Source organism: Rahnella sp. BIGb0603, from assembly GCF_024808755.1.
Classification (GTDB): Bacteria; Pseudomonadota; Gammaproteobacteria; order Enterobacterales; family Enterobacteriaceae; genus Rahnella; species Rahnella contaminans.
This window is the reverse complement of sequence record NZ_JANUEX010000011.1, coordinates 110,762-168,432: the sequence shown is the minus strand read 5'-3', so window position 1 is coordinate 168,432 and position 57,671 is coordinate 110,762. Positions and strand designations below refer to the sequence as shown.

The 57,671-nt window shown below is 53.1% G+C and carries 51 protein-coding genes, 1 tRNA gene and 1 riboswitch (2 of these 53 running past the window's edge); of the genes, 29 read left to right on the top strand and 23 right to left on the bottom strand.

The features are described 5' to 3' along the window. The 4 genes from M2403_RS23145 to M2403_RS23130 all read left to right on the top strand — a co-directional run. Positions 1–357, top strand: the 3' portion of a protein-coding gene (locus M2403_RS23145; protein ID WP_218522399.1) for a hypothetical protein. Its footprint begins 183 nt before the window's first position; only the last 357 of its 540 coding nucleotides appear in the window; its start codon lies off the left edge, out of view; its stop codon occupies positions 355–357. A gap of 4 nt (positions 358–361) precedes the next feature. After that, the gene (locus tag M2403_RS23140) at positions 362–2,017 is read left to right on the top strand and encodes a hypothetical protein (RefSeq protein ID WP_259231087.1); all 1,656 of its coding nucleotides are present in this window, start codon (positions 362–364) and stop codon (positions 2,015–2,017) included. A gap of 101 nt (positions 2,018–2,118) precedes the next feature. Further along, on the top strand, positions 2,119–2,367 hold the full coding sequence (locus tag M2403_RS23135; protein WP_259231086.1) for a hypothetical protein: 249 nt from the start codon (positions 2,119–2,121) through the stop codon (positions 2,365–2,367). Between the two features lie 568 nt (positions 2,368–2,935). Then, positions 2,936–3,910 (top strand): DUF4238 domain-containing protein, encoded by a 975-nt coding sequence (locus tag M2403_RS23130; protein WP_259231085.1) that lies wholly within the window; start codon positions 2,936–2,938, stop codon positions 3,908–3,910. Between the two features lie 282 nt (positions 3,911–4,192). On the opposite strand, the gene M2403_RS23125 is transcribed toward M2403_RS23130, so the two are convergent. Next, entirely contained in the window at positions 4,193–4,390 is a 198-nt protein-coding gene (locus M2403_RS23125; RefSeq protein WP_259231084.1) for a hypothetical protein, read from the bottom strand. A gap of 133 nt (positions 4,391–4,523) precedes the next feature. Then, positions 4,524–4,600 (bottom strand) — tRNA-Ile (locus M2403_RS23120). A gap of 142 nt (positions 4,601–4,742) precedes the next feature. On the opposite strand from M2403_RS23120, the gene mug reads away from it, so the two are divergent. Next, positions 4,743–5,240: a G/U mismatch-specific DNA glycosylase gene (gene mug, locus M2403_RS23115; protein ID WP_259231083.1), complete on the top strand. Its 498-nt coding sequence runs from the start codon at positions 4,743–4,745 to the stop codon at positions 5,238–5,240. A gap of 82 nt (positions 5,241–5,322) precedes the next feature. Here the strand turns inward: mug and rpoD are convergent, their stop codons facing one another. The 3 genes from rpoD to rpsU all read right to left on the bottom strand — a co-directional run bounded on the left by rpoD (position 5,323) and on the right by rpsU (position 9,453). Further along, positions 5,323–7,161 (bottom strand): RNA polymerase sigma factor RpoD, encoded by a 1,839-nt coding sequence (gene rpoD / locus M2403_RS23110; RefSeq protein ID WP_095923569.1) that lies wholly within the window; start codon positions 7,159–7,161, stop codon positions 5,323–5,325. Positions 7,162–7,353: 192 nt separating this feature from the next. Next, entirely contained in the window at positions 7,354–9,102 is a 1,749-nt protein-coding gene (gene dnaG / locus M2403_RS23105) for a DNA primase (protein WP_152324066.1), read from the bottom strand. A 135-nt stretch (positions 9,103–9,237) separates the two neighbouring features. Further along, positions 9,238–9,453, bottom strand: coding sequence for a 30S ribosomal protein S21 (gene rpsU / locus M2403_RS23100; protein WP_001144069.1), 216 nt, complete (start codon positions 9,451–9,453; stop codon positions 9,238–9,240). A 315-nt stretch (positions 9,454–9,768) separates the two neighbouring features. On the opposite strand from rpsU, the gene tsaD reads away from it, so the two are divergent. Continuing rightward, positions 9,769–10,782, top strand: a complete 1,014-nt coding sequence (gene tsaD / locus M2403_RS23095; RefSeq protein ID WP_259231081.1) for a tRNA (adenosine(37)-N6)-threonylcarbamoyltransferase complex transferase subunit TsaD — start codon at positions 9,769–9,771, stop codon at positions 10,780–10,782. 175 nt (positions 10,783–10,957) lie between these two features. Here the strand turns inward: tsaD and plsY are convergent, their stop codons facing one another. After that, a complete protein-coding gene (gene plsY / locus M2403_RS23090) occupies positions 10,958–11,587 on the bottom strand; it encodes a glycerol-3-phosphate 1-O-acyltransferase PlsY (protein ID WP_152324064.1) in 630 nt (209 codons plus the stop codon). A gap of 107 nt (positions 11,588–11,694) precedes the next feature. Between plsY and folB the strand changes: the two genes are divergently transcribed. Continuing rightward, on the top strand, positions 11,695–12,051 hold the full coding sequence (gene folB / locus M2403_RS23085) for a bifunctional dihydroneopterin aldolase/7,8-dihydroneopterin epimerase (RefSeq protein ID WP_152324063.1): 357 nt from the start codon (positions 11,695–11,697) through the stop codon (positions 12,049–12,051). 185 nt (positions 12,052–12,236) lie between these two features. Beyond that, positions 12,237–13,061, top strand: a complete 825-nt coding sequence (gene bacA / locus M2403_RS23080) for an undecaprenyl-diphosphate phosphatase (RefSeq protein WP_152324077.1) — start codon at positions 12,237–12,239, stop codon at positions 13,059–13,061. A 75-nt stretch (positions 13,062–13,136) separates the two neighbouring features. Here bacA and M2403_RS23075 read toward each other — a convergent pair whose 3' ends face one another. Then, positions 13,137–14,372 carry a multifunctional CCA addition/repair protein gene (locus tag M2403_RS23075; RefSeq protein WP_259231076.1) on the bottom strand — a complete coding sequence of 412 codons (1,236 nt, stop codon included), beginning with the start codon at positions 14,370–14,372 and terminating at the stop codon, positions 13,137–13,139. Positions 14,373–14,542: 170 nt separating this feature from the next. Next, complete coding sequence (locus M2403_RS23070; RefSeq protein ID WP_152324061.1) at positions 14,543–15,163, bottom strand: TIGR04211 family SH3 domain-containing protein; 621 nt, start codon at positions 15,161–15,163, stop codon at positions 14,543–14,545. A gap of 307 nt (positions 15,164–15,470) precedes the next feature. Here M2403_RS23070 and M2403_RS23065 point away from each other — a divergent pair, with 307 nt between their 5' ends. The 4 genes from M2403_RS23065 (at position 15,471) to yjeH (ending at position 22,540) form a co-directional block, all read left to right on the top strand. Continuing rightward, on the top strand, positions 15,471–16,778 hold the full coding sequence (locus M2403_RS23065) for an inorganic triphosphatase (protein WP_259231075.1): 1,308 nt from the start codon (positions 15,471–15,473) through the stop codon (positions 16,776–16,778). Between the two features lie 57 nt (positions 16,779–16,835). Further along, entirely contained in the window at positions 16,836–19,673 is a 2,838-nt protein-coding gene (glnE, locus tag M2403_RS23060) for a bifunctional [glutamate--ammonia ligase]-adenylyl-L-tyrosine phosphorylase/[glutamate--ammonia-ligase] adenylyltransferase (RefSeq protein ID WP_259231074.1), read from the top strand. A gap of 85 nt (positions 19,674–19,758) precedes the next feature. Then, the gene (hldE, locus tag M2403_RS23055; RefSeq protein WP_152324058.1) at positions 19,759–21,186 is read left to right on the top strand and encodes a bifunctional D-glycero-beta-D-manno-heptose-7-phosphate kinase/D-glycero-beta-D-manno-heptose 1-phosphate adenylyltransferase HldE; all 1,428 of its coding nucleotides are present in this window, start codon (positions 19,759–19,761) and stop codon (positions 21,184–21,186) included. A 103-nt stretch (positions 21,187–21,289) separates the two neighbouring features. Next, positions 21,290–22,540, top strand: a complete 1,251-nt coding sequence (yjeH, locus tag M2403_RS23050; RefSeq protein ID WP_152324057.1) for an L-methionine/branched-chain amino acid transporter — start codon at positions 21,290–21,292, stop codon at positions 22,538–22,540. Positions 22,541–22,616: 76 nt separating this feature from the next. Here the strand turns inward: yjeH and M2403_RS23045 are convergent, their stop codons facing one another. After that, entirely contained in the window at positions 22,617–22,889 is a 273-nt protein-coding gene (locus tag M2403_RS23045; RefSeq protein WP_152324056.1) for a ubiquinone biosynthesis accessory factor UbiK, read from the bottom strand. A 132-nt stretch (positions 22,890–23,021) separates the two neighbouring features. Further along, positions 23,022–23,199: riboswitch (FMN riboswitch) on the top strand. 134 nt (positions 23,200–23,333) lie between these two features. Here M2403_RS23045 and ribB point away from each other — a divergent pair. Both ribB and ygiD read left to right on the top strand, forming a co-directional pair. Then, entirely contained in the window at positions 23,334–23,987 is a 654-nt protein-coding gene (ribB, locus tag M2403_RS23040; RefSeq protein WP_152324055.1) for a 3,4-dihydroxy-2-butanone-4-phosphate synthase, read from the top strand. Positions 23,988–24,226: 239 nt separating this feature from the next. Continuing rightward, positions 24,227–25,015: a 4,5-DOPA dioxygenase extradiol gene (gene ygiD / locus M2403_RS23035; RefSeq protein WP_259231073.1), complete on the top strand. Its 789-nt coding sequence runs from the start codon at positions 24,227–24,229 to the stop codon at positions 25,013–25,015. Between the two features lie 53 nt (positions 25,016–25,068). On the opposite strand, the gene M2403_RS23030 is transcribed toward ygiD, so the two are convergent. The 3 genes from M2403_RS23030 to tolC all read right to left on the bottom strand — a co-directional run bounded on the left by M2403_RS23030 (position 25,069) and on the right by tolC (position 28,584). Beyond that, on the bottom strand, positions 25,069–26,229 hold the full coding sequence (locus M2403_RS23030) for a glutathionylspermidine synthase family protein (RefSeq protein WP_165061486.1): 1,161 nt from the start codon (positions 26,227–26,229) through the stop codon (positions 25,069–25,071). A gap of 8 nt (positions 26,230–26,237) precedes the next feature. After that, entirely contained in the window at positions 26,238–26,906 is a 669-nt protein-coding gene (locus tag M2403_RS23025; protein ID WP_152324053.1) for a DUF1190 family protein, read from the bottom strand. A gap of 190 nt (positions 26,907–27,096) precedes the next feature. Continuing rightward, on the bottom strand, positions 27,097–28,584 hold the full coding sequence (tolC, locus tag M2403_RS23020) for an outer membrane channel protein TolC (RefSeq protein WP_259231072.1): 1,488 nt from the start codon (positions 28,582–28,584) through the stop codon (positions 27,097–27,099). A 231-nt stretch (positions 28,585–28,815) separates the two neighbouring features. On the opposite strand from tolC, the gene nudF reads away from it, so the two are divergent. The 5 genes from nudF (at position 28,816) to parE (ending at position 33,320) form a co-directional block, all read left to right on the top strand. After that, complete coding sequence (gene nudF / locus M2403_RS23015) at positions 28,816–29,451, top strand: ADP-ribose diphosphatase (protein ID WP_152324051.1); 636 nt, start codon at positions 28,816–28,818, stop codon at positions 29,449–29,451. Next, entirely contained in the window at positions 29,448–29,873 is a 426-nt protein-coding gene (locus M2403_RS23010; protein WP_095923552.1) for a DUF1249 family protein, read from the top strand. The genes nudF and M2403_RS23010 overlap by 4 nt, the downstream gene beginning before the upstream one ends. Before the next feature lie 27 nt (positions 29,874–29,900). Further along, a complete protein-coding gene (cpdA, locus tag M2403_RS23005) occupies positions 29,901–30,731 on the top strand; it encodes a 3',5'-cyclic-AMP phosphodiesterase (RefSeq protein WP_152324050.1) in 831 nt (276 codons plus the stop codon). Further along, entirely contained in the window at positions 30,728–31,309 is a 582-nt protein-coding gene (gene yqiA / locus M2403_RS23000) for an esterase YqiA (RefSeq protein WP_152324049.1), read from the top strand. Before cpdA ends, yqiA begins: the two co-directional genes overlap by 4 nt. Positions 31,310–31,424: 115 nt before the next feature. After that, positions 31,425–33,320, top strand: a complete 1,896-nt coding sequence (parE, locus tag M2403_RS22995) for a DNA topoisomerase IV subunit B (RefSeq protein WP_152324048.1) — start codon at positions 31,425–31,427, stop codon at positions 33,318–33,320. Between the two features lie 76 nt (positions 33,321–33,396). On the opposite strand, the gene M2403_RS22990 is transcribed toward parE, so the two are convergent. Continuing rightward, entirely contained in the window at positions 33,397–33,702 is a 306-nt protein-coding gene (locus M2403_RS22990) for a putative quinol monooxygenase (protein WP_217173544.1), read from the bottom strand. A 30-nt stretch (positions 33,703–33,732) separates the two neighbouring features. Continuing rightward, positions 33,733–34,320, bottom strand: a complete 588-nt coding sequence (locus M2403_RS22985) for an NAD(P)H-dependent oxidoreductase (protein ID WP_259231071.1) — start codon at positions 34,318–34,320, stop codon at positions 33,733–33,735. A 324-nt stretch (positions 34,321–34,644) separates the two neighbouring features. Here M2403_RS22985 and parC point away from each other — a divergent pair, with 324 nt between their 5' ends. The 3 genes from parC to ftsP all read left to right on the top strand — a co-directional run bounded on the left by parC (position 34,645) and on the right by ftsP (position 39,435). Then, complete coding sequence (gene parC, locus M2403_RS22980) at positions 34,645–36,918, top strand: DNA topoisomerase IV subunit A (protein WP_152324045.1); 2,274 nt, start codon at positions 34,645–34,647, stop codon at positions 36,916–36,918. A gap of 218 nt (positions 36,919–37,136) precedes the next feature. Next, a complete protein-coding gene (locus tag M2403_RS22975; protein WP_165061495.1) occupies positions 37,137–37,874 on the top strand; it encodes a 1-acylglycerol-3-phosphate O-acyltransferase in 738 nt (245 codons plus the stop codon). A gap of 145 nt (positions 37,875–38,019) precedes the next feature. Next, positions 38,020–39,435, top strand: coding sequence for a cell division protein FtsP (ftsP, locus tag M2403_RS22970; protein WP_152324043.1), 1,416 nt, complete (start codon positions 38,020–38,022; stop codon positions 39,433–39,435). Positions 39,436–39,504: 69 nt separating this feature from the next. Here the strand turns inward: ftsP and dkgA are convergent, their stop codons facing one another. Both dkgA and M2403_RS22960 read right to left on the bottom strand, forming a co-directional pair. After that, positions 39,505–40,329: a 2,5-didehydrogluconate reductase DkgA gene (dkgA, locus tag M2403_RS22965; RefSeq protein ID WP_152324042.1), complete on the bottom strand. Its 825-nt coding sequence runs from the start codon at positions 40,327–40,329 to the stop codon at positions 39,505–39,507. Between the two features lie 135 nt (positions 40,330–40,464). Next, positions 40,465–41,505 carry an NAD(P)-dependent alcohol dehydrogenase gene (locus M2403_RS22960; RefSeq protein ID WP_152324041.1) on the bottom strand — a complete coding sequence of 347 codons (1,041 nt, stop codon included), beginning with the start codon at positions 41,503–41,505 and terminating at the stop codon, positions 40,465–40,467. Between the two features lie 294 nt (positions 41,506–41,799). On the opposite strand from M2403_RS22960, the gene M2403_RS22955 reads away from it, so the two are divergent. Next, the gene (locus M2403_RS22955) at positions 41,800–42,735 is read left to right on the top strand and encodes an AraC family transcriptional regulator (protein ID WP_152324040.1); all 936 of its coding nucleotides are present in this window, start codon (positions 41,800–41,802) and stop codon (positions 42,733–42,735) included. 9 nt (positions 42,736–42,744) lie between these two features. Here the strand turns inward: M2403_RS22955 and M2403_RS22950 are convergent, their stop codons facing one another. The 5 genes from M2403_RS22950 to M2403_RS22930 all read right to left on the bottom strand — a co-directional run bounded on the left by M2403_RS22950 (position 42,745) and on the right by M2403_RS22930 (position 47,842). Continuing rightward, positions 42,745–43,404, bottom strand: a complete 660-nt coding sequence (locus M2403_RS22950) for a DedA family protein (RefSeq protein ID WP_101078434.1) — start codon at positions 43,402–43,404, stop codon at positions 42,745–42,747. A gap of 215 nt (positions 43,405–43,619) precedes the next feature. Next, positions 43,620–44,813 (bottom strand): cystathionine beta-lyase, encoded by a 1,194-nt coding sequence (metC, locus tag M2403_RS22945; protein ID WP_165061497.1) that lies wholly within the window; start codon positions 44,811–44,813, stop codon positions 43,620–43,622. A 176-nt stretch (positions 44,814–44,989) separates the two neighbouring features. Further along, positions 44,990–46,282, bottom strand: coding sequence for a TRAP transporter large permease (locus M2403_RS22940; RefSeq protein WP_165061499.1), 1,293 nt, complete (start codon positions 46,280–46,282; stop codon positions 44,990–44,992). A 12-nt stretch (positions 46,283–46,294) separates the two neighbouring features. Beyond that, positions 46,295–46,807 (bottom strand): TRAP transporter small permease, encoded by a 513-nt coding sequence (locus tag M2403_RS22935; RefSeq protein ID WP_152324037.1) that lies wholly within the window; start codon positions 46,805–46,807, stop codon positions 46,295–46,297. Between the two features lie 57 nt (positions 46,808–46,864). Beyond that, positions 46,865–47,842 (bottom strand): TRAP transporter substrate-binding protein, encoded by a 978-nt coding sequence (locus M2403_RS22930; RefSeq protein WP_165061501.1) that lies wholly within the window; start codon positions 47,840–47,842, stop codon positions 46,865–46,867. A 520-nt stretch (positions 47,843–48,362) separates the two neighbouring features. Here M2403_RS22930 and exbB point away from each other — a divergent pair. Both exbB and exbD read left to right on the top strand, forming a co-directional pair. Beyond that, positions 48,363–49,289 carry a tol-pal system-associated acyl-CoA thioesterase gene (exbB, locus tag M2403_RS22925; RefSeq protein WP_206739003.1) on the top strand — a complete coding sequence of 309 codons (927 nt, stop codon included), beginning with the start codon at positions 48,363–48,365 and terminating at the stop codon, positions 49,287–49,289. A 9-nt stretch (positions 49,290–49,298) separates the two neighbouring features. Further along, positions 49,299–49,730 (top strand): TonB system transport protein ExbD, encoded by a 432-nt coding sequence (gene exbD, locus M2403_RS22920; protein WP_152324034.1) that lies wholly within the window; start codon positions 49,299–49,301, stop codon positions 49,728–49,730. Positions 49,731–49,806: 76 nt separating this feature from the next. On the opposite strand, the gene garD is transcribed toward exbD, so the two are convergent. Further along, complete coding sequence (gene garD, locus M2403_RS22915) at positions 49,807–51,378, bottom strand: galactarate dehydratase (protein WP_152324033.1); 1,572 nt, start codon at positions 51,376–51,378, stop codon at positions 49,807–49,809. Between the two features lie 652 nt (positions 51,379–52,030). On the opposite strand from garD, the gene garL reads away from it, so the two are divergent. The 4 genes from garL (at position 52,031) to M2403_RS22895 (ending at position 56,408) form a co-directional block, all read left to right on the top strand. Next, the gene (garL, locus tag M2403_RS22910) at positions 52,031–52,801 is read left to right on the top strand and encodes a 2-dehydro-3-deoxyglucarate aldolase (RefSeq protein ID WP_259231069.1); all 771 of its coding nucleotides are present in this window, start codon (positions 52,031–52,033) and stop codon (positions 52,799–52,801) included. After that, positions 52,785–53,723: a 2-hydroxy-3-oxopropionate reductase gene (gene garR, locus M2403_RS22905; RefSeq protein ID WP_259231107.1), complete on the top strand. Its 939-nt coding sequence runs from the start codon at positions 52,785–52,787 to the stop codon at positions 53,721–53,723. Before garL ends, garR begins: the two co-directional genes overlap by 17 nt. 120 nt (positions 53,724–53,843) lie before the next feature. Further along, on the top strand, positions 53,844–54,983 hold the full coding sequence (locus tag M2403_RS22900) for a glycerate kinase (protein ID WP_259231068.1): 1,140 nt from the start codon (positions 53,844–53,846) through the stop codon (positions 54,981–54,983). Positions 54,984–55,100: 117 nt separating this feature from the next. Then, complete coding sequence (locus tag M2403_RS22895; protein ID WP_259231066.1) at positions 55,101–56,408, top strand: amino acid deaminase; 1,308 nt, start codon at positions 55,101–55,103, stop codon at positions 56,406–56,408. 58 nt (positions 56,409–56,466) lie between these two features. Here the strand turns inward: M2403_RS22895 and barA are convergent, their stop codons facing one another. Then, positions 56,467–57,671 carry the 3' end of a two-component sensor histidine kinase BarA gene (barA, locus tag M2403_RS22890; RefSeq protein ID WP_152324028.1) on the bottom strand. The gene runs 1,546 nt beyond the window's last position, so 1,205 of the gene's 2,751 nt are visible here — the last part of the coding sequence; the start codon falls outside the window, past its right edge — the gene reads right to left on this strand; the stop codon is at positions 56,467–56,469.

The following is a 57,671-nucleotide window of genomic DNA, read 5'->3' as shown; positions in this document are numbered from 1 at the left end:
GCCACGTTGAAGCGGTTGTTTGAGCTGGCAGAAGCAAAATCTGCCAGCGGTTCATTGCAGGTTTACCGCGTGGCCAACCTGATCGCCCAGACGATTAATTTTCGTGAAGGGACGTTCACCGGCGCGATTGATGCGCCGCAGCAGGATAATAAAATGGCCTGGCTGGTCACGTTCACCCTGCGCGAAAAAATCAGCGTAGCCGAGAAGAAAGAAGCCCGCGCAGGCAGTAAAACGGCGGCAACAAAACAGGGGGCAGGCGGTGCCAATGGAAGTGGCAACGCGGCGGCCGAGAGTGACGAAAAACTGACGTGGTTTGAGCGCAAAGTGCTGAAACCGGTCAATGAAGCATTGGGGTAAAGGGATGAAACCCATTAAGCGGTTGTATTTGTCGAGCGCGGCCACGCACCTGGTGGACGCAAACCTGGCGTTAGAATTAAACGCCTGCGGTCGGGGATTTATCACCGCGCAGACGGATGAAGATTACACCGGCAAACTTGTGCGCCTGGACGTGGGCTATCACGATCTGGTGTTGCGATGGTTTACCGGTTTTGTGGAGCGTTCGCAGCCTGCGGAAAATGGCTATCAGCGGCTTTTTGTCCGGGAGCTGGTCGGCATATTTGAGCGCCTTTGGCCGTGCTCTTTTCAGCATCCCACGCTGCGACAAATCACCGGCTGGCTGACCGAGGAAAGCGGGCTGGAATTCACGCTGGCCAGCGGTGCGTCCTACGCCGATACGCCGATCCCACATTTCACCCATTCCGGCACCGGCTATCAGCTGTTAGCCAACCTGGGCAAAGCATTCAGTATTACCGATTACGTGTGGTATCAGCTGCCCGATGGTGGCGTTTTTGTCGGTGCAGCTGCTGATGCACTGTTTGCCGGTAAGCCGGTAGAAATCCCCGCCGAATTTAACCAAAGCGTAGCCGGTGGCAATGCCATGACCGTGCCGCTGATCCAGTCTTTACGTCCAGGCGTAGAGGTGAACGGTCAGCGATTGACGAAGGTCAGATTGCATAATGATGATATGGAAATCACCTGGACGCCGCGCAATAAAGCCACCGGCCAGGCATTGCAGAAAACCCCGCTTCAACGCCAGGTTGAAAGCAGTTATCCAGAGCTGGCCAGCGGCTTGCACCTGCCGCAGTTCGCCAGGGTGGAAGCGCCCAGCGAAGACGTGAGCAATGGGAACATTGCCGATCCGTTTAGGCCGCGTTATGCCGTGGACTTGCAGCTGTTAGACGCAGACGGCAATCCGGCAAAAGATACGCCGCTTTATCCGGCCGTGCCGTTGCCGCTGCCAATGGCGGGCGGGGAATCCGGGATGTTCCAATTCCCACCGCCAGGCACGTTGGTAGAAGTCGGATTTAACGGCGGCCGCGCCGATAAGCCGTTTGTCCGTCAAACCCTTGCCCAGGGCAACAGCCTGCCCGCCGTTACGCCCGGCGAACAGCTGCAACAGCAGCGTGATGGCGTATCACAGCGGGTGACGGTGGCGGGCGATTGGGAACGCCAGACGGATCAGGTTATCCGTGAAACGTCCATGAGCCGGGTTGTCACGGCCGATGATGAAACCCGCACGCTGGTGGCCAGAGAAACAACCGTGCAGGCCACGGACAAAACCACGGTGTTGGGCAAGGCCACGTTGTTGGCCGGTGCAATTCAACAGATTGCCCAGGGAGATTACAGCCTGGCCACGCAGGCCAATTATGTGGCCAGTGTCCAGGGCAATGCGGAAACCAACGTGATTGGCCAGCTGATTGAGAAGGTCGGTATGTTACGCAGCAGCGTGGCGGGTGTGCGTCAGGAAGTAATTGCGCCAGTGGTGTGGATTGGTAGCCAGTCGGTCAATGTGTGCCAACTGATGCTTGATACCCTGGACGTGGTGAAACAGCTGGCACAGCTGACAGCCGCGCACACTCACAACAATACCGGCACGCCGCTTAATGCTCTGGCGATTACCGACACCGGCACCAAGGCCATCACGCTAAAAGAGAAATACGATCCGGTTATTGGTTAATTATATTAGTACTTATTATTCAATGGCCTGCGTTCCAACGGGCAAATTCTAGGCATGATATAATGGAACCTCAACAATCCCTTCGCTATTGAGGTTTCAAAATGATTGAGCATCTTAAAGAAGTGCTACTTGGGAAAGAACCTAATCCAGAAGAACTCAATGCATTAATTGAGTGTCTCAATAGGAATGGTGCTGCCTACAATCTCCCCCCGATTAAATTATCAGTCAATGGAATGTTATTACGTAGGCGAAAATTGACGCCTCCAAATGATTGGGATCTTGTAAAGGAGCAACTTTCCGAATGGATAAAGCAACTTGAGCTAGACGATAAATATTTCAATCGTAGATAGACGTTTGATAAAGCCCGCCGCGTGCGGGTTTTTTATTGCCTGTAGATAACCCCCCTCAATCGCACACAATGCCGTGCAGCATTGGATTCAACCCCCAGAACCCTTTCAAACGATCAAACCGCCTGAGTGAGACAGCGCGGCCGTGCGTCCACGAAACAAAGCAAGACCAGACGGAAATTGCACTACACCGCACCCGCCTGCGCTTTTTGCGTTGGTAATTTTTTTCAGTTTTAAAATTCTACAAACCAGCCCGCCAGGACGCGCCGCGCCTGGGCTTTTCCCGTCATTCCCAAACTGAAAAGATTGAAAAGAATTTCAGTAAATTTCAGTTTTCTGGATCTGTAAAGAATCGAAGTGAAAACGCATCCAGATGAAAACAAAGGGAATTATATCATTTTTGTCTGTGTATTTGATCGTTAGGGAGATCAAACTGGCTTGTTAGAAAAATGAGCTTAAGCCAGGCGTGGAGAGGGCTACGGGTGATTTCAAGCCATTTTGTAAAGATGAAATTTGTGTAATATTCTATTTGTAAATTAATGAATTATTTCTTATTAGCTAGCGTGAAGGGATGATGATGAACAACAGGCAGAAAAAAAGAAATCAACACTATGTTCCGCAGTCCTATTTGCGTCGTTTTACGATAAAAGGGGAACAGTCACTGCTTTGGAGTTTTGATAAAGAAAGTAAAAAATATTTAAGACATCCTTCATCAGTCAAAAAAGTTTGTTGCGAGGATTACTATTATTACCAATTGGATGATGCTGGGGAAGTTAACCATATCGATCTTGAAGATTCTATTTCAGAGGTTGAAAAAATTGGGAATGATATAATTAATAAAATCCTCAATATGAGGGCGATGCCATATGTATATCTTTCTATAGAGGATAAATCATATCTAGCATATTACATAGCATTTATGCAAACTCGAGGACCTGCATTTAGAAACATAGTAAATGATGTATGGGGTGATATTGCAGTAAGAACATTAAAATCTAGTTTTGATGCTAAAATATTTCCTGAACCTCCGGAAGTATTACAAAGGATGATTGATGAAAAGGGACTCCTTGAAGCGGTCAGGCTTTCTATTCATTCTTCAGTAAGTTTGGAGTACATGATTGAGTTTGCACGTCAACTTGCTCAGGTGTTCTTAAATAAACAATGGACTCTCCATATTTCTAGTAATGATTTTGAGTTTGTAAGTTCGGACAATCCAGTATCATTTTTTTCTAAGAGTAATGCATCAGGTATTGGCCCTGGACACCCTAGCGCAATTACAATTTTTCCAATTTCTCCTCGCGTATGTCTTTCTATTGAGCCTGCGCAACGACCTGACTTAGAAATAAATATTGAAAGGTGTGAGGCTTTTGTTCAGCTTAAAATAAATCAATTGATTTTTGATGGAGCGAATGAGTTAATTTTCTCATCTTCCAAACAAGATTGGGTAGAATCATATTGCAAAGAAAATCAAGGTTCAAAAGCTTTGTCTATCAATAGTGGTTTAAAAAAAGAATTCGAAATAATAAAAAACCCATTTAAAAAATGAGATAGATAAAGGTGGTGATGTAATATTGCTTATATTTAATTTAATGGCTAAAGGATAAATTAACCAAGGAACAGGGTTTGGGTATCAGGGTAATCCTGTGTCTACGATCTGGCCGTTCGGTAGGGCGTGGTGTGTTGCTTATCAAAATGGAAAATGGTAAGTCCCTCTTGCGTTCAATCCTCCGTGTTCTGAGGGTACTGCTTGCAGCTGCGCGGTTTGCCATTACTATAAAATTTTTGAAGGGCAGCACTTAATCGCCGCCCCTGAAGTATCGAATGAAAGTTAACTTAGCTGTATTAACTTACCCATTACCCATTCATGAATAGGGTAGCCGTCTCTATCTACGCCGCTAGAAGTGCTAATCATCACCCATTCACCAGACTTCAATAGTTCATTCACCCTCTTTTCGCCTTGGCGGTCTGCCCATACCGAGGAAATTACTTCAATTTCTGTTACTGCAGGGAGTGTATTTCGTTCCATAGTTTGCACCTTTCTAAACGGAAATTGAGGAAGGACTGAAACTTAGCGCGACACTTTTGCGACAAAGAACTTTATATACAAAAAAGCCACCATGCAAATGGTGGCTTAATCATATGATTTTAAAGCTAAAATTTGGTGGCCCTTGCTGGACTTGAACCAGCGACCAAGCGATTATGAGTCGCGTGCTCTAACCAACTGAGCTAAAGGGCCGAGGTGCGGGATTATACGGTAAACCTTGCTAACAGGTCTATATGTGTTCGGTTTGTATGCGCGTTTTGTGCACAGTTCTAGTATGTTGTGTTCGCAGACTTTTTTACCCATAACTCGAGCAAATACGTCTCAGGAAAACAATATGCTTACAGATATCCTCGTGGAGGATCTTCAGGTTGTGTTCTGCGGCATTAATCCCGGTCTTTCGTCCGCCCACAAGGGTTATCCTTTTGCGAATGGCAGTAACCGTTTCTGGAAAGTCATTCATCAGGCGGGATTTACCGGGCGTCAGTTAGCGCCTGAAGAGTGGCAGCAGTTGCAGAATTTCGGTTGTGGTATCACGGCGCTTGTAGGCCGGCCGACGGTTGAAGCCAGCGAGCTAAACCGTGATGAATTGCGTGATGGCGGTGAGATGCTAAAAGAGAAAATCTTGCGCTATCAGCCGCGTGCATTAGCCATTCTGGGTAAGCAGGCCTTCAGCAAGGCGTTTGGCATCAGCAAAGTGAACTGGGGGCATCAGGCGCTGAAAATTGGCCGGACAGAGGTCTGGGTTTTGCCAAATCCCAGCGGGCTGAACCGTGCGACGCTCGATGAGCTGGTCGCTTCATATCGTGAGCTGTATACGTCGCTGAATCCCTGAATTTCTGGTGAATCCGGATAAAAAAAGCCCCGCCATTTCCAGAGAAAGGCGGGGCTTTTAATGGCTGACAGCCTGAGGACGATTAATCGTCCAGGAAGCTGCGCAGCACTTCGGAGCGGCTTGGGTGGCGCAGTTTACGCAACGCTTTCGCTTCGATCTGACGGATACGTTCACGGGTAACGTCGAACTGTTTGCCCACTTCTTCCAGAGTGTGGTCAGTGTTCATGTCGATACCGAAACGCATACGCAGAACTTTCGCTTCACGTGCGGTCAGGCCAGCCAGAACGTCATGCGTCGCAGAACGCAGGCTTTCAGACGTTGCAGAATCCAGTGGCAGCTCGAGGGTAGTGTCCTCAATGAAATCACCCAGATGCGAATCTTCATCGTCGCCGATTGGCGTTTCCATGGAGATTGGCTCTTTCGCGATTTTCAGCACTTTACGGATTTTGTCTTCCGGCATCAGCATACGCTCAGCCAGCTCTTCCGGCGTAGGTTCGCGGCCCATCTCTTGCAGCATCTGACGGGAAATACGGTTGAGTTTGTTAATCGTCTCAATCATATGTACCGGGATACGGATGGTACGCGCCTGGTCGGCGATGGAGCGGGTGATAGCCTGACGGATCCACCAGGTCGCATAAGTTGAGAACTTATAACCACGGCGATATTCAAACTTATCAACGGCTTTCATCAGGCCGATGTTACCTTCCTGGATCAGGTCGAGGAACTGCAGACCACGGTTGGTGTATTTCTTGGCGATAGAAATAACCAGACGTAAGTTTGCTTCAACCATCTCTTTCTTCGCGCGACGGGCTTTCGCTTCGCCGATCGACATGCGACGGTTGATATCTTTAACCTGCTCGATAGTCAGGCCAGTTTCTTCTTCGATCTGACGCAGTTTCATCAGGCCGCGCTGTACGTCTTCGGTGACTTCTTTCAGCTTCTCAGACCACGGTTTACCCATCGCCAGAGCTGCATCGAACCAGGTATCGCTGGTTTCGTTACCGGCGAACAGATTGACGAAGTTTTTCTTCGGCATTTTGCACTGTTCAACGCACACTTTCATGATCAGACGTTCCTGAGCACGAACGCGATCCATCATGGAACGCATGCTGTTGACCAGGAAATCGAACTGTTTTGGCACCAGACGGAACTGCTTGAACACATCAGAAAGTTTCAGGATTTCTTCTGCTGCGCTCTTGTGACTACGGCCATTTTTCTTGATGACCAGACGCGTCGCTTCATGCTGTTCACGCAGTTCGGTGAACTTCTGGCGAGCCAGTTCCGGATCGATGCTGTTGTCGTCTTCAGCATCGTCGTCTTCATCTTCGTCTTCGTCGTCATCATTCTGCTCTTCTGTGGTCAGTTCAGAACCCACGTGAGTTGCAGTTGGCGCGATTTCTTCTTCGGCGTTAGGATCAACAAAACCCGTGATCAGGTCAGACAGACGAACTTCACCTGCTTCGACACGGTCATATTGCTCTAACAAATAAGTGATAGCTTCAGGATATTCAGCAACGGAGCACTGGACCTGATTGATACCGTCTTCGATACGTTTGGCGATGTCGATTTCGCCTTCACGGGTCAGAAGTTCAACGGTACCCATCTCGCGCATATACATACGCACAGGGTCGGTGGTACGGCCAATTTCAGATTCAACGCTGGAAAGTACCTGCGCCGCCGCTTCTGCAGCGTCTTCGTCGGTATCAGGGCGGTTTTCGGCCAGCATCAAATCATCGGCGTCCGGTGCTTCTTCAAGTACCTGGATGCCCATGTCGTTAATCATCTGGATGATGTCTTCGATCTGGTCGGAATCGACGATATCTTCCGGCAGATGGTCATTGACCTCAGCATAGGTCAGATAGCCTTGCTCCTTACCACGGGTGACAAGTAGCTTAAGCTGTGACTGCGGGTTTTGCTCCATAAGACGGTATCCACACTTCAGAGTATTTGGGTTGGTGTCGGTCGGGTAACATCGCCAACAATAACGTTAGGGGCGTTTATTGTGCCGCGGCCCACCAGGGCGGCTCTGCGCAGGGCCATGCCCCGCTATATATCGGCACTTAAGCCGTGTTTTCTGTGGTAACGCCTGAAGCCTTACCTTTATATGTTTTTGTTAACTCTTTCTCGCTAACACCTGATTCAGGGAACTGACTTCTGTACGTTCCTCTGGACTCAGGCCATGCGTCCTGGCTTTTGCTATCAGGGTTTCAAGCCGCTGCTCTAAAATAGAGTCATACAGGCTGGCCAGCGTGGCACGAAATTCCTCTTCGACCATCTCCTCTACGATCATGTGGTTCCATGTCGCCAGAGTTTCAAGTTGCTGGTAGAACTTATTGTCACGATACAGTTCCAGTAATTGGCCTGTTGTGAGCCCTGGCTGGGCTAAGCAAGTAGTCACTAACTCGCTGAACAGATCTAATCCTGGTTGCTTCGCTTGCTCCAAACCTTGCAGCGAGGGTATAAGTGTAGCCAGTTGTGGGTTTTGTACCAGTAACCCTATAAGTATACGCATGGTTGTGCGTTTTAGCTGGGGCGCCTGGTAGACATTGCTCCCTTCTGCCTGTTTAGGCATCAGCTTTTCTAACTGGCTGTCATCTAAAATGCCGAGCTTATTCCCTAACTGCTGACGCAAATACATCCGTAACGTTTCACCGGGAACCTGGCGGATCAGCGGCAATGCCAGCATGCTCAATTTGGTCCGCCCGTCAGGGCTGCTCAAATCAACCTGCGGCATCAGCGAATCAAACAGGAAAGTGGAAAGCGGCATTGCCTGTTCCATCCTTTGTTCAAACGCATCTTTGCCTTCTTTACGCACCAGCGTGTCCGGATCTTCGCCGTCGGGTAAAAACATAAAACGCAGCTGACGGCCATCGTTGAGATACGGCAATGCCGTTTCCAGTGCGCGCCACGCGGCTTCACGCCCCGCGCGGTCACCGTCATAACAACAAACGATGTTATCCGTGCTGCGGAACATCAGCTGAATGTGGTCCGCCGTCGTGGAGGTTCCCAGAGACGCAACGGCATAATCGATGCCGAACTGCGCCAGTGCGACGACGTCCATATACCCTTCAACGACGAGCAAACGTGCCGGAGAAGGGGCTTTCAGCTGTGCTTCATACAGGCCGTACAACTGGCGGCCTTTATGGAAAATCTCGGTTTCCGGTGAGTTCAGGTATTTCGGCGTATCGTTGCCCAAAACCCTGCCACCAAATGCAATCACACGGCCACGTTTGTCGCGTATCGGGAACATCACCCGTTCACGAAAACGATCATAGCTGCGTCCGTTGTCATTGGTGACCAACATACCGGCGTCGATCAGAGACGCTTTATCATCGGCATTCTTACCGAAACGCTTTAACACGTTGTCCCAGCCCGGTGGGGCGAAACCGATGGCAAAATGATTGATGACGTCTTCACTTAAACCGCGCCGGGCAAGATAGTCTCTGGCCGGTGCACCCGCCGGTTGTTTAAGTGATTGCTGATAGAACTCGCTAAGCGGTGCCATCAGCTGGTAGAGGCTTTGACGCTGATGACGCTCCATCTGAGTCGGGCCAGTGCCTGCTTCATACGGCACTTCCAAACCTTGCATTGTCGCCAGTTCCTCAATGCTTTCGACAAACTCAAGTCTGTCATAGTTCATCAGGAAATCGACGGCATTGCCGTGGGCACCACAGCCGAAACAGTGATAAAACTGCTTATCGCCATTTACGGTAAATGAGGGTGTTTTCTCATGGTGGAAAGGGCAGCACGCGTGATAATTTTTACCCTGTTTCTTGAGCTTTACACGAGCGTCGATCAAATCGACGATATCGATACGAGCCAGCAAGTCATTGATAAATACGCGCGGAATTCTCCCAGCCATAAGCCCCTTACTCACTAGCCTATAAACGAGAACAAGCCGCGCATTCCTTTCGGAAAGCACGGCCTTCGTATGCTACTACGCAGTCTGCGCGTTCTTAATATTGCAAATCACGCGATTTGGGGTTGCCCCCGAAGATTAATACAGACGAGTGCGGCGTGCGTTTTCGCGAGCCAGTTTCTTGGCGTGGCGTTTTACTGCAGATGCTTTAGCGCGTTTACGTTCGGTAGTCGGTTTTTCATAGAATTCACGACGACGAACTTCTGCCAGAACACCTGCTTTTTCGCAGGAACGCTTGAAGCGACGCAGAGCTACGTCGAACGGCTCGTTTTCACGTACTTTAATTACAGGCATGTGCCTCTCACCTCGATAAAATCGGTTTGTTTGCTGATGTTGTACCAGCACATTTCAAAATGGTGCGGAATTTTACTCCAATTCGCGTCGTCTTGTAAAGCACAACGGCAAATTGAAGCGGGCGCCTTTTGCAACCCTTCTGCAACATAGTGCGCTCGCTTTTGCGTCGGGCGGCGATTATATACCAATCAATCCAAATTGCTCGACATTAATTGCCGGCCGCGTGAGGAATTCCTACACCAGTGCAGCACTGGTCGGGGCTTGTGTGCTAAACTGCGCGCCGCGAGTTAGCGCGAAACTATGACGGAAAGAGTGATGCGAGTACTGGGTATAGAAACGTCCTGCGATGAAACCGGAATTGCAGTTTATGACAGCGAAGCCGGTCTGTTAGCCAACCAACTGTATAGTCAGGTAAAACTGCATGCAGATTACGGCGGTGTTGTGCCTGAACTGGCCTCGCGTGACCATGTACGTAAAACAGTACCGCTTATTCAGGCTGCGCTGAAAGAGGCCGGGCTGACCGCTCAGGATATCAATGGCGTGGCGTATACCGCCGGTCCGGGGCTTGTCGGTGCGTTGCTGGTCGGCGCAACCATCGGGCGTTCTCTGGCGTTTGCCTGGAATGTGCCGGCGGTGCCTGTTCATCATATGGAAGGCCATTTGCTGGCCCCAATGCTGGAAGATAATCCGCCTGATTTTCCGTTTGTCGCCTTGCTGGTTTCTGGTGGCCACACGCAGTTAATCAGCGTGACAGGCATCGGTGAATATACCCTGCTGGGTGAGTCCATCGACGACGCCGCAGGCGAAGCATTTGATAAAACAGCCAAATTATTAGGGCTGGATTATCCTGGCGGCCCGTTGCTGTCGAAAATGGCGGCGCAAGGTGTTGCCGGGCGATTTACGTTCCCGCGTCCGATGACCGACCGTCCGGGGCTGGATTTCAGTTTTTCCGGCCTGAAAACATTTGCCGCCAATACGATCCGCGGTAATGACGGCGATGCCCAAACCCATGCCGATATTGCCCGCGCATTTGAAGATGCCGTGGTGGATACGCTGGCCATTAAGTGCAAACGCGCACTGGATCAGACCGGTTTTAAACGCCTGGTCATGGCCGGTGGTGTCAGCGCAAACCGTACGTTGCGCGCGAAATTAGCCGAAATGATGTCTAAGCGTGGAGGCGAAGTATTCTATGCTCGCCCTGAATTTTGTACCGATAACGGTGCGATGATCGCTTATGCGGGTATGGTGCGCCTGAAAACGGGTGCAACGCCGGACTTAGGGGTGACCGTACGCCCGCGCTGGCCGCTGGCTGAGTTGCCGCCAGTCTGAGCGGGGCTGCGACTGCGTTGCTGCGTCGACCCGAAATGCTCACATACTTGAGTATGTTGCGCTTTCAGGTCTCCTGACGCCTTGTCTCGCTCCCGCTCTGTCAGGCTGGATGAGCTAAAAAAATAATAAAAAAACGACCCTCATGAGGTCGTTTTTTATGTCTGGAATGTAGCGGTTATTCGGACTTATCTTCTTTCGCGGCTTTACGCTTTTTCTTCAGCTTATCCCAGATTTTCCCTTCCTGACCGCGCCACAAACGCTGAATATTGTCGTGATGACGCAATAAAATCAGGCAGGAAAGCATGGCGACCGGGAATGTGAATTCAGGTTTAAACCACCAGACGTAGAAAGGTGCGATGAGCGCACTGACAATCGCACCCAGCGAAGAGTATCCGCTGAGCAGTACGGTCAGAAGCCATGTGCCGGTCATCAGGCCGGTTAAGTCCCAGCCGATAGGTGCAATGGCACCGAAAGCGGTGGCCACGCCTTTGCCGCCTTTAAAACGGAAGAATACCGGGTAGATATGGCCGACGCACGCCGCAATGGCGGTCAGACCGAGATACATCGGAGGAATGTTCAGACGGTACGCCAGCCAGACGGGCAGCATGCCTTTGAGGACATCGAAAATCAGAACGGCCGCTGCGGCCACACGTCCACCCAGGCGCAAAACGTTCGTAGCACCGGGATTGCCAGAACCTGCCGTGCGCGGATCCGGTAAGCGGGCGACCCGGCAGACCAGAATCGCACTCGAAATTGAGCCGCAAAGGTAGGCGAAAATAATCATTCCAAGCGCGGTAGCACTCATAAAGCCGTTCCGTCTAATAAGGGTCGTTTTAATCGCAACATCCATGGATAATACGCATTTTCTGCTGGAAGTGGTATCCGGCTGGGCCAAAAACAGAGAATCGCGTGATGGATATCGTATTTATTGAGCAACTAAATGTAATCACCACTATTGGCGCTTACGACTGGGAACAGACCATTAAACAGAAACTGGTGTTCGATATCGAAATGGCGTGGGACAACCGAAAATCCGCCGTCAGTGACGATGTTAATGACTGTTTAAGCTACGCCGATGTCAGTGACGCCGTCATAGAACATGTCTCCTCACAGAATTTTGCCCTGGTTGAACGTGTTGCCGAAGAAGTGGCGGCGCTGCTGCTGGCGCGTTTTAACTCGCCGTGGGTACGCATTAAGCTCAGCAAACCCGGCGCGGTCGCGCAGGCGGCGAACGTTGGCGTGGTGATTGAGCGCGGAAAACGCAGTTAAATCCTGCCCTGAATAAAATTCAGAATCCGGTCGTATTTTAATTGTCATAAAAAAGCGTTAAAAGAGCACTCGGGGCTACGGGGCACCCTTTGCAGAAGCGGCGCAGATGAGCCGCTTTTTTATTGTTTGTTGTTTTAGCTGTTTTTTCCGATTAGCGGATACTTAATAGGGTTGGGTCGATAATGATTGCTGAAAGTCATTCATTGCTTGTAGCGGCTATTTTGGGTGTTGTTGAAGGGCTGACGGAGTTCCTGCCTGTCTCCTCGACTGGTCACCTGATTATTGTGGGTAATCTCCTGGGCTTTACGGGAGATACGTCGAAGTCCTTTGAGGTGGTTATTCAGCTGGGATCGATTCTGGCTGTGGTTGTGATGTTCTGGCGTCGATTGTTTGGCATGATTGGCCTGCATTTTGGCAAGCCACCAGCTCATGAAGGCACGGGGACGCGCCGTCTGAATCTCGGGCATATTATTTTGGGGATGATCCCGGCGACCGTACTAGGTTTGCTTTTGCATTCACAAATTAAATCTCTTTTCGAGCCTAAATACGTCATGTACTCGCTGGTTGTCGGCGGTGTTTTACTGATTGCCGCTGAATTGCTAAAACCCAAAAAACCGCGCGCGGAAGGGCTCGATGACATTACCTACGTGCAGGCGTTTATGATTGGCGTTTTCCAGTGTCTGGCGCTCTGGCCGGGATTTTCCCGTTCGGGTGCAACCATCAGCGGCGGGATGTTAATGGGCATCAGTCGTTTTGCCGCGTCTGAGTTCTCCTTCCTGCTGGCGGTGCCAATGATGATGGGCGCGACGGCGCTGGATTTGTATAAGAGCTACAGCTTCCTGACCATGGCCGATTTGCCGATGTTCGCGACCGGTTTTATCAGCGCATTTATCATCGCGCTGATTGCCATTAAAACCTTCCTGGCGGTGATTAAGCGTATTTCGTTTATCCCGTTTGCTATCTATCGCTTCTTTGTTGCGATCGCCGTGTACTATGTCTTTATCGCCTGATAATTGCTTAGCGCAACAATAAAAAAGCCCCGCAGGATATTCACCCTGCGGGGCTTTTTTGACAGATGATACGGGTTAACTCGCCACTTCCTGCTTTTGTTTCCAGTCTGCCAGTGCTTGTGTCCGGCGCTTTTTAAGCTCATCGCGGATTTCTATTCCCTGAAAACCGGCATCCAGCACCTCTTTATTGCTAATGCTGCTCGCCACTTTGAAGGCTTCGCGCAGGTAATCACCCTGCGGATAAGGGTTATTTTCGAACGTTGTACGCCCCCGTGCGTCAGCTTCGCTGGTCATGATCATCTGTTCCAGACGCTGCGGTTTACGCCAAACGTCGATGGTATCGAACAGTTTCAGCAAGGTTTCCGGGCGCAGCTTATTCACGGTGTGGATGAGGTCATGGAACTCGGCCACCAGTTTTGCCAGATCGCGGATATGTGTCGGCACTTTCAGGCGCTGACAGATATTCTCCACCAGTTTCACACCCGCCGGACCGTGGCCGTGATGAGCCGGCCAGAATTGCGGCGGGGTCAGCGCTTTACCCACATCATGGCAAAGTGCTGAAAACCGCACATCCACTTCCGGCGTCAGTGTGCTGGCGATTTTCAGTGTCATCAGCGTATGAATGCCGGTATCAATTTCCGGATGCCATTTCTCCGGCGCGGGCACGCCAAACAACGCATCGATTTCAGGGAATAACACTTTCAGCGCACCGCAATCCCGAAGCACCTGGAAATACACCTGCGGATCCTGCGTTTGCAGCGCCTTTTCGGTTTCTTTCCAAACGCGTTCTGCCGTCAGGGCTTCCAGCTCACCGCTTTCGGCCATCTGCTGCATCAGCGTCTGCGTTTCAGGGGCAACGGTAAAACCTAAATGAGCAAATCGCGCCGCGAAACGGGCTAGGCGCAGAACGCGTAACGGATCTTCTCCAAACGCATCTGAAACGTGGCGCAGCAGGCGCAATTCGATATCACGCTGGCCGTGATAAGGGTCGAAAAGTTCACCGCTGTCACTTTTGGCGATAGCGTTAATAGTCAGGTCACGCCGCATCAGATCCTGCTCGAGCGTGACATCCGGCGCGGCATAACAGGTAAAGCCGTTGTAGCCTGAACCCGATTTTCTTTCCGTCCGCGCCAGCGCGTATTCATCATGAGTTTTGGGATGCAGGAACACCGGGAAGTCTTTGCCGACCTGCTGGTAGCCATTTTCCAGCATGTATTCAGGCGTTGCGCCGACCACCACCCAATCGTGTTCAGACACAGGCAGGTTTAATAAACTGTCTCGGACTGCGCCGCCGACCAGGTAAATCTCCACGCAATAACTCCTGAAATAAGTCAATTTCAACGCATTATGCTGCTGAAAGCCGAGCAGGGCGCTCTGCCTTTATCATAGCAAAGTTGTGTGGTTGATTTGCAGATTGATGCAAACACGAAAAGGCACCGGAGTGCCTTCACGTTGAACGAAAGTTGGAGCGGGTTAAGCGATCAGCTCATCCAGCGATCTTTTTTCCTGCGACGTGGAACCAGGTGCGGCAATACCAGACCCAGCACCAGACCGACACCGGCAACACCACCGCCGTACATAAACCATTGTAAAATAATGGTACGTTGCTTGTCGTCTAGCTGAACATTCACCGCGTCTACTTTCTTCTGCGCAACGATCAGCTGATTTTTCAGATCCTGATTTTCTTTCTTCAGGTTGTTGATGATGCTGTCGCTGGAGCCGACTTTCGTCTGCATTTCCGCGGTACGCTGGTTCCAGCTGGAATCAATATTCGTCAGCTTATCGGTTAGCGTTTTAACCTGTTGTTCCAGATCCGGAACGCGGGTTCGCAGGCTTGGGACATTACTTAACTGGTCGAGAGGGATCCACGCGGTTTTCCCTTTCGAGTCAACGATTTCGCCATATTTAGTGCTGTCGTTGACGCTGCGCAGGGTGACTTCATCACCGGCATTCAGCGTGCCAACAATGCGATACTGATTACCCGGACCGCTGTGGATATAGGTGATCAAATCGTCGGAGATATAGCGCTTCTCGTCGGCGTGGGCAGTCCATGTGATGCTTAAACCAAGCAAAGCGAAACCAATTAGGCGTAATTTCTGCATTATTTCATCGTTTCTTTGTGAATTTAGGGAACGTGAAGTGCGGATCCGTTTTATCGGGATACGTCTTCTGGCAACCGCCATTTTCAGGCCATTGCGGCAAATTATCCGGTCAGTGCAATAAAAGTTTGGTTATTGCGAAACTTTGGAAACCGATATTAAGGGCAACAGTGTGACGACGCAATGTATAAACCGGAATGAGAACTATCTTACAATCCCGCAACATGCGGCTTGCGCGCTGTGCTTATGGTAGAATTGGAGCGACGCGTTATTCCCTTATTGGCAGCAAAGAATCGGTGTGAAGACTCCTATGACCGTAGAAATAGAATTAAAATTTATCGCCACCCCGGCCGCAATCGCCGAACTTCCTTCGCAGCTCGCGGTTTTCAACGCTGAGCACACCGCGCCATCGAAACTGACCAACATCTATTTTGAGACCGCGGATAACTATTTACGTTCGCATGATATTGGTCTGCGTATCCGTGGCTTTGACGATCAGTATGAAATGACCATCAAAACCGGCGGAAAAGTGGTGGGCGGCCTGCATCAGCGCCCGGAATATAATGTTGAGCTTAAAAAGCCGGTGCTGAAACTCAGCGCGTTTCCGAAAGATATCTGGCCGGAAGGGTGTAAGCCTGCTGCGCTGCAAAAAGCACTGACACCGCTGTTCCGCACCGATTTCACCCGCGAGAAGTGGGTGATCACTTACGGCGAAAGTGAGATTGAGCTGGGCCTGGATCAGGGTGTAGTGATCGCCGGTGAGTTGTCTGAGGCGCTGGCCGAAATTGAGCTTGAGCTGAAAAAAGGGAATACCGGGGATTTACTGAAACTGGCGGCAGAAATAGGGGCGCACGGCGGTTTACGTCAGGGCGGTTTCAGCAAAGCGGCTCGCGGTTATCATCTGGCGAAGGGCAATCCTGCGCGTGAGATCAAACCGTTGCCGGTGTTTAAAGCTCAGCCGAAAGCGACGGTGGAACAGGCAATGTCCGCCATGTTCGAACTGGCGCTGGATCACTGGCAATATCATGAAGAATTGTGGGTTCGTGGCGACAAAACCGCGCGTCTGACCGTTCTGCAGGCCGTCGAAACCGTGCGTCAGATTCTGGTGCTGTTTGGCGGACTGGTGCCGCGTAAAGCGTCATCGGAATTGCGTACGTTGCTGACCGATCTGGTGCCTGTTCTGGAACAGAAATCTGCTGATGCGCAGGAAATTTGCTACAGCGCCAGCTACCTGAAATGCAAGTTAGTGCTCACTTCCTGGCTGGCCACTTCAGGCTGGACACCATTCATCGATGATAAATCAGCGAAAAAACTGGAAGGCTCCTTCAAGCGTTTCGCAGATATTATGCTGGGCCGTACCGCCGCAGATCTGAAAGAGGCGTTCGCGCAGCCGCTGACCGAAGAAGGGTATCGCGATCAGCTGGCGCGTCTGAAACGTCAGATTATTACCTTCCATTTGCTGGGCGGGGCTTATCCTGAAAAAGATGTCGCTGCCTACATTGCCGGCTGGGCGGACCTGCAGCAGGCCATCGTTCAGCAGCAGCATGCCTGGGAAGATTCAGCCCGTTCTCATGCAGTGATGATGGATGCGTTCTGGTTAAACGGACAACCTCGTTAATTGACTGATAAGCCTGGGCTAATTGCCCGGGCTTTTTTTTGCAAGGAATCTGACTTCATGTTGCCACTTTCATCTGTTTTGCAAAGCCATGCGCAGAGTCTGCTAGAGCGCTGGCGTGAACATCCTGAACACCTCCCGCTCCCCGATGATCAACAGCTGGCCGTGTTAACCAGCAGTGAATTCGTCACGGACAGTTTGCTGGCGTTTCCACAGTGGTGGCATGAAATTGAGCAAAACCCGCCTCAGGCGCAGGAGTGGCAGTTTTACCGGCAGTGGCTCGGCGAATCGCTGGCGCAAGTGACGGACGAAAACGGGTTAATGAAAGCGCTGCGTCTGTTCCGCCGCCGTATTCTGACCCGCATCGCCTGGTCGCAAGCGGCACAAACAAGCGAAGCAAAAGATACGCTGCATCAGCTGAGTGAACTGGCGGAATTGCTGATCGTCAGCGCCCGCGACTGGCTGTACGACGCCTGCTGTCGTGAGTTTGGTACGCCGGTCAACGCGGCGGGCGAAACGCAAAGAATGCTGATCCTGGGTATGGGGAAACTCGGCGGCGGCGAACTGAATTTTTCATCCGATATCGACCTGATTTTTGCCTATCCGGAAAACGGTCAGACCCGGGGCGGACGCCGCGAACTGGATAATGCCCAGTTCTTCACCCGCCTGGGACAGAGGCTGATCAAAGCGCTGGATCAGCCGACCATCGACGGTTTTGTTTACCGTGTCGATATGCGTCTGCGTCCGTTTGGCGACAGCGGGCCGCTGGTGATGAGCTTCCCGGCGCTCGAAGATTATTATCAGGAGCAGGGGCGTGACTGGGAACGCTACGCGATGGTGAAAGCGCGCCTGATGGGCGGTGCGGATGACGCCAGCAGTCAGGAACTGCGCAAAATGCTGATGCCATTTGTGTTCCGCCGTTACATCGATTTCAGCGTGATCCAGTCATTACGTAATATGAAAGGAATGATCGCCCGCGAAGTCCGCCGCCGGGGTCTGAAAGACAACATCAAACTTGGCGCAGGCGGTATCCGCGAAATTGAATTTATCGTGCAGGTCTTCCAGCTGATCCGCGGTGGCCGTGAACCGGCATTGCAGCAACGGGCACTTTTACCGACGTTGCAGGCGCTGGAAAATCTGGGCTTATTGCCGGTTGAACAGGTTTTGCAACTGCGCACCAGTTATCTGTTCCTGCGTCGTCTGGAAAATCTCTTGCAGGCGATAGCCGATGAACAAACACAGACCTTACCTTCCGATGAACTCAATCAGGCGCGTCTGGCGTGGGGCATGGATTACGCCGACTGGCCGCAGCTTCTGGATGCAGTAAATGCTCACATGCAGGCCGTGCGTGTGGTGTTTAACGATCTGATTGGTGATGACACGCCGGACGCGGAAGATGACCAGCAGCAGGCGCAGTTCAGCAGTTTATGGATTGATGCGCTTGAGCCTTCCGAACTTGCGCCGCTGGTGCCTCAGCTTGAGGAAAACGCCCTGCGCCATATTCTGCAACAGATTGCGGAATTCCGCCGTGATGTGGATAAACGCACCATTGGGCCGCGTGGTCGCGATCAGCTGGATTTGCTGATGCCGCGTTTGCTTGCGCAGGTTTGCACCTATAAAAATGCGGACGTCACGTTGCAACGCCTGATGCAGTTGCTGCTCAACATCGTCACCCGCACGACCTACATTGAGCTGCTGGTCGAATATCCCGGCGCGCTCAAGCAACTGATTCGCCTGTGCGCGGCCTCGCCGATGGTCGCGAATCAGTTGGCACGTCATCCTTTGTTGCTCGACGAACTGCTCGACCCGCGCACCCTTTATCAGCCGATTGAGCTGGGCGCTTACCGTGATGAACTGCGCCAGTATCTGATGCGCGTGCCGACGGAAGATGAAGAGCAGCAGCTGGAAGCCGTGCGCCAGTTCAAGCAGGCGCAGCATCTGCGCATTGCCGCCGGAGATATTTCCGGTGCGCTGCCGGTCATGAAAGTCAGCGACCATTTAACCTATCTGGCCGAAGCGATTCTTGAAGTCGTTGTGCAGCAGGCGTGGGATCAGATGGTCGTAAAATACGGTCAGCCAGCGCACCTTCAGCACCGTGAAGGGCGGGGTTTTGCAGTTATCGGTTATGGGAAATTAGGCGGGTGGGAACTGGGTTACAGTTCAGATCTGGATCTGGTTTTCCTGCTTGATTGCGCGCCGGAGGTGATGACTGACGGCGAACGCGTGATCGACGGGCGTCAGTTCTATCTGCGTCTGGCACAGCGAATTATGCACCTCTTCAGCACGCGGACGTCGTCGGGCATTTTGTATGAAGTGGATCCGCGTCTGCGGCCTTCCGGCGCTTCCGGCATGCTGGTCAGCACCATCGAAGCGTTTGCCGATTATCAGGCCAACGAAGCCTGGACGTGGGAACATCAGGCGCTGGTGCGCGCGCGCGTCGTTTACGGCGACCCGATTCTCACGCAGCAGTTTGATGCCACACGGCGTGGAATACTCTGCCGTCAGCGCGACGATGCGGAGTTGCGCAAAGAAGTCCGCGAAATGCGTGAGAAAATGTACCAGCATCTCGGCAGTAAAAAAGCCGGTGAGTTTGATCTGAAAGCCGATCCCGGCGGCATCACGGATATTGAATTCATTGCACAATATCTGGTCTTACGTTTCGCCCACGATCAGCCAAAGCTGACGCGCTGGTCTGATAACGTCAGGATTTTTGAGCTGATGGCGCAATACGACATCATGCCGGAAGAAGAGGCCCGTAATCTGACCCATGCTTACGTGACGCTGCGCGATGAAATTCATCATCTGGCGTTACAGGAGCACAGCGGAAAAGTTGCCGCTGACAGTTTTGCCGGTGAACGTGCGCAAATCCGCATCAGCTGGGAAAAATGGCTGGGCTGAGGGTTTTTATTCGAGGGACAGGCGCTTGTGATATTATCCGGCGCACTATTTCTATGTTGAGTTTTGCCTGTTTTGGAGTCTTGGGATGAAAGTGACTTTGCCTGATTTTCACCGCGCGGGTGTGCTGGTGGTCGGTGACGTAATGTTAGACCGCTACTGGTATGGCCCGACCAACCGTATTTCACCGGAAGCTCCGGTACCGGTCGTGAAGGTGAATACCATCGAAGAACGCCCTGGCGGCGCGGCTAACGTGGCGATGAACATTTCGTCCCTCGGTGCCTCTTCCCGTCTGATCGGCCTGACCGGTGTGGACGATGCGGCGCGCGCGCTGAGCGAGCGTCTGGCGGAAGTGAAGGTAAACTGCGATTTCGTGGCGCTGCCTTCTCACCCGACCATCACCAAACTGCGTATTCTTTCCCGAAACCAGCAGCTGATTCGACTCGACTTTGAAGAGGGTTTTGAAGGCGTTGATCTGCAACCGATGCTGACCAAAATTGAACAGGCGTTGCCGCAAAGCGGTGCGCTGGTGCTGTCGGATTACGCTAAAGGTGCGCTGACCGAAGTGCAGAAGATGATACAGCTGGCGAGAAAAGCCGGTGTGCCGGTGCTGGTGGATCCTAAAGGTTCTGACTTTGAACGCTACCGTGGCGCGACGTTGCTGACACCGAATCTTTCCGAGTTTGAAGCGGTGGTGGGCTGTTGTAAAAACGAAGACGAAATCGTGGTTCGTGGCATGCAGCTGATTGAAAACTTCGAGCTTTCTGCGCTGCTGGTGACCCGTTCAGAAAACGGTATGACCTTGTTGCAGCCGGGCAAAGCCCCTTTCCATATGCCAACGCAGGCTCAGGAAGTGTATGACGTGACCGGTGCCGGTGACACGGTGATCGGTACGCTGGCTGCGGCGCTGGCGGCCGGGAATACGCTGGAAGAATCGTGCTTCCTGGCAAACGCTGCGGCGGGTGTTGTGGTCGGGAAACTCGGGACATCGACCGTTTCGCCGGTTGAGCTGGAAAATGCCATCGGCGGTCGTTCAGACGTGGGCTTCGGCGTGATGACTGAAGAACAGCTGAAAGCCGCGGTCGCAATGGCGCGTCAGCGTGGCGAGAAAGTCGTCATGACCAACGGCATTTTTGACATCCTGCATGCAGGCCATGTGTCTTATCTGGCGAATGCCCGTAAGCTCGGCGATCGTCTGATTGTCGCGGTGAACAGCGATGCTTCTACAAAACGTTTGAAAGGCGAAACCCGTCCGGTGAATACGTTGCAAAATCGTATGATCGTGCTGGGTGCGCTCGGCGCGGTTGACTGGGTTGTGTCGTTTGAAGAAGATACGCCACAGCGTCTGATTGCCGGGATCTTACCGGATCTGCTGGTGAAAGGCGGCGACTACAAACCGGAGCAAATTGCCGGTAGTGTAGAAGTCTGGGCGAACGGCGGCGAAGTGCGCGTGCTGAATTTTGAAGATGGTTTATCTACCACCAAAATCATCAATCAGATCAAAGCGCAGGACTGATTTTCTGCGGTTGAATTTCTGATGTTCGCACCGAAGGGCTTATCTGATAAGCCCTTTTCTTTTTGATTTTTCACTCAAAAAAACAAACGGAAGTGACTCTGTTGTGAGCGGATTAAAACAGGAATTAAGTCTGGCGCAGGGCGTCGGACTGCTCTCCACTTCATTATTGGGAACCGGCGTTTTCGCGGTGCCTGCGCTTGCCGCACAGCTGGCGCAAAACGACAGTCTGTGGGCATGGCCGGTGCTGATCCTGCTGGTGTTCCCGATTGCGATTGGCTTTGCCGCACTGGGCCGGCATTTCCCGAGTGCAGGCGGTGCCGCGCATTTCGTGGGAAAAGCGTTCGGGCCCCACATGGCGCGCGTGACCGGCTGGCTGTTTTTGTCCGTTATTCCGGTCGGATTGCCCGCCGCGCTGCATATTGCTGCCGGTTTCTGGCAGGCGGCTTTTGGCTGGAGCAGCGAAAATCTGCTGCTGGTTCAGCTGGGAACGCTGCTCGTTATCTGGTTTTTGGGCACACGCAGCGCAGGATCCAGTGCGAATATCCAGACGCTGATCGCGCTTTTGGTCGTCGCCCTGGTCGTGGCAATCTGGTGGAAAGGAGATATCACGTTGCCGGAAATCCCGCTGCCTGCGGTACGTGATGTTTCGCCCTCCAGTCTTTTTGATGCGCTGGCCGTGATGTTCTGGTGCTTTGTCGGGCTGGAGGCGTTTGCGCATCTGGCGACAGAATTTCGTCATCCGGAACGTGATTTTCCGCGCGCGCTGCTGATCGGCATGCTGGTAGCTGGCGCCGTGTACTGGGGCTGTACGGTCGCGGTATTGAAATTCCATGCGTGGGGCGAAGGGCGGGAAGCGGGCGCGTCATTACCGGGGATTGTGGTACAGCTTTTCGGGCAAAAAGCGCTTTGGGTGGCCTGCATTATTGGTTATCTGGCCTGCTTTGCCAGCGTGAATATTTACACGCAAAGCTTCGCCCGGCTGGTGTGGTCGCAGGCTCAGCTGAAACCTGAAAGCAAACTGGCACAACTTTCTGCCCAGCAGGTGCCGGTAGCGGCGCTTAATCTGGTGGTGGGCTGCTGTATGTTGTTCACGTTACTGATTTACTGGCTGCATTTGCCGCTCGGGGCGCTGATTACCTACGCCAACGGGATTTTCATTCTGATCTATCTGTTGTGCATGATTTCCGGAGCAAAAATCCTGACGGGCCGGTCAAAATGGATGGCAACGCTCGGGGCGATTTTGTGCTGCGGGCTGCTGGCGATGGTTGGCTGGAAATCGCTGTATGCGCTGGTGGTGTTCGCGGCGCTATGGGGATTGCTGCCACGGGTAAAAACGGTGCTTCGTCCGCAATAAAGCCTGAGCAAAATAGATGAAAAAGGCCTGCGCAGCAGGCCTTTTCTGTTTCCGGCGGACTTATGGTTGCGGAAATTCAGGCAGGATTTTGCGGTTTTTCCGCTTCGTTCAGTTTGCCTTCCAGCGCGGCCAGACGTTGTTCCAGCACGGCCAGTTTTTCGCGGGTACGCAGCAAAACCTGGGTCTGCACGTCAAACTCTTCGCGATTGACTAAATCCATACGGCTGAACTGCGCCTGCAATACCTGACGGATTTTCTTCTCGGCATCTTCACCAAACTCACGGATCCCTTTCGGCATCGATTCGTGAACCTGGCGGGCAATTTGTTCAATTTTTTTCGGGTCAATCATGTTATTTCCTTTTCTCGAAGGCGGTGCTTTTCTTTAGTGTAATCGCTGAAGCTGTTTCTATAAACCTTCAGAGGCACTAAATGGCCAAACCACAGGATTGCTCTGCTCATTTATTGGCGTTATAGTTGCCTTGCTTATTCTCAGGGCGGGGTGAAAGTCCCCACCGGCGGTAAACCACAGAATACCGGAAGGTGATCATAATCCCTTCCACGTGGAAGCCCGCGAGCGCTCAATCCTTCGGGGTTAGAGGTCAGCAGATCCGGTGTAATTCCGGGGCCGACGGTTAAAGTCCGGATGGGAGAGAGTAACGATTCAAGCCGGGCAAATTTTTGCCCGCTGCGTTATTTTTTATAACTGTAGCACGCCTTCTGGCTGCTTCAGCTAGCCTCCTCAAGACGCCCTGATTCTGGTAATCCACATACAGAACATGAGGTTATTTTTACCATGAATCAGACCCTACTTTCCGAATTCGGTACATCCACTGAACGTGTTGAACGTGCTCTCGACGCGATGCGTAATGGCGTGGGTGTGTTGGTACTGGATGACGAAGATCGTGAAAACGAAGGCGATTTAATCTTTGCCGCCGAAAACATGACCGTTGAACAAATGGCGCTGACTATTCGCCACGGCAGCGGCATCGTTTGCCTGACCATGAACGAAGACAGCCGTAAAAAGCTCGATTTGCCGATGATGGTTGAGAACAACTCCAGCCCGTTCCAGACACCTTTCACCGTGACAATTGAAGCGGTTGAAGGCGTGACGACCGGTGTTTCAGCGGCTGACCGTATTACTACCATTCGTGCGGCCATCAAAGACGGAGCGAAACCTTCTGACCTGAACCGCCCGGGGCATATCTTCCCGCTGCGCGCACAGGCAGGCGGCGTGCTGACCCGCGGTGGTCACACCGAAGCGTCAGTGGATCTGGCCACACTTGCCGGGCTTAAGCCGTTCGGCGTGCTGTGTGAACTGACCAACGATGACGGCAGCATGGCACATGCGCCGGAAGTCATCGTCTTTGCCCGCGCGCACAATATGCCCGTGGTGACGATTGCCGATCTGGTGGCTTACCGCCAGGCGCAAACCCGTCAGGCAAGCTGACTAACCGGTTGTGCGCATTAAGAAAGGCCGCTTATGCGGCCTTTTTGCTATGTATTCCTGCATTTTGTCTGAACCGAAAATTCCCGCCCATTGCCTTTGATTTGCCTCTTCAAATTTATTGAACATCTCCTTCATGGTTATCCGGCTGTAACCGCCACTGAAAAAGAGTACCGTATTTTCATCACGCGGAAGGCGCTCCGCCGCTCCGCTCTTTTTCAGTCTGCGGTAAGGAATTAATGATGACGACTCAACGTATGCCCGCACTCTTCTTAGGCCACGGCAGCCCGATGAATGTGCTGGAAGATAACGTTTATACCCGTGCCTGGCATGCGCTGGGCGAATCTTTGCCACGTCCAAAAGCGATCCTGGCCGTATCTGCCCACTGGTTTACCCGCGGCACGGCGGTGACGGCGATGGAAAACCCGCGCACCATCCATGATTTTGGTGGTTTCCCGCAGGCGCTGTTTGATAAACGTTATCCTGCACCGGGTTCACCGGCGCTGGCGAAACGGGTTCAGCAATTGCTCAGCCCGGTAAATGTGATGGCCGATACCAGCGAGTGGGGGTTTGACCACGGCACCTGGGGCGTATTGATCAAGATGTATCCGGACGCCGATATTCCGGTGATCCAGCTGAGCATCGATGGTACGCAGCCGCCGGAATATCACTATGAACTGGGCAAAAAGCTGGCCGCGCTGCGTGACGAAGGCGTGATGATTGTCGCCAGCGGTAACGTGGTACATAACCTGCGCATGGTGAAATGGGACGGCAACGGCGAGCCGTATCCGTGGGCGATTGCGTTCGAAAAGTATGTGAAAGATAACCTGAGCTGGAAGGGCGAGGCGAAAGATCATCCTCTGGTGAAGTTTATGGAACATGAAGGCGGCGCGTTATCGAATCCGTCTCCGGATCACTATCTGCCATTGCTGTATGTTTTAGGTACGTGGGAGGGTTCGGAGCCGATCACACTGCCAACGGACGGGATCGTGATGGGAACGCTTTCCATGCTTTCTGTTCAGGTGGGATAACGCTCAAAAACAAAAAGGATAATGAATTCCTTCATTATCCTTTTTTACGCGTTTTATCCGACAATGGTATGTGGATAGAAACGTGACAGATCCTGCGTGATCAGCGCTTTATCTTCGCGGATGCCAATCCCGCAAGGCTGATCGTTGACCAGCCAGCTGCCGATCAGCGTGTAACTGCCTTCGAATACCGGCAACGGATGGAACTGTTGCACGATCATGCCTTCTGCACCATACGGGCCGTCAACACTGGCCACTTCATGGCCTTTCTCTATGACTTTGATGTTAGCGCCTTCGCGTGAAAACAGTGGCTTCACGACGTAGTGATCCAGTTCCGGGTGAGCATCTTCAGCAAAATACGCCGGTAACAGATTCGGGTGATCCGGGAACATTTCCCACAGCAACGGCAGCAGGGCTTTGTTCGACAAAATGGCCTTCCAGGCAGGTTCAAGCCAGCGAACACCGGCGTCTTCCAGCTTGGTGGCGAACACTTCGCGGAACATAAATTCCCACGGATACAGCTTGAACAGGTTGGAAATCACCTGATCCTGCGTATCGGTAAACTGCCCGCGCTCGCCCAGACCGATTTCTTCGATAAACAGGAATTCACTGGCCAGTTCAGCCTCCAGCGCGCAGTCCTGTAAATACTGAACGGTGCCGCGATCTTCTTCTGTGTCCTGACAACAGGCGATGTGCAGCAACGAAAAACCGTGCTCGTTCTTCAGTTCGCTGAAACGCTCGATCAGCTTTTCCTGCAAACTGTTGTACTGATCGGCATCCGGCGGCAAGTTACCCGCAGCGATTTGATCTTCGAGCCACAGCCACTGGAAGAAAGCCGCTTCATAGAGAGAGGTCGGTGTATCGGCGTTATTTTCCAGCAGCTTGGGTGGATTCACACCGTCATAGGCCAGATCCAGGCGCGAATACAGCGAAGGTTGTTGCGTGCGCCATGAACTGCGGACAAATTCCCAGACGTGTTTTGGGATCTGGAATTTCGCCATCAGTTTGTCGTCATTCACCACACGCTCAACTACTTTAAGGCACATCTGATGGATGTCGGCAGTGGCGTCTTCAATCTCTTCAATCTGCGCCAGCGTGAACTGATAATAAGCATCTTCACACCAGTAGGGTTCGCCATACATGGTGTGAAAATTGAAGCCAAACTCCGTGGCTTTTTCGCGCCAGTCCGGGCGCTCATTAATCGCTAAACGTTTCATTTTATCTCTTAGCCACCCATGCTGCGGCCAGGGCTGCGAGGTGCCGCAGAGGTGCTGCGTTGCATTGAGGTTTGTTTGGCTACGCTGTCGCCGAAGCCACCGCGTGTAATGGTGTTTGTGACTGCCGGTTTCGGTGCCATGGCGGTTTTCGGCACGTTCATGGTGCGGCCACCTGCGGTTGCCGGGCCATAGTTTTTGCCGGTGGCATCGACGAATTTGCCGTTTGCCGGGCTGGCCGGGTTTTTAGAGCTGAAAAGAGGCTGCTGCGCGTAAGCGCCGCCGCTCATCATCCGGCCCATCATGTAACCTGCCATCAAAGGCATCCACATGCTGCCACTGCTCTGGCCTTCGGCTGAAGCGACACCAGCCTGCGCGGGAGCCTGAGTACACTGGCCTTCGCCGAACTCAGCAATACAGTCTTCACGGCTGGCGTATTTAGGTGCCGTTTTTGCCGCTTCTGTTTTGGCTGCGTTGTAGGCATCGACGCACTGCGTGCTGCCGGACGGATTGGCTTTCGTACAGTCGTCAGCATTCTGATACAAGGAAACCGTTTCGTCGGTTTTCTCACAGGCAGACAACATAAAGACGGCGCTTACCGCCAGTGCGACAGGTGTGATCCGAGAGCTACGCCATGATTTACGGAAGGTAGCCAGGTTAACGTGTTGTGTCCGTTTCATCGTTCTTATCCCATGTGTAGGGCTTTTTTGCCCTTTCCCAGTAGGGCCTAAGAATAGGGGAAAGTGGGTGATTGTTAAAGCAGCGAAGGCAATTGTTACGAGACTTTACAGAGGGGCGTGACGGAGGCAAAAAAAAGCAGCCTTTTAAGGCTGCCCTGGTCTTTACGATGAAAAAAGAAACCTGCCAGATTTAGTTCTGGAAAGGGTTGCCGCTTTTCTTCGTCGTACGCGTTTGGGTGGTTGCGCTGGCTTTTTCAGTACGCGGCGCAGCCGCCGTGCTGTTGCCATAACCGTCCGCCGTGGCGTCCTGCTGCGGGGTTTCAGGTGCAACCTGATCCGGTGCCGTTGGCACAGGTTTACCCAGAGCACCGTTCAGTGCCATCAGATCGCTTTCGTTCAGCGTACCCAGTGCTGACTTGATGTTCAGCTGGTTGATCAGATACGTGTAACGGGCGCTGGAAAGCTGTTGTTTGGCGTTATACAGCGTGGTGGTCGCATCCAGCACATCAACGATAGTACGTGTACCCACCTGATAGCCGGCTTCCATCGCATCTAAAGAACTCTGAGCAGAAACAACGGCTTGTTTATAGGCGTTGATGCTGCTGATAGAGGCAGAGATGTTGTTGAAGGAAGAACGTACGGTCTGAACAACGCTGCGGTGCGCGCTTTCCAGTTGTTCGCTGGCGCCAACAAAATTGTACTGAGCTTGTTTGACCTGAGAGGTTACAGAACCGCCGCTGTACAGTGGCAGAGAGAAGCTCAGACCAATTTTGTTCTGGCCTGCATCGGCATCCTGGTAGCTGGAAGAACCGCCAGTTTTGTCGCCGTGGTATTTGGTATTGCTGATACCGGTAGACGCGGTCAGATCAACCGTAGGCATGTGGCCGGTTTCCGCATAACGGATTTGCTCACGAGCCAGATCCTGTGACAGACGTGCAGACAGCAAGCTCAGGTTGCGGCTTTCTGCTTCTTTCAACAGGGTGGCTACCGGCTGCGGACGCGTGGTGTTGAAGTTATCCACGTTCAGGGAAGAGAGTTGCGGATAGTACATGCCGGTCACCTGACGCAGAGATTCCAGTGCGTTATCCAGGTTATTGCGGGCAGTCACTTCATTAGCCAATACGGTGTCGTATTGTGAACGGGCGTTTTGCACGTCAGTGATAGCCACCAGGCCAACATTAAAACGCTGCGTGGTTTGATCCAGCTGACGATAAATAGCCTGTTTCTGCGCTTCGGTATAAGAGAGTGAATCGATCGCACTCAAAACGTTGAAATAAGCCGTAGCAGAATTGAGGATCAAGGATTGTTGATCAGTCTGATATGACACATCCTGAATACCGGCAGTTTTTTCCTGCAAGGTCAGTGCGCGCCATTTTGACATATCAAAAAGGGTCTGCGTTAATTGCAGGCTGGCGCTGCCAACATCACTATTAACGCCATTCGCATCGCGGTAGCCATTGGTATAACCATAATCCGCACCCAAACCGAGTTGCGGTAATAAAGGACTGCGGCTTTCGTTGATTTTTTCGAATGCAGCATCCCTGTCAGCAGCGGATTTGCGCAGGTCCGGGTTACTCGTCCTGGCTTGCTGATAGACCTGCATCAGGTTTTCGGCCTGGCTTATCGTACTGAAGCCGCCCAGGCTGAGTCCGATGAGAAGGGGGAGCAGTTTCTTCATTTGCATTCCTTGTTGTGCAGCAATGTTGTTATGTATGGTGGCGCAGTCAAATAAACCAATAGACGCGGATTCTAGCAGAGTCAGGCTAGCGGGGAGGTTGGCTTAACGTGCCTTCCCCGCTGGATGTGCCTAAATCTATCACAAACAACCTTGATTATTATTAACGCATTTTCATCAAACTGACCTCAAAGGACGATAAATTGCCTTTATGAGGGAAGAGGAAAACAATCCATGTGTGCATTCAAAAGTTCACCGGTTAGTTTCGGTAAAGATGATGTAGAAATTATTGCACGTGAGACGCGATATAAAGGTTTTTTTTCTATTATTGCATATCGGTTTCGTCACCGGCTGTTTAATGGGGAAATGAGCGGCGAAGTTGTGCGTGAAGTTTTCGAAAGGGGCCATGCAGCGGTGCTGCTGCCTTATGATCCGCAGCGCGATGAAGTCGTGCTGATTGAACAGATCCGCATCCCATGTATTGATTCCAGTGATACCCCATGGCTTCTGGAGATGGTCGCCGGTATCATTGAAGAGGGCGAGACAGTTGAAGACGTCGCCCGCCGTGAAGCACTCGAAGAAGCGAACATTGTGGTAAAACGCTGTAAACCGGCTCTGAATTACCTGGCCAGCCCGGGCGGAACCAGCGAGCGTCTTTCTATTATGGTCGGCGAAGTTGATGCGACAACGGCAGAAGGAATTCACGGTCTGGAAGCAGAGAATGAAGACATCCGGGTGCATGTGGTCAGCCGCGAACAGGCTTACCGCTGGGTGGAAGAGGGAGCGATAGATAATGCGGCGTCAGTGATTGCCCTGCAATGGCTGCAGCTACACCATGAATCCCTGAGAAAAGAGTGGGCCAACGAATGATTAAGCGCTATACCCCTGATTTCCCTGAAATGATGAGATTGTGCGAAACCAATTTCGCACAATTGCGCCGTTTGATGCCGCGCACCGATGAGCCCGGTGAAACAGTGACATATCAGGTGAGTAGCGCCACATATTGCCTGACGATCCTCGAATCGACGCGCTATACGTCGCTGGTGGAAATCAAACAGACCGCACCGGCCGTCAGTTACTGGAGCCTGCCTTCACTGACGGTTCGCCTGTATCACGACGCCATGGTGGCCGAAGTGTGTGCGAGTCAGCAGATCTTTCGCTTCAAAGCACGCTATGATTACCCTAATAAAAAGTTGCATCAGCGTGATGAAAAGCATCAAATTAACCAGTTCCTGGCGGACTGGCTGCGTTATTGCCTTGCGCACGGAGCGATGGCAATTCCGGTGTGTTAGACAGACTTCAACAACAAAGGAAACGATTTGGAAAGCCTGTTTAAACTGCCTTTGGTGAATGGGGCCAAAGTCAGAATTCTACAGATTACAGATACCCATCTTTTTGCCGGTGAAGATGAGACATTGCTGGGCGTGAATACGTTTAACAGCTATCGCGCGGTGCTGGACGCTATAAAAGCACAGCAGCGCGAAGTCGATATCATCGCGGCAACCGGCGATCTGGCTCAGGATCAGTCGGTGGAAGCCTACCATCAGTTTGCCCGTGGTATCAGCGAACTGGCGGCACCCTGTGTCTGGTTGCCCGGTAACCATGATTTCCAGCCTGCAATGGTGAATGCCTTGCAGGATGCCGGGATCAGCCCCTCCAAACATGTCCTCCTCGGTGACGACTGGCAGATAATCCTGCTCGATACGCAGGTTTTCGGCGTGCCGCACGGAGAGTTGAGCGAGTATCAGCTGGAATGGATGGAACGTTGCCTGAATGCGTATCCCGATCGCTTTACCCTGCTGATGCTTCATCACCATCCGCTGCCTTCTGGCTGTACCTGGCTCGATCAGCACAGCCTGCGTAACGCGCACATGCTGGCGAATGTTCTGGTCAATTACCCGAAAGTGAACACGCTTTTGTGCGGCCACATTCATCAGGAGCTGGATCTCGACTGGTACGGACGTCGTCTGTACGCCACGCCGTCTACCTGCGTTCAGTTCAAACCGCATTGCACTAATTTCACGATTGATACCGTCGCACCGGGATGGCGTTATCTCGATTTGTATCCTGATGGCCGTGTCGAAACCCAGGTTTTCCGTCTGGAAACCAGCGAGTTTCATCCTGACACCGAGTCGGACGGGTACGAATGAATACCTTACTTTACCTGCACGGTTTCAACAGCTCACCGAACTCGGCCAAAGCCACGTCGCTCAAAAACTGGCTGGCGAAGAACCATCCTGAAATCGATATGGTGATTCCGCAATTACCGCCGTATCCGGTGGATGCGGCTGAGCAGTTAGAAAACTTAGTGATCCGTCATGCCGGTAAAAAGCTGGGCATTGTCGGTTCCTCGCTGGGCGGGTATTACGCCACCTGGTTGTCGCAATGTTTCGCCGTGCCCGCGGTGGTGGTTAACCCCGCCGTGAAACCGTATGAACTGCTGATCGACTTCCTCGGGCAAAACGAGAACCCCTACACCGGCCAGCAATATGTGTTAGAGTCACGCCACGTTTACGATCTGAAAGTCATGCAGATTGAACCGCTGGAGTCGCCGGATTTACTCTGGTTACTGCAACAAACGGGCGATGAAATCCTCGATTACCGTCAGGCTGTGGCGTATTACACTGCTTGTCGTCAGACGGTCGAACCTGAAGGAAATCATGCATTTGTCGGCTTTGAACGCTATTTTTCGCCGATTGTAGATTTTCTTGAGCTGACGGCAGACTAACATCGTCAGGGTGACGTTTTCCCCGGATGTTTCGCGTCTGCTTTCTGCCAGTGCTTCCGCCCGCCCAAATACTGTATCGTTAGCCCACAAACCTATGAGCCACGAATAATCAACGATGAGCCAGTCAACTTATAACGCGGATTCCATAGAGGTCCTCAGCGGACTTGAACCGGTGCGCCGCCGTCCGGGCATGTATACCGATACCACCCGGCCAAACCATCTCGGCCAGGAAGTCATAGATAACAGCGTCGATGAGGCATTAGCCGGTCACGCAAAGCGTATCGAAGTGATCCTCCACGAAGATCAGTCTCTCGAAGTCATTGATGATGGCCGCGGCATGCCGGTCGATATCCACCCGGAAGAAGGCGTGCCTGCCGTTGAGCTGATTTTCTGCCGTCTGCACGCAGGCGGTAAATTCTCCAATAAAAACTACCAGTTCTCCGGCGGCCTTCATGGCGTGGGGATTTCGGTGGTGAATGCCTTATCCAAACGTGTCGAGGTGGCGGTAAAACGCGGCGGCGAAGTGTATGAAATGGCGTTTGAAAACGGCGACAAAGTTGAAGATTTACATGTCACCGGCACCTGCGGTAAACGCACTACGGGTACCAGCGTACATTTCTGGCCTGACGGCAGTTTCTTCGACAGCCCGCGTTTTTCGGTCAGCCGCCTCAGCCATTTGCTGAAAGCAAAAGCCGTCCTGTGCCCTGGCGCTGAAATCATTTTCAAAGACAAAGTGAATAACACCGAACAACGCTGGTGTTATGAAGACGGTCTGACCGATTACCTGATGGAAGCGGTGAACGGCCTGATTACGCTGCCTGAAAAAGCATTCGTCGGCACGTTCGCCGGTGACACCGAAGCGGTTGACTGGGCTCTGCTGTGGCTGCCGGAAGGTGGTGAACTGCTGACGGAAAGCTACGTCAACCTGATCCCGACCATGCAGGGCGGTACGCACGTTAACGGTCTGCGTCAGGGGCTGCTGGATGCCATGCGTGAATTCTGCGAATTCCGTAATATCCTGCCGCGTGGTGTGAAATTGTCGGCGGAAGATATCTGGGAGCGCTGCGCGTATGTGCTTTCGGTGAAAATGCAGGATCCGCAATTCGCCGGCCAGACCAAAGAACGCCTGTCTTCACGTCAGTGCGCCGCTTTTGTTTCCGGCGTGGTGAAAGATGCATTCAGCCTGTGGCTGAATCAGAACGTACAGGCCGCAGAACAGTTGGCCGAGTTGTGTATTTCCAGCGCTCAGCGACGTCTGCGTGCCGCCAAAAAAGTGGTGCGTAAGAAACTGACCAGCGGCCCGGCGCTGCCGGGCAAACTGGCGGACTGTACGTCGCAAGATCTGAACATGACCGAACTGTTCCTGGTGGAAGGGGATTCCGCAGGCGGTTCTGCCAAGCAAGCGCGTGACCGCGAATATCAGGCGATCATGCCGCTGAAAGGGAAGATCCTGAACACATGGGAAGTCTCTTCTGATGAAGTGCTGGCCTCTCAGGAAGTGCACGATATTTCCGTGGCGATCGGTATCGATCCGGACAGCGAAGATCTGACCCAGTTGCGGTACGGCAAAATCTGTATCCTTGCGGATGCGGACTCCGACGGTTTGCACATCGCTACCTTGCTGTGTGCGCTGTTTGTCCGTCACTTCCGTTCGCTGGTGCGCGGCGGTCATGTGTATGTGGCGATGCCGCCTTTATACCGAATCGATCTGGGCAAAGAAGTGTTCTATGCGCTGGATGAGCAGGAAAAAGAAGGCGTGCTGGATCAGCTGAAACGTAAGAAAGGCAAGCCTAACGTACAGCGATTCAAAGGATTGGGTGAAATGAACCCGTTGCAGTTACGCGAAACCACGCTGGATCCGAACACCCGCCGTCTGGTGCAGCTGACTATCGATGAAGACGATATCGATCAGACGCTGCGTATGATGGATATGTTACTGGCGAAGAAGCGTTCTGAAGATCGCCGTAACTGGTTGCAGGAAAAAGGCGACACCGCCGAACTGGACGTCTGACCCTTCAGATTGCCGCATAAAAAATGCCGGGCGCTTTGCAGCTCCGGCATTTTTTTTAGTAAAGCTCGTCAGACAATCAGGCTTTCTCAATAATATGGATCACCACATCCAGCACGTCGGCTTTGATGTTTTCGCGGTGCTTGTCCATATGTTCAGCCTGCTGATGCGCTTCGAGATGCGCCAGGCTTTCCCAGTCTTCCAGCATAAAGATGGAATCAGGGACCGTTTTGCGCCACGGGATCTGACCGTTGAAATCAATGTAAGGCTCGTAACGGTGACAACCTTTTTCTGCCAGAACGTCCGGCAGCAGGGCGGTAATTTTTTCCATAACCGAATCGCGACGGCCTGGTTTTACTTTGATTTCAGCAATAACAGTGATCATAAAAACCTCTTTCCCGGGTGACCTTCAACCTTAGGCCTGACCGAATACATTTTCAAGGTGAGCGCGGTAGCGGGCGAAATCCCCTTCCACGTCAGGCTGTTTAATCACGTCGTTACACATAAAGGTCGGCAGCGTGTCGAGGCCAATAAACTGGTTAGCTTTGTGCTGTGCCAGATAAACGCCGTCAACGCCAACGCCGTGGAAGAACTGCTCTTTATCTTCGAACGCTTCCAGCGGGGCATTCCAGGTGACAGAAAGCATGTAGCTTTTGCCCTGCAACAGGCCACCGGAACCGTATTTTTTGGAATCATCAGAACGGGTACGGCCATCGCTGGCGTACAGTTTGCCGTGACCTTCGGTGAAGACTTCATCGATGTATTTTTTCAGCGTCCACGGCATACCCATCCACCAGCCTGGCTGCTGATAAATGATGGCATCGGCCCACAGATAACTTTCGATTTCGGTCTGTACGTCATAACCCTCCTCAAGAACCGTCACGCGCACGTTGTGGCCCGCGTCACGCAGGAAACTGCAGGCGACGTCGGTCAGGCTGTTGTTCAGGGCACCTTTGGAGTGGGCAAAAGTCTTGCCTGCATTGATAATCAGGATGTTGCTCATGGTCTTTTCCTTAAATTGAATTCTGGCTCTCAGGCTGTTATCACGTAGTGTACCCAACTCCGCAGGGAGGAAAAATGTGATATTGCGCACAAGACTATTGACTCAGATGCAATAATGACAAGAAAAGACGTTGGATTTTGCCATCTGGCGTTCTGAAAATCGCTTAAAAACCCCGCACAAACACAGCAACTGTGACAGCCATGCGGCAGATGATGTACTATCGCGAACATCATTGCCCTGCGGCAGCCGCCTTGGTGTGCCAGCGGGTGCAAGCTTCCTAAATTTCCAAAACGATAACGCCACGGGTCTGAGGATTAAACATCAATGAGCGAAATGACTCATGACGGAACAGAGCGTTTAGCACTGCACACGTTTACCGAGAACGCCTATCTCAACTATTCCATGTACGTCATCATGGACCGCGCGCTGCCGTTTATCGGCGACGGGCTGAAGCCGGTACAGCGCCGTATTATTTATGCGATGTCCGAGCTGGGCCTGAGTAATAACGCCAAATTCAAAAAATCTGCACGTACCGTCGGTGACGTGCTGGGTAAATACCATCCTCACGGAGACAGTGCCTGCTACGAAGCGATGGTGCTGATGGCGCAGCCATTCTCTTACCGTTATCCGCTGGTTGACGGGCAAGGGAACTGGGGCGCGCCGGATGATCCGAAATCCTTCGCGGCGATGCGTTATACCGAATCGCGGCTGTCGAAATACGCCGACGTTCTGTTACGCGAGTTAGGGCAGGGAACGGTCGATTACGTGCCGAACTTTGACGGCACCATGCAGGAGCCGAAAATGCTGCCTGCGCGTCTGCCGAATATCCTGCTCAATGGCACCACCGGCATTGCGGTCGGGATGGCGACGGATATTCCGCCGCATAACATCCGTGAAATCGCTGCTGCTGCGGTTGCGCTGCTGGAAAAACCGAACAGTTCTCTGGAAGATTTGCTGGAATTCGTTCAGGGACCCGATTTCCCGACCGAAGCCGAAATCATTACGCCACGCAATGAAATCCGCAAAATGTACGAATCGGGCAAAGGCTCGGTGCGCATGCGCGCGGTCTGGCACAAAGAAGACGGCAGTGCGGTGATCACCGCGTTACCGCATCAGGTTTCGGGCGCGAAAGTGCTGGAGCAAATCGCTAACCAGATGCGCGCCAAAAAGCTGCCGATGGTCGAAGATCTGCGTGACGAATCCGATCACGAGAACCCGACCCGTCTGGTGGTGGTCCCGCGTTCTAACCGTATCGACCTGGATCAGGTGATGAATCACCTTTTTGCGACCACCGATCTGGAACGCAGCTACCGAATCAACATGAATATGATCGGCCTTGATCACCGTCCGCAGGTGAAAGGTCTGCTGGAAATTCTGACCGAATGGCTGGTTTATCGTCGCGACACCGTACGCCGTCGTCTGAATTACCGTCTCGATAAAGTGCTGAAACGTCTGCATATCCTCGAAGGTTTGCTGACGGCGTTCCTCAATATCGATGAAGTTATTCACATCATCCGTACTGAAGACGAGCCTAAACCGGTGCTGATGCAACGCTTCGAGCTGTCGGATACTCAGGCAGAAGCTATTCTTGAGTTGAAATTACGCCATTTGGCAAAACTCGAAGAAACCAAAATTCGCGGCGAGCAGGATGAACTGGCCAAAGAGCGCGATCAGCTTCAGGCGCTTCTGGCGTCAGAACGCAAACTCAGCACGCTGATCCGCAAAGAAATTCAGGCCGATGCCGAAGCCTTTGGTGACGAACGTCGCTCGCCAATCACCGAGCGTGAAGAAGCGAAAGCCATGAGCGAGCACGACTTTGTGCCGTCTGAGCCGGTGACCATTGTACTTTCCGAATCTGGCTGGGTGCGCAGCGCTAAAGGCCACGATATTGACGCGTCCGGCCTGAGCTACAAAGCGGGTGACAGCTTCCGAGCCGCAGCGAAAGGTAAGAGCAATCAGCCGGTGGTGTTTATGGATTCCACCGGACGCAGTTACGCGCTTGACCCTACTACGCTGCCTTCGGCACGCGGGCAGGGCGAGCCGCTGACCGGTAAACTCACGCCACCGCCGGGTGCGACTATCGAACACGTTCTGATGGCGTCCGACGATCAGAAACTGCTGATGGCCTCCGATGCCGGTTACGGTTTCGTCTGTACCTTCAGTGATTTAGTGGCGCGTAACCGTGCCGGCAAGGCCATGATTACTTTGCCGGATAACGCCAAAGCGTTCGCGCCAATTGAAATCAACGGTAACGATGACATGCTGCTGTCGCTCACCGCCGCAGGCCGTATGCTGCTGTTCCCGGTGGCTGATTTGCCGCAATTGTCGAAAGGTAAAGGTAACAAAATTGTTTCCATTCCTTCGGCGCAGGCGGCGAGTGGTGAAGACAAACTGGCTTGGCTGCTGGTTCTGCCACCGCAAACGTCCATCACGCTGCACGTTGGTAAACGCAAACTGGTGATCCGTCCGGAAGAGTTACAGAAATTCCGTGCAGAACGTGGCCGCAAAGGAACACTTCTGCCACGCGGCCTGCAACGGGTTGATCGCGTTGAAGTCGACGCGCCTGTCCGTGCTTCCGGCGGTGACAGCGAAGAATAGAACGGCTGTTGACCTTATCCAGTCAGGGCACATTTGTGCCCTGAACTCTTTTTAAGGGAATGCAGTGGCCTGAGACTGTTGTGCAGTGCAAAGATTTTACATTTGTATCAATAAAACCGTTGTGCCCTGCTGAAGGAGGCTTGAGAATAGTTCACCTCACAGGGAGCGAAACTGCACAGGTTTCTTACCGGCTTCGGCTGTAGTTTTAAGAGGATGTTATGTTATTTATTTTGCGTCTGATTATCGTGGTGGTTTACTCGATTCTGGTCTCTGTTTTTGGTTGTATTTATTGTCTTTTCAGCCCGCGTAACCCGAAACATGTGTCGACTTTCGGTAAGCTGTTTGGCCGCCTGGCACCGGTATTTGGCCTTCGCGTTGAAAAACGTATTCCTGCAGAAGCAGTGAATAACGGCAACTGTATTTACATTGCCAACCATCAGAATAATTACGACATGGTGACGGCCTCAGCCGTTGTCATGCCAAGAACGGTGACTGTGGGCAAGAAAAGCCTGGCCTGGATCCCGTTCTTTGGTCAGCTTTACTGGCTGACAGGCAACCTGCTGATTGACCGTGATAACCGCGCCAAAGCGCACGGCACCATTTCTCAGGTGGTGACCCAGATTAAGAAAAAAAATCTGTCGATCTGGATGTTCCCGGAAGGTACCCGCAGCCGGGGTCGTGGCCTGATGCCGTTTAAAACAGGGGCATTCCACGCCGCTATCGCCGCCGGTGTGCCGATCGTGCCGATTTGCGTGTCGAACACCAGCAACAAGGTGAAGCTCAACCGCTGGTCTAACGGACTGGTGATTGTGGAAATGCTGCCACCTATCGATACCACCGGTTACACCAAAGATCGTCTGCGCGAACTGTCCGAACACTGCCGTCAGATCATGGCGGATAAAATCGCCGAGCTGGACGCCGAAGTCGCACAGCGCGAAGCCGCAGCAAAAAAATAATAGCGTTTTTTATTTACGCCCTGATGACGACGGGTTGCAGGTTTTTAATATCCCTGCGGCCCGGCGGCGTCAGAGCAGAAATTCTGTTGCCATTGATGGCGATGGTTATTAACACAGCTCTTGATTTTGTTTTCATGGAGAAGATATGTCACTCAGTCGTCGCTCGTTCCTGCAAGCCTCCGGCGTGGCTCTTGCCGCAGGTGCTCTGCCATTTAAAGCAGAAGCGAGTGGTTCGCAACCGGCATTACCCGTTCCCCCGCTGCTGGAATCCCGCCGCGGGCAACCGCTGTTTCTGACGTTACAGGCGGCCCACTGGTCATTCCTGGGTGGCGCTAAAGCGCCGGTGTGGGGCATCAATGGCATGTATCTTGGCCCGACGGTCAAAGTGCATAACGGTGATGACGTAAAACTTATCTACAGCAACCGCCTGGCTGAGCCTGTTTCGATGACCATCAGCGGATTGATGGAGCCGGGAACGCTGACCGGCGGCGCGGCGCGCATGATGCAGCCTGGCGTTGACTGGTCGCCGGTATTGCCCATTCGTCAGGCAGCCGCCACCTGCTGGTATCACGCGAATACGCCCAACCGCATGGCGCCGCACGTCTATAACGGGCTGGCGGGGATGTGGATTGTTGAGGATGAAGTCAGTAAAAATCTGCCGTTGCCCAACCATTACGGCGTTGATGATTTCCCGCTGATCATTCAGGACAAACGGCTGGATGGTTTTGGCGTGCCACAATATGATACCCCGGCTTCCGGTGGATTCTTTGGCGATACCATGCTGGTCAACGGCGTACAAAGCCCGTATGTCGAAGTGTCCCGCGGGTGGGTACGTTTGCGTTTGCTAAATGCGTCGAATGCGCGCCGTTATGAACTGAGCATGACCGACAACCGTGCGTTCCACGTTGTGGCTTCCGATCTCGGTTTTCTGCCTGCGCCGCTGACGGTGAAACGTCTGTCGCTTGGACCGGGTGAGCGCCGCGAAGTGCTGGTGGATATGTCGCAGGGCGAAGAAGTCTCGATTACTGCGGGCGATGCGGCGGGTGTTATGGACAGACTGCGTGGTCTGTTTGAGCCCTCGAGCATTCTGGTTTCTACCATCGTCCTGACGCTCAAACCTACCGGCCTTTTACCGCTGGTCACCGACAATCTGCCGATGCGTTTACTGGCCGATCAAATCATGACCGGCAATGTGGTTCGCAGCCGCGACCTGCGTCTTGGCGACAGCCAGCCGGGTATTAACGGCGCGATGTGGGACATCAACCGCCTCGACCTGACCGCACAGCAAGGGACGTGGGAACGCTGGACCGTGCATGCGGATATGCCGCAGACCTTCCATGTCGAAGGCGTGTCTTTCCTGGTGAAAAGCGTGAACGGTGCGGCACCGCTGGTGGAAGATGCCGGATTCAAAGACACCGTCTGGGTTGATGGCGACGTGGAATTGCTGGTGTTTTTTAATCAGCCTTCGTATGACCATTTCCCGTTCACCTACCGCAGCGGAACGCTGGAACTGGCCGATCGCGGTTCTGCAGGCAACATGCTGGTTCAGCCGTCGATGTAATGGCAGAGCGCCTACGCATCAAAAGAAAACCCGCCACTGGCGGGTTTTTTGTTTACTGCTGCGGGGAAATTACAGGTCTTTCGCCGGATCCGGCCCCAGACGCTGTTCTTTATCCAGCTTGGTGACTTCCGCCAGTTCTTCTTTCTCCAGCTTGAAATCAAATACGTCGAAGTTTTCGCGGATACGTTTTGGCGTCACGGATTTCGGGATAACAATCAGCCCGTTGTCCAGATGCCAGCGGATGACAATCTGCGCCGGCGTTTTGTTGTATTTCTCAGCCAGTTTCTGAATCAGAGGCTGATCAAACACACCTTCGCCGCCCTGTGCCAGCGGGCTCCAGGATTCGGTGGCGATAGTGTGCGTGGCGTTCCAGGCGTGCAGCTGGCGCTGTTGCATCAGCGGGTGCAGCTCAATCTGGTTCACCACCGGGAAAATACCGGTTTCATCTTTCAGTTTCTGCAAATGCTCCAGCGGGAAATTACAGACGCCGACGCTTTTCGCCAGCCCTTGTTCTTTCAGTTTCAGCAGCGCTTTCCACGCATCGACATAATGGCCCTGCGCTGGCTGCGGCCAGTGGATCAGATACAAATCGACGTAATCAGTTCTCAGCTTTTTAAGGCTGGTTTCCAGCGCCTGTGGGGCGTTTAACTGATCGTCATTCCACAGTTTTGTGGTAATAAACAGCTCTTCGCGGGGAACGAGATTGGCGGCAATCGCTTCGCCGACGCCTTCCTCATTTTTGTAGATAGCGGCCGTATCGATATGACGATAGCCGGTTTCAATGGCCGTTTTCACCGCGCTGGTGGCTTCCTGATTACTGGCTTTCCATACGCCAAGTCCTAACTGAGGCATCAGGTTGCCATCGTGAAGTTTAATGATGGGTTGCGTTGCCATGAGGTTCTCCTTTCAGGGCAGAGTGCCCGCCGCAAAGCACGGGCACAGAGTAGTGAAGGCTTCAGCCTGACGTTAAGTCTAGTTAACGAAACGTCATCTTGCTGAGCAGGCTACTTATTTTATTGCGAACGCTAGTTACGCGTTCATATCCAGAACGACGCGGTAACGCGCTTTTCCTTCGTGCAGATGTTCAACCGCATCGTTAATTTTGCTCAGCGGGAAGTGCTCAACCTGCGGGGTGATTTCGTGACGGGCACAGAACGCCAGCATGTCGGCCAGACGCGAAGGTGAACCGGTCGGTGAACCAGAAACCTCAGCCTGTTTGCTGATAAGCGCCATCACATGCAAAGGAACGGCTTCCGGTACGACGCCCACAAAGTGCAACCGGCCTTTCGGTGCCAGCGTGCCGATAAAGGCATCCCAGTCCAGTGAGGCGTTGGCCGTCACCATGATGAAATCCAGTTCACCGGCGATTTTCTTCAGTTCATCGCTGTCGCGGGTGGCGACTACGCGGTGTGCGCCGAGTGACAGAGCTTCATCACGTTTTGCCAGAGACGAGGTAAACGCCGTGACTTCGCAGCCCCACGCATTCAGGAAGCGCAGCGCCATGTGGCCTAAACCGCCGATACCGACGACGCCCACGCGGTGCGTTGGCAGAACGCCAAACTGCAACAGCGGGTTAAACACGGTGATGCCGCCGCAGAACAGCGGGCCCGCGCTGGTAACGTCTACGCCTTCCGGAAGCGGGATCGCCCACGCCCAGTGACTGCGTATGCGATCCGCGAAACCGCCGTGATGACCGATAATCGTGGCTTCAACATCGTGGCAAAGATGCTGGTCGCCGGACATACAAGGGTGGCAGTGCATACAGCTGCCACGGTTCCAGCCCACGCCAACAATCTGGCCAACTTTAAGCCCTTTGTTGCGCGCATGGTCGCCGATTTTGACAATTTTACCGACCACTTCATGGCCCGGCACGAACGGATATTGGGTGATGCCCCAGTCGTTATTGAGCATTGAGAGATCGGAGTGGCAGACGCCGCAGTAATCAATGGCGACTTCAATTTCTTCATCACCGATTGGGCCGGCGTCGAATTGGAAAGCTTCAAGAGGCTGATTCGGACCGGCAGCGGCCCAGGCGTTAAACGTATTTTCGGCAGCGGTAGGTGCAGACATAATTCTCTCCTGACATTGAATTTTTGAAAATTAGGGAGTTAATGAGAAATCGGGCCGGTGACTAAACGTTAGTCACGAACAGCGTATGAAAGGTACGTTCATACAGACTAGCAGTTCACTGCATTTGTGCAGGAAGATGCGACTGCGGAAAGAGGGATTAACTGTAAGAGAAAATCGCCGCAAGGAAGATGCACATTTCTGCCAGAGTCTTGCCTGATCCTGCAAGTCTCTGTAGAAAATGAAACGCCTGTGGCAAAATCGATGCCAGTTTATCGTCTATCCGGAGCAGGAATAATGGAAAATGTGGACAGCTTGTGTGCCCGTCTGGCGGCGCGAGTGGCGCATCTTAGCGGGAATAAAAATCTCAGTCCGTCGGCGGTGCCACAGGTTACGCTAATGCATACCACACGTTACCATCCGCGCCAGCCGGTTTTGTACAATCCTGGCGTAGTGATCCTCTTTCAGGGCCGTAAAGTCGGTTATCTGGGCAAGAAAACCTTCTCCTACGATCCGCATAATTATCTGATGCTGACCGTTCCCCTGCCGTTCGAATGTGAAACGTTCAGCAGCCCCGAAGAACCGATGGCCGGGATCCAGATCAGCATTGATACGCTGATGTTGCAGGATTTGCTGATGGACATGGGGGATGAAACCGTGGCACGTCAGAAAGATTCTTCAACCGGTATCAATTCAGGCGTTCTGGACGATGATATTTTATGCGCGACCGAACGCCTGCTGAGCGTTCTGGATAAACCGCTTCACGCCCGCGTGCTGGGGCCGAAGATCATCCGCGAAATCCTGTTCTTTATCCTGACCAGTGAAAACGGCGGCGCACTTCAGGCGCTGGTTAACCGCCACACGCACTTTAGCCAGATTGCCAAATCCCTGCGTCGCATCGAAGCGCAATATGCGGATAACCTCAGCGTGGAAGCGCTGGCGAGCGAGGTGAACATGAGTATTTCGGCATTTCACCACAACTTCAAAGCGGTAACGAGCACGTCGCCTTTGCAGTATCTGAAAACCTACCGGCTGCACAAAGCGCGAATGCTGATGATTTATGACGGCGTGAAAGCCAGCGTGGCGGCGTTGCAGGTGGGATATGAAAGCGCATCGCAGTTCAGCCGCGAGTTTAAGCGCTATTTTGGGGTGACGCCGAGCGATGAAATGGCCCGCCTGCGCGAAGGCAGTTCGGGCGTTTTAGCACTGGCGGATGTGGCCTTTAAAGCGTGATTTGCGTGCTCAGAAACGGCATTTACGTTTTTTCCACACCACCAGCAATCCACCGGCAAGCCCGATAACCAGCAGCAGAACCGGTAAAATCATCAGACCCGCCATGACCTGATCCTCATGGCGCTTCACTACCGGAATGTGGCTCAGCGCGAAGCCCAGCGAAATCACCACCCCTACCCACAAAATCGCGCTCAGCCAGTTAAAGAACTGGAAGCGCGCATTGTTCAGGCCGGAAATACCGGCAATGGTCGGTAACAGCGTGCGGACAAACGCCAGAAAACGGCCAACCAGCAGCGCCGTCAGCCCGTGACGGGTGAACATCTGGTGCGCGCGCTGATGATAATGTGCGGGAAGCTGTAGCAGCCAGCCTTTGACCATCTTCGTGTGTCCGAGCCAGCGCCCCTGAATATAGCTCAGCCAGCAGCCGAGACTGGCGGCGGTCACCAGAATAATCATCGTTGGAATGAAGCTCATCACACCTTTGGCGATGAGCGCACCGGTCAGCAGCAGAAGGCTGTCGCCCGGCAGGAAAGAAGCGGGAAGAAGTCCGTTTTCAAGAAACAGCGTCGTGAACAGTACAGCGTAGATAACCCAGAGAAGATTCGGGTCGGCGAGCATACTGAAATCATGCCGCCAGAGTGCATGAAAAATGTCGCAAATAACTGCCATATTCTGTCCTGTTGCTAATCATTAAAAACTGTCACTTGCCAGTGTACCAAGGATCCCTTGTTCGTATGTTGATCTGAGGCGGCTGTAAAAAGACAGAACACTCCGGCGATAGTTCACCGGAGCTATAGGTAGAGCTTACAGATTATTCTCATTTTGCGAATGAAAATCCGACAGATACCTTACCGATCTGGGCGGTGTGTCGCAATCTCTCCCGCTCAGGCCGCCGCAATTCTTTCAAATGCGGCAGAAAGGTCGGCAATCAGGTCATCGCTATTTTCCAGCCCGATGTGAAGACGCACCAGCGTACCGGTAAAATCAACGGTTTCTGCCGGACGGATCGCCTGAATTTCTTCCGGCTGATTGGCCAGAACCAGCGATTCAAAACCGCCCCAGGAATACGCCATGCTGAAATGTTCGAAGTGATCGAGATAGTCGGAAAGCTGCTGTTTGCTCAGGCGCTGCTTGAGGATGAACGAGAACAAACCACAGCTGCCGGTGAAATCGCGCTTCCAGAATTCGTGGCCTTTGCTGCCCGGTAACGCCGGATGGTTTACGGTTTCCACTTCCGGCCGCTCTGACAGCCACTTCGCAATACGAATGCTGCTTTCTTCATGCTGTTTCAGCCGCACGCCCATCGTCCGCAGTCCGCGGCTTGCGACATATGCCGTATCCGCATCGACCATTTGCCCCATCAGATATGAATGCTCGCGCAACTGTTCCCAGCAACGTTCGTTGGATACCGCCGTACCAATCATGGCGTCGGAATGGCCGACGATATATTTGGTCCCGGCCTGAATGGAAATATCGATATCAAATTCCAGCGCCTTGAACAGAATGCCGGCCGCCCAGGTGTTGTCGATCATAATCACCACGTCCGGAGATACGGCGCGCACGGCTTTCACCATCGCCGGGATATCCGGCACTTCCATGGTTATCGAGCCCGGTGATTCGAGGAAAACGACTTTGGTGTTGGGCTGCATCAGCGAACCTAACTCCGCGCCAATGTCAGCACGGAAATAGGTGGTGGAGACGCCGAGTTTTTTCAGCACTTTTTCGCAGAAATCTTGTGTGGGTTCGTAAGCGGAACCCGCCACCAGAATATGGTCGCCGGTGCCCACAAACGACAACACCGCATTGCTGACCGCCGCCGCGCCGCACGGATAAAGCGCGCAACCCGCGCCGCCTTCCAGCTCAACCATCGCCTGTTGCAGGGAGAAATGCGTCAGGGTGCCGCGGCGTCCGTAAAACAGCTCGCCGTTGGCGCGGTTGGCGGTGGCGTGTTTTTTGTCGGCCACGGTTTCAAATACCAGTGATGACGCACGCTGGATAACTGCATTCACTGAGCCTTGCGTAAACTTCTTGTCCCTTCCGGCGCTGACCAGCGCGGTTTCAATTTTTTTAGACGACATAATCCGTATTTCACCCTGTTTGTAGCGCGGCACACTGTGGCATCCGCTGATATGCAATTAACTTAACATGATGAATTTCAGGGATCAGGCTTTTGGCGGGTGGATGAGAAAATTTCAGCAACACGGTCAAAAAAAGCCCGTCTTCACGACGGGCAAGGGAGAAACACGGGCTGGCGTCAGCCGGTATAAACGCCGAAAAGTTTGGGCAGGAACAGCGAAATGGTCGGGATATACGTCACCAGCATCAGCACCGCAAACAGCACGCAGTAGAACGGCAACATGGCTTTCACCACTTTTTCGATGCTCTGCTTACTCACTGCACTGGCGACAAAGAGCACCGAACCGACCGGCGGAGTGATCAGCCCGATCCCCAGATTCACCAGCATGATCATGCCGAAATGCACCGGATCAATGCCGAGTGATAAGACCACGGGCAACAGGACAGGCGTGAGGATCAGAATGATCGGTGCCATGTCCATGAGTGTGCCGATCAGCAGAAGCATGATGTTGATCCACATGAGGATCACGTATTTATTGTCGGAAATGGAGGTGAAGAATTCAGTGATGCGCATCGGCAGCTGCATGTAGGTCATCACCGCGCCAAAGCTGGCGGCAAAGCCAATCAGAATCATCACGATGCTGACGGTTTTTACCGTGCGGTACATCAGTTTCGGCAGTTCGCTCCATTTATAATCGCGGTAGATAAACATAGTGACGAAGAACGACCATAAACAGGCGATGGCTGCGGATTCCGTTGCGGTAAATATCCCGCTGAGAATACCGCCCATGATGATGACCACCGTCATCAGCCCCCACAGTGTGTCGATAAAAATCTTCAGTGCCTGACGGAACGGCACCCGTTCGCCTTTCGGATAACCGCGTTTGTGCGCGAATAATACGCACATCACCATCAGCGTCAGGCTGAGCAGCAAACCGGGCAGAATACCGGCGATAAACAGCGCGGCAATTGAAACGGTGCCGCCGGTGGCCAGTGAGTAAATCACCGAGTTATGGCTGGGCGGCGTCAGAATAGCCTGCACCGAACCACTGGCTGTGACGGCAGCGGCGAAATCGCGCGGATATCCTTTTTTCTCCATCTCCGGGATCATCACCGAACCAATTGATGCGGTATCCGCCACCGAAGAGCCGGAAATCGCCCCGAAAAATGTCGATGCCACGATGTTCACCAGCGACAGACCGCCGCGGATAAATCCGACAAAAATATATGCAAAACTCACCAGCCTGCGGGCAATGCCGCCTTCGGCCATAATCGCACCCGCCAGAATAAAGAACGGGATCGCCAGCAGCGAAAACTTGTTCACGCCGTTAGTCAGCTGAATCATCAGCGCTTCAAACGGCAGATCAATCCACCACGCGCCGGCCAGCGCGCTAAGCCCGACGGCATAGGCGACCGGTACGCCAATCGCCAGCATCGCCGCCAGCGTTAACAACAAGATTAATGCATCCATATCAGACTCCGGTCAGGCGTCAGAATTGCCCAGCATCACGACAGGCCGCTGGTGCTGCGGTCCGGCAATGATCTGCTCAATGATGAATAACAGCGTCAGCGCAGAACCTACCGGCAACGGCAGATAGGTTTGTCCGGCAGTCAGCAGCGGGAACTCCGCGACCGGCTGCTGCCAGAGTTCACTGCACAATTGCAGGCTGTACCAGAAAATAAACACGCTGATCGCCAGCATCATCAGGTCAGCCAGCAAGGCAGAGAATTTTTTCATCGCAGGCGGCAGACGGTCGGTGACCATGGCGACGACAATGTGCGAACCCGCGCGGTAGCTGACGGCGGCACCGATAAAGGTGAATGTCACCATGCACATAATCGCGATGGGTTCAGGCCAGGAGAGGGCGCTGTTCAGGACGTAGCGGGCGAAAATACCGATGGGAATGACCGCCACCATCAGCAATAAAGCCAGCCCGGCCAGCCACATTGCGCCACGATAAAAGATGTCCATCAGGGTGTGATAACCGGAAACCATAAGTTCCTCCGCTGAAGTGTCGGGAAAGAGGCAGCGGACGCTGCCCGGTTCAACGAATTACTGAACGTCAGCGATTTGCTGCATCAGTTCCTGATGGTCTTTACCGAATTCATCGCGCACGGATTGCGTGGCTTTCACGTAGGTCGCCGGATCGATATCCTGGAATTTCACGCCGCCCGCTTTCATCGTCGCCAGCGCTTTCTCGTTATAGGCTTTCCACAGCTCGCGCTGCTCGTCCTGCGCCTCTTTGGCCAGTTTGAGGATCAACTGCTGGTCTTCGGGTTTCAGCTTGTCCCACTTCACTTTTGAATACAGGAACAGCTCCGGAATGATGAAGTGGCGGCTGTAGGTGTAGTTTTTCACCACCGGCAGGTAGTTGTGCGCGACAAATGTTGGCGGGTTATTTTCCGTGCCATCGATAACCCCGGTTTGCATCCCGCTGAACACCTCACTGACGCCCATCGCCACCGGGTTTGCGCCCATGGCTTTCAGCGTCGCCAGCGCAATCGGGCTGCCCTGAACGCGGATTTTCATGCCGTGCAAATCTTCCGGTTTCACCACCGGTTCTTTAGTGATCAGGTTACGTGTTCCGCCGTCCATCCAGCCGAGAAATACCAGACGCGAGTTGGGATTGCTGGTGATCTTGTCGCCGATTGATTTCCCAATCTGGCCGTCCAGCACCTTATGCATGTGGTCTTCATCGCGGAAAATATACGGGAGGGTGAATACGTTGATTTCAGGGAGAATCGAGGCAACCGGCGTCATGGATACGCGGATAATATCCAGAGCGCCCAGTTGTGCCTGCTCGATTTCCTGTTTTTCATCGCCGAGCACACCGCCGGGGAACGTTTTGATTTCCAGGCGTCCGTCGGTTTGTTGTTGCAGCTTTTCGCCCATGTGCTGAACGGCGACCACATTGGGATAGCCCTGCGGATGCACATCGGCGGCTTTCAGCGTTTGCGCGGCAAGAGCAGGGGGAAATAACAGGGTGGCGGAACTCAGGCAAAGGCTGAGAAGTGCTTTCTGCATTTTCATCAGTTTGTCTCCAGGGTACTCGGTAAGGGAAAGAAAATGAGAGCAAGCGTCGATCAGGGCGAACGGAAGAACCGGCCTGTTCATTATGAAAAAGGTCTAAATAAGCTTTTAAATTATAGGGATACAAGACGTGCCGGTGTGCGGTCTTCGCCTGTGCAAGCACCTTATCCTATTTTGTGTTGTGCGGTATTTGAGCGTTATCACAAACTCATAACAAATGTAAAAAGGTGTTACTTAATATTTAAAACGCTGTTTTGCCTTTAGTAATGAAAGTCAGATGATTGATTTACCATGTGATTTTTGCAGGAAATGTGATGAAGGTGGAATTGTTCATCCTTTATGCAAACCCGATAAACCTTGTCATCTGTCAATGACACGCGGGCCGCGAGGCGCGACAATGTAAATAATAATGAGAACGACTATCAATTAGGGCTTTTTCTTTGATATCATTCGGCGTTATTCATTCCTTCTACACACTGATTCTGGCTGGAGGCGACGCGTGAAAACGGCTCGCAATAAGATGAAAGAGGCGACTTCACTACTGATGTCGTTAATGTTGGTTGCTGGCTTAAGCGGCAACGCGATGGCCGCACCTGCGACGCCTGCGGCACAAGCCGTGACTTCTGCGGCGGCTCAACCTGCAACGGCTGACACCCCGGCACCGGCTTCAGCTGATGCGACCCCTGCTCCGTTAATGCAACCTGCGCCGACCGAAGCGACGCCTGTCATTCCTACCGATTTGTCTGTATTAGGCATGTATCACCACGCTGACGTGGTGGTGAAAACTGTGATGATTGGCCTGCTGCTGGCTTCCGTCGTCACCTGGGCGCTGCTGTTTAGCAAAGGCGCTGAAGTCTTCAGCGGTAAACGGCGCATGCGTCGCGAATTCGATGCGTTGTCTTCCGTGCGTACGCTGGATGAAGCCGCTGAGCAGGCCGAAAGCTTTGCCGCCAGCAGCATCAGCGCGCAGATGATTCGCGATGCGCAGAACGAACTGGAGTTGTCTGCCGGTTCCACCGACAACAACGGTATTAAAGAACGTACCGGTTTCCGCCTTGAGCGCCGCGTCAGCGCCGCTGGCCGTTACATGGGGCGTGGCAACGGCATACTGGCGACCATCGGGGCAATTTCTCCGTTCGTCGGCCTGTTCGGTACAGTCTGGGGCATCATGAACAGCTTCATTGGTATCGCGCAAACGCAGACCACCAACCTTGCGGTCGTCGCACCGGGTATCGCTGAAGCCTTGCTGGCAACGGCTGTCGGCCTGATTGCTGCGATCCCGGCCGTGGTTATCTACAACATTTTCGCCCGTACCATTACCTCTTACCGCCATCAGGTAGGCGATGTGGCGGCGCAGATTATTCTGTTGCAGGGTCGTGATTTGGATCTGGCTGCCAGCGAAGGCGATGCGCCACGCGGTCAGACAGGCCAGTTACGCGTAGGATAAGAACAGATTATGGCTATTCGGTTAAACGACGATATCGACGAAAGCGGTGAAATGCATGACATCAACGTCACGCCTTTTATCGACGTCATGCTGGTGTTACTGATTATCTTCATGGTGGCAGCGCCGCTGGCTACCGTCGATGTGCGGGTAGACTTACCGGCCTCGACGGCAAAAGCGCAGCCGCGTCCTGAGAAGCCGATCTTCCTGACGGTGAAATCTGACAAGCAGCTGTTCCTCGGCGATAACCCGGTAAACAGCGACAACCTGACCGCGATGCTTGACCAGCGCACGCAGGGTAACAAGCAGAGTACGATTTTCTTCCGTGCGGATAAGACCGTGGATTACGAAACGCTGATGAGCGTGATGGATAACTTGCGTAAAGCCGGTTATCTGAAAGTCGGTCTGGTCGGTGCAGAACAGACCGGTGCTGCGGTGAAATAAATCCTGACGCCCCAGACGCACAAAAACAGAAAAGGCCAGCATTTGCTGGCCTTTTGCTTTCCTGAAACACTAAAACTCAGGTCACCGGCGCCGGGTTAAACACCGCCAGCGCATTGTGGATGCCCCAGGTGTCTGACCAGGTTTTCTTACGGCCGCTGGCGATATCCAGAATAAAGCGGAACAACTCCCAGCCGACGTCTTCGATAGTCGCATCACCGGTTGCGATCGTCCCTGCGTTGATGTCCATCAGGTCATGCCAGCGGTTTGCCAGCGTGGTACGCGTCGCCATCTTAATGACCGGAACTGCCAGCAGGCCGTAAGGCGTACCGCGACCGGTGGTGAACACCTGCACGGTAATGCCTGACGCCAGTTGCTGCGTACCGCAGACAAAATCGCTGGCAGGTGTGGCGGCGTAGATCAAACCTTTTTTCGTCGGACGCTGTCCGGGTGACAGAACTTCCGAGATAGCACTGGTGCCGGATTTGGCGATCGAGCCGAGCGCTTTTTCGACCACGTTCGCCAGACCGCCTTTTTTGTTGCCCGGCGACGGGTTGGCGCTGCGATCGGTCTGGCCCATCGACAGGTAATTATCATACCAGGCCATTTCTTCCAGCAGGCGTTTCCCGACATCCACGTCAGCCGCTCGCGGTGTCAGCAGATGGATGGCGTCGCGGACTTCGGTGACTTCGGAGAACATCACGGTCGCGCCGCAGCGCACCAGCAGGTCCGATGCAAAGCCGACTGCCGGGTTCGCCGTAACGCCCGAGAACGCGTCACTGCCGCCACATTGTGTGCCGACGACCAGATCCGACGCCGGGCAGGTTTCGCGCTGGCGGCTGTTCAGGCGCTGAAGATGGAACTGCGCGACGGTGAGAATATCGTCCACCATCGACTGGAAGCCGACGTGCTGTTCATCCTGCAAACGCACGATGTGGGTGTCATCGAGCGAAATCGCCTGCACGTCCGGCGTACCTTCCAGCAAACGTTCCGGCTGCAATTTCTCGCAACCCAGCCCGACGACCATCACTTCGCCGCCAAAATTCGGGTTCAGCGCCAGATTGTGGATAGTACGGATCGGCACAATGGCCGCGGGCGCGTTGATTGCCACGCCGCAACCGTAAAGGTGATTGAGTGCAACAACGCCGTCGACATTGGGGAATTTTGGTAATAAATCACGCTCGATGATTTTCACCACGTAATCCACTACGCCCGCCACGCAGTGAACGCTGGTGGTGATCCCCAGAAGGTTCTTCGTGCCTACGCTGCCGTCATCATTGCGATAACCTTCGAACGTATAACCTTCCAGCGGCGGCAACGGTTGCGGGACACGTGTCGCCAGCGGCAGACTGTTGAGTTCCGGCGCAACCGGCAGCTCTACCAGGGATTCATCAATCCAGCCGCCTCGCGCGATATCCCGAACGGCATAACCAATGACTTCACCATAACGAATTATATCGCCGCCTTTCGCAATAGGGGTTAAAGCCACTTTGTGGCCTTGCGGGATATGCTCAATTAATTCCAGACCGTTAGAAAATCGGGTGCCGGCTTTTAAACCATTGTCATTAACAATAATAGCAACGTTATCGCTTTCATGAACCTTTATAAAAAGCGCTTCGGTAGCATGTTCTTTATCTTTATTACGTGACATAACTGTCTCCGCTTTATTAAATATCCTGAAAGAAGGCTTCAGGTAATTCTCTGAACGTTACGCTGACACTCTTGCTGTCCGTACGGAAGAGGGAGTTCATTATAAAGGACTGATGCCGGAAGCTCATTGTGCAACTGACCAGCTTTTTGCCCGCAGAGCGTTATTCTGTGGGGCAGGTGACAGATTAAATGTGATGAATATCACCCTTTGATTTGCAGGGATATCCGGTTTTCACAATCTGTGATTCTCCTCCCACGCTGATGTGTGTATGCAAAAGAATAGTCACAATAACATCGTGCATTCTTGTGCGATTGCACAGTGTTATTTTGAGCCCTGTTTTTTATACTGTATTGGCTCTCAGGAAGCATTTTGGAACACCCTGTGGGTTAATTTAACGCAAGGATAAATGCACGAAACGCGGGTTTTATATAAGTTTTTTTCGCAGGAAATAATAGAAAATAGAAAAATAAAACAGTATTCCAAAACTGAATTTTTTCCTGCGAAAAATTTTGCATAAATAGTGTGATGTGCAACATGAGAGTTCAGCTCCGGCCCGATGCTGCTGAACCTAAGCGTCTGAAACTCGAAAACAGTAAATTGCGATGGCGGGTTTTCCGGGCACTCCGGCTCCCGCTCCATAACGAGGTTAGAGATGAGTAATCAAATGATTCCAAACCGGTTTCGCCAGGACTTATTGCAAGGGAAAACCCTGATTGGCTGCTGGTCAGCGCTGTGCAATCCGATCTCCACAGAAGTGCTCGGTGTGGCGGGTTTTGACTGGCTGCTGCTTGATGGCGAACACGCGCCGAATGATGTCACGACGTTTGTTCCGCAGCTGATGGCGCTGAAAGGCAGCCGCAGTGCGCCGGTTGTGCGCCCGCAATTTAATGATCCGGTCGTCATCAAACGCCTGCTGGATATTGGTTTCTATAACTTCCTGATCCCGTTTGTTGAAACACAGGAACAGGCCGAACGCGCCGTGGCGTCTACCCGTTATCCGCCAGCGGGGATCCGCGGCGTTTCGGTTTCTCATCGCAGCAATATGTTCGGCACCGTGCCGGATTATTTCACCAGCATTAACGACAACATCGCGGTTATGGTGCAGATCGAAAGTCAGCAAGGCGTCGACAACCTTGATGTGATTGCGGCCGTTGACGGCATCGACGGCATCTTTGTCGGCCCGAGCGATCTGGCAGCGGCCATGGGACATCTCGGTAATGCCGGACACCCGGAAGTTCAGGCGGCAATCCGTCACATTTTTGAACGTGCAAAAGCACACGGCAAGGCCAGCGGCATTCTGGCACCGGTTGAAGCGGACGCACGTCGCTATCTGGACTGGGGCGCAACCTTTGTTGCCGTCGGTAGTGATTTAGGCGTTTTCCGCGCCGGTACTCAGGCGCTGTGCGATCGCTTTACCCAGTGAACCGGTCTCATCACATCAATATAAAGAGGATACCCGAATGAAAATTGGCTTTATTGGTTTAGGCATCATGGGCAAACCTATGAGCAAAAACCTGCTGAAAGCAGGTTATGAGGTTGTCGTGATGGATCGTAATCAGGACGCGGTCGGCGAAGTGGTGAAACTGGGCGCAACGTCCGCGGAAACACCGAAAGCGGTCGCTGCGCTCTCTGACGTCATCATCACTATGTTACCGAATTCACCGCAGGTCAAAGAAGTGGCGCTGGGCGAAAATGGCCTGATTGAAGGCGCGCGTCCGGGTACGATTTTCATCGACATGAGTTCTATCGCGCCGCTGGCCAGCCGTGAAATCAGCCAGGCGCTGGCCGCGAAAGAAATCGCGATGCTCGATGCGCCGGTTTCCGGCGGCGAACCGAAAGCCATCGACGGCACCATGTCCGTCATGGTCGGCGGAGATAAAACGGTCTTCGAAAAATGCTATGAAATCATGAAATCCATGGCCGGTTCCGTGGTGCATACCGGTGATATCGGCGCAGGAAACGTCACCAAACTGGCGAATCAGGTCATTGTGGCGCTGAACATTGCGGCGATGTCCGAAGCGCTGGTGCTGGCGACCAAAGCGGGCGTGGATCCTGATTTAGTTTTCCAGGCGATTCGCGGCGGTCTGGCGGGAAGTACGGTTCTGGAAGCAAAAGCGCCGATGGTGATGGATCGCAACTTCAAACCGGGATTCCGTATCGATTTGCATATCAAAGATTTAGCCAACGCGCTGGACACTTCTCACGGCGTCGGCGCGCAACTGCCTCTGACCTCGCTGGTCATGGAAATGATGCAGGCACTGAAAGCGGATGGTCACGGGCAATCTGACCATAGCGCCATTGCACGCTATTATGAAACCTTAGCGAAGGTTGAAGTTACCCGTTAGTCTGTGGTGGCAACGTGGCCTAAAATCGTCAAACAGGCCGCGTTTCCCTTCAGGCAGGATGCAAAACTGACAGGACGCTTTTCCACTTCGGCGCGTGCAGTTTATGAAGGTAATGACTTTATGAAAATAGTGATCGCACCGGATTCATACAAAGAAAGTTTGTCTGCTTTGGATGTGGCAAAGGCCATCGAGAGTGGTTTCCGTGAGATTTTCCCCGAGGCGGAGTATGTCAAACTGCCGGTTGCTGACGGTGGTGAAGGCACCGTCGAAGCGATGGTGGCGGCGACCGGAGGCCGCGTGGTTAAGGTGACTGTCACCGGGCCGCTGGGCACGCCACTTGAGGCTTTCTTCGGGCTCTCCGGGGATGAGAAAATCGCTTTCATTGAGATGGCGGCCGCCAGTGGGCTTGAAAGTGTGCCTGCGGCGCAGCGCAACCCCCTCAAAACCACCTCTTTCGGTACGGGCGAGCTGATCCATTCCGCGCTCGACCATGGCGTTAAACATTGCATTATTGGCATCGGCGGTAGCGCCACAAATGACGGCGGGGCAGGCATGATGCAGGCGCTGGGCGCAAAACTGCTGACCAAAGAAGGCAAGCAAATTGGTCAGGGGGGTGGCGAGCTGGAGAAACTGCACCATATCGACATCAGCGAACTGGATCCCAGAATTAAAAAATGCCGCTTTGAAGTGGCCTGTGATGTCACCAATCCGCTGACCGGAAAAGACGGCGCTTCTGCGATCTTCGGGCCGCAAAAAGGCGCGACGCCGGAAATGATCGAACAGCTCGATAGCTATCTGCATCATTATGCGCGGGTGATCAAAAAGGATCTGGGCATTGACGTTGAGCATGTTCCGGGTGCCGGCGCGGCAGGCGGAATGGGCGCGGCGTTGTTCGGATTCTGCCATGCTGAACTTCGTCAGGGTATTGAGATTGTCACGGACGCGCTGGGTCTTGATGCGCTGGTGAAAGACGCCACGCTGGTTATCACCGGCGAAGGGCGCATCGACAGCCAGAGCATCAACGGTAAAGTGCCGATTGGTGTCGCGCGCGTCGCCAAGCGTTATAACAAACCTGTCATTGGTATCGCAGGCAGCCTGACCAAAGATGTGGATGTCGTTTACAGCCACGGACTGGACGCCGTTTTCAGTGTGCTTTACAGCATTTGTACGCTGGATGATGCTCTGAAAAATGCCGCAGACAATCTGCGCAAGTCGGCACGTAATATTGCCGCCACCATTAAGTTATCGCAAAAACTCTGAGCTGAAACGGTCAGTATAAAAAACCGGTGTCCAGGCCCAGCCTGCGCCGGTTTTTGTATTTTATTTGCGGCGATTTTACGTTAGGTTTTAGAGACATTCGCCAATGAGAAAACACGCATGTCAGAGACTGATTTTTCGAAGCAGCCGGTAGAAACTCAAACCAAAGGATTAGGAACGCTGAAAGCCGGTGCGCTGACGGGCGATATCCGCGCGCAGGGCTGGAATATTCTCCGTGAAGACGTCAGCCTGCCGGTCGCCGTTCTGCTTGAAGAGAGAATCGAACACAATCTTTCCTGGATGCGTGAATTTATCCAGCGCTACCGGCTGAAACTGGCACCGCACGGCAAAACGACCATGAGCCCTGAACTGTATCAGCTGCAAACGCAATACGGCGCGTGGGGCATCACGCTGGCAACCGCGCCGCAGGTGAACGTGGCATTTCAGCACGGCGTCCGCAAAGTGATTATGGCGAATCAGCTGGTCGGTAAAGGCAATATGGCGATGATCGCCGGACTGCTGCGCGAAGATCCTGATTTTGATTTCACCTGCATTGTGGATTCAGCCGAAAACGTGAACGCGCTCGGGCACTATTTTGCCGGCCAGCAGCTCAGATTGCGGATCATGTTTGAATACGGGATTGTGGGTGGCCGCACCGGGATCCGCACAGATCAGCAGGAAGCCGACGTACTCGCCGCCGTGAAACGCTGGCCGCAATCGCTGGCGCTGGTGGGCGTTGAACTTTATGAAGGAGTCAGCAACGACGAAGCGGTAATCCGCACTTTTCTGCGTCATGTTCTGGCACGCACCGAAGTGCTGGCGCAGGCCGGGGAATTCGCTGAACCCACGGTGATTTTAACCGGTGCCGGTTCGGCCTGGTTTGACGTAGTGGCGGAAGAACTGACGCGGGAAGATCCGCATCTGGATGCGCAAAAGCGTTATACGCTGGATATCATTTTGCGTTCGGGTTGCTACGTGACGCATGACGTTGGTGCGTATCAGGCGGCGCTGGAACGTATGCAAACCAGCAATCCTGTGGCGCGTGAGATGAACAGCAGTTTACAACCCGCGTTGCAGGTCTGGGCGGCGGTGCAGTCTTTGCCGGAACCGGGCAGGGCGATTATCGCTTTAGGCAAGCGCGATGCGGGTTATGACGCCGGTTATCCGAAAGCCGCCGGGCATTTCCGTCCGCGCAGCGCCACGCAGGCCGGTTACACCACCGTGGTGCCTGCGCCTGAGAACTGGAAAGTTTACGCGATGATGGATCAGCATGCGTTTATGTCGATCCCGGAAAATGCGGATCTGAAAGTCGGCGATATGCTGGTGTTTGATATCTGCCATCCGTGCCTGACGTTCGACAAATGGCGTCAGTTATTGCTGGTTAATGAACAATGGGATGTCACCGGCGCGGTGAAAACCTGGTTCTGATGCGCTGATTTGCAGAAACCAAAACGCCCGGCATGATCGGGCGTTTTATTTTGCGGTTTTACCTCGGCAAATATGCCACCGCAGCCTGTTTCACATTTTCGATTTCGTCGAGCAGCTCGAACCATTCCGGCTCCAGCGCATCGACGCTTACGCCCTGACGCAGTTGTTGTTCGATGTAGAAACAAAGCTGTTTCAGGCGCGGCACGCCGCTGTAGCTGCAACTGCCGTGCAGTTTATGGATAAGCGCCAGAATATCGTTATCCGGCTCGTTACGCGTGATGGCTTCCACCCGTTCGGCCACCTGCGGCAGGAACTCCACCAGCATTTGCAGTAAATCCTGCGCCAGCGCGACTTTATTGGCGGACTGGCTCAGCGCCAGCTGCCAGTCGAGCGTACTGATTGGCGCGAGTTTTTCTTCGGTTTGTAACGGCGAATTCAGCTGCGTCTGATGAGAATGATGACGCGACAGCACATTTTTCAGCATGCTTTCGTCGATGGGTTTCGCCAGATAATCATCCATGCCGAGTTTCAGCAGTTGTTCGCGCTCGCCGCTCAGCGAGTGCGCGGTGACCGCGACGACCGGCGTATTCGCGTGGCGCGCCATCTGGTGAATGATTTCGCTGGCGCGGATACCGTCGATATCCGGCATCTGAATATCCATCAAAATAATATCCAGATCGGTATGACGCGCGACTTCAATCGCTTCCTCACCGCTGTGGCACAGCACGGTGGTTTCCACCAGTTCTTCGAGCAACGCGCCAATCAGTTTGAGGTTCGCCGGGTTATCGTCCACCGCCATTGCGGTCAGCGGCAGGCGCGAAGTCCGGCCTTCTTCGTTGTTAATCACCCTGACCGAGGTCTGTTGTTCTTTAAGCAACAAAGGTAGCAGGCGGATGCTGGACATCGGTTTGATCAGGCAAGCCTGCACGCCGCGTCGTTTCAGTTCTTCGGCATCGACCTGGAACTGGCTCGGCAACGCCAGCAGAAGGTGGCGCGTCATGCTCAGCACTTTTTTCAGTTTGCCGTCGTAATCGGAGAGCGTCTGATCCGGTTTGACCGGAATGCTGCACAGCATCATGTCGTAATACGCATCCGGCAGCGCCGCCAACGTGGTGCGGTGGGTGATATCAAGCGGTGTGGCTTGCAGGATTTCCATCGTGGCTTTCGCCGCCGCCGGGTTGGCTTCGACGTAGGCCAGACGTTTGCCTTCAAGGCCGCTCATAGAAACCGGCGTCACGTGGCGGTTTTCATTGAGTTCCAGCG

What these genes read in the sequence shown, in the direction of transcription:
- exbD (WP_152324034.1), top strand. Translation starts at nt 49,299, where the DNA reads ATGGCTATTCGGTTAAACGACGATATCGACGAAAGCGGTGAAATGCAT.
- nudF (WP_152324051.1), top strand. Translation starts at nt 28,816, where the DNA reads ATGTGTGCATTCAAAAGTTCACCGGTTAGTTTCGGTAAAGATGATGTA.
- folB (WP_152324063.1), top strand. Translation starts at nt 11,695, where the DNA reads ATGGATATCGTATTTATTGAGCAACTAAATGTAATCACCACTATTGGC.
- garL (WP_259231069.1), top strand. Translation starts at nt 52,031, where the DNA reads ATGAGTAATCAAATGATTCCAAACCGGTTTCGCCAGGACTTATTGCAA.
- M2403_RS23125 (WP_259231084.1), bottom strand. Translation starts at nt 4,390, where the DNA reads ATGGAACGAAATACACTCCCTGCAGTAACAGAAATTGAAGTAATTTCC.
- plsY (WP_152324064.1), bottom strand. Translation starts at nt 11,587, where the DNA reads ATGAGTGCTACCGCGCTTGGAATGATTATTTTCGCCTACCTTTGCGGC.
- M2403_RS23045 (WP_152324056.1), bottom strand. Translation starts at nt 22,889, where the DNA reads ATGATTGACCCGAAAAAAATTGAACAAATTGCCCGCCAGGTTCACGAA.
- dkgA (WP_152324042.1), bottom strand. Translation starts at nt 40,329, where the DNA reads ATGGCAACGCAACCCATCATTAAACTTCACGATGGCAACCTGATGCCT.
- rpsU (WP_001144069.1), bottom strand. Translation starts at nt 9,453, where the DNA reads ATGCCTGTAATTAAAGTACGTGAAAACGAGCCGTTCGACGTAGCTCTG.
- dnaG (WP_152324066.1), bottom strand. Translation starts at nt 9,102, where the DNA reads ATGGCTGGGAGAATTCCGCGCGTATTTATCAATGACTTGCTGGCTCGT.
- M2403_RS22960 (WP_152324041.1), bottom strand. Translation starts at nt 41,505, where the DNA reads ATGTCTGCACCTACCGCTGCCGAAAATACGTTTAACGCCTGGGCCGCT.
- M2403_RS22940 (WP_165061499.1), bottom strand. Translation starts at nt 46,282, where the DNA reads ATGGATGCATTAATCTTGTTGTTAACGCTGGCGGCGATGCTGGCGATT.
- garD (WP_152324033.1), bottom strand. Translation starts at nt 51,378, where the DNA reads ATGTCACGTAATAAAGATAAAGAACATGCTACCGAAGCGCTTTTTATA.
- M2403_RS23030 (WP_165061486.1), bottom strand. Translation starts at nt 26,229, where the DNA reads ATGAAACGTTTAGCGATTAATGAGCGCCCGGACTGGCGCGAAAAAGCC.
- parC (WP_152324045.1), top strand. Translation starts at nt 34,645, where the DNA reads ATGAGCGAAATGACTCATGACGGAACAGAGCGTTTAGCACTGCACACG.
- exbB (WP_206739003.1), top strand. Translation starts at nt 48,363, where the DNA reads ATGAAAGAGGCGACTTCACTACTGATGTCGTTAATGTTGGTTGCTGGC.
- metC (WP_165061497.1), bottom strand. Translation starts at nt 44,813, where the DNA reads ATGTCGTCTAAAAAAATTGAAACCGCGCTGGTCAGCGCCGGAAGGGAC.
- tsaD (WP_259231081.1), top strand. Translation starts at nt 9,769, where the DNA reads ATGCGAGTACTGGGTATAGAAACGTCCTGCGATGAAACCGGAATTGCA.
- parE (WP_152324048.1), top strand. Translation starts at nt 31,425, where the DNA reads ATGAGCCAGTCAACTTATAACGCGGATTCCATAGAGGTCCTCAGCGGA.
- M2403_RS23010 (WP_095923552.1), top strand. Translation starts at nt 29,448, where the DNA reads ATGATTAAGCGCTATACCCCTGATTTCCCTGAAATGATGAGATTGTGC.
- M2403_RS22895 (WP_259231066.1), top strand. Translation starts at nt 55,101, where the DNA reads ATGTCAGAGACTGATTTTTCGAAGCAGCCGGTAGAAACTCAAACCAAA.
- M2403_RS22985 (WP_259231071.1), bottom strand. Translation starts at nt 34,320, where the DNA reads ATGAGCAACATCCTGATTATCAATGCAGGCAAGACTTTTGCCCACTCC.
- M2403_RS23135 (WP_259231086.1), top strand. Translation starts at nt 2,119, where the DNA reads ATGATTGAGCATCTTAAAGAAGTGCTACTTGGGAAAGAACCTAATCCA.
- M2403_RS22975 (WP_165061495.1), top strand. Translation starts at nt 37,137, where the DNA reads ATGTTATTTATTTTGCGTCTGATTATCGTGGTGGTTTACTCGATTCTG.
- M2403_RS23065 (WP_259231075.1), top strand. Translation starts at nt 15,471, where the DNA reads ATGACCGTAGAAATAGAATTAAAATTTATCGCCACCCCGGCCGCAATC.
- tolC (WP_259231072.1), bottom strand. Translation starts at nt 28,584, where the DNA reads ATGAAGAAACTGCTCCCCCTTCTCATCGGACTCAGCCTGGGCGGCTTC.
- ftsP (WP_152324043.1), top strand. Translation starts at nt 38,020, where the DNA reads ATGTCACTCAGTCGTCGCTCGTTCCTGCAAGCCTCCGGCGTGGCTCTT.
- ygiD (WP_259231073.1), top strand. Translation starts at nt 24,227, where the DNA reads ATGACGACTCAACGTATGCCCGCACTCTTCTTAGGCCACGGCAGCCCG.
- M2403_RS22990 (WP_217173544.1), bottom strand. Translation starts at nt 33,702, where the DNA reads ATGATCACTGTTATTGCTGAAATCAAAGTAAAACCAGGCCGTCGCGAT.
- M2403_RS22930 (WP_165061501.1), bottom strand. Translation starts at nt 47,842, where the DNA reads ATGAAAATGCAGAAAGCACTTCTCAGCCTTTGCCTGAGTTCCGCCACC.
- M2403_RS22955 (WP_152324040.1), top strand. Translation starts at nt 41,800, where the DNA reads ATGGAAAATGTGGACAGCTTGTGTGCCCGTCTGGCGGCGCGAGTGGCG.
- mug (WP_259231083.1), top strand. Translation starts at nt 4,743, where the DNA reads ATGCTTACAGATATCCTCGTGGAGGATCTTCAGGTTGTGTTCTGCGGC.
- M2403_RS23070 (WP_152324061.1), bottom strand. Translation starts at nt 15,163, where the DNA reads ATGCAGAAATTACGCCTAATTGGTTTCGCTTTGCTTGGTTTAAGCATC.
- M2403_RS22950 (WP_101078434.1), bottom strand. Translation starts at nt 43,404, where the DNA reads ATGGCAGTTATTTGCGACATTTTTCATGCACTCTGGCGGCATGATTTC.
- M2403_RS23140 (WP_259231087.1), top strand. Translation starts at nt 362, where the DNA reads ATGAAACCCATTAAGCGGTTGTATTTGTCGAGCGCGGCCACGCACCTG.
- hldE (WP_152324058.1), top strand. Translation starts at nt 19,759, where the DNA reads ATGAAAGTGACTTTGCCTGATTTTCACCGCGCGGGTGTGCTGGTGGTC.
- glnE (WP_259231074.1), top strand. Translation starts at nt 16,836, where the DNA reads ATGTTGCCACTTTCATCTGTTTTGCAAAGCCATGCGCAGAGTCTGCTA.
- M2403_RS23130 (WP_259231085.1), top strand. Translation starts at nt 2,936, where the DNA reads ATGATGATGAACAACAGGCAGAAAAAAAGAAATCAACACTATGTTCCG.
- M2403_RS23025 (WP_152324053.1), bottom strand. Translation starts at nt 26,906, where the DNA reads ATGAAACGGACACAACACGTTAACCTGGCTACCTTCCGTAAATCATGG.
- M2403_RS22935 (WP_152324037.1), bottom strand. Translation starts at nt 46,807, where the DNA reads ATGGTTTCCGGTTATCACACCCTGATGGACATCTTTTATCGTGGCGCA.
- M2403_RS22900 (WP_259231068.1), top strand. Translation starts at nt 53,844, where the DNA reads ATGAAAATAGTGATCGCACCGGATTCATACAAAGAAAGTTTGTCTGCT.
- ribB (WP_152324055.1), top strand. Translation starts at nt 23,334, where the DNA reads ATGAATCAGACCCTACTTTCCGAATTCGGTACATCCACTGAACGTGTT.
- yqiA (WP_152324049.1), top strand. Translation starts at nt 30,728, where the DNA reads ATGAATACCTTACTTTACCTGCACGGTTTCAACAGCTCACCGAACTCG.
- rpoD (WP_095923569.1), bottom strand. Translation starts at nt 7,161, where the DNA reads ATGGAGCAAAACCCGCAGTCACAGCTTAAGCTACTTGTCACCCGTGGT.